The sequence below is a fragment of the Streptomyces sp. NPDC001728 genome, from assembly GCF_040297565.1.
In the GTDB taxonomy this organism is placed as follows: Bacteria; Actinomycetota; Actinomycetes; order Streptomycetales; family Streptomycetaceae; genus Streptomyces.
In genome coordinates this window covers 111,940-167,900 of record NZ_JBEOZK010000006.1, presented here as the reverse complement: position 1 = coordinate 167,900, position 55,961 = coordinate 111,940, and the positions used below count along the sequence as shown (strand labels likewise).

Below are 55,961 nucleotides of genomic sequence, written 5' to 3'. Positions count from 1 at the left end.
TGACGAGCGCGGTGCGCCCTTCGAGGGAGAAGAGGCCGGAGAGGTAGCCGCCGGGGGTCGTGCTCATGGGTGTCGCTCCTCGCGTCGTGCGTGTACCCGCCCGTCCGCGTGCGGTGGCGGGCGGGTACACGCATCCTGTCAGACGCGGTTCAGACCAGCTGGGCGAGGAACCCCGTCCAGGCGGCGGGCGCCACGGCGAACCGGGGGCCGTCCGGGTTCTTGGAGTCACGGACGTGGATGGTGGAGGGGCAGGCGGCGACCTCGACGCAGTTGTCGCCGTCGCCGCTGCTGTAGCTGGACTTGTGCCAGGAGAGGGCGACTTCCACGCAGTTGTCGCCACTGCCGCCGCTGTAGCTGCTCTTGAACCAGGCCAGTTCAGTGGTGCTCATAGTGCTCCTCGGATCTCCCGCAACAGGCCCACGGATGCTTCTACGGACAGAGCCTGTGTCCGCATCCTGGCATACCGCTGCTGGAGGATGCTGACCACTTTGGGGTCGGAGACGAGCTGGCCGGTGCCCTGGCCCTCGCTGTACGCGTACCAGGCGTTCTCCTCGGTCTCCAGGAGGCACAAGGGGCCGCCGAGACCCGCGTGGTACCCGCGCGACTGCGGCATGATCTGGATGTCGATGTTGCGCCGCCTGCAGAGGTCGAGGATGTGGTCGAGCTGCTCGCGCATGACCTCCGGGGCGGCCACCTGACGGCGCAACGCGTGCTCCTCGATGATGAAGCTGTAGATCGTCTCCGGGCGCTCCGTGAGGATGCTCGCCCGCTCCACGCGTGTGACCAGGTTCGACTCGATCTTGTCGTCGCTCATCGCCGGGATCTGCTCCTCGAAGAGCGTCCGGGCGTATGCGGGCGTCTGGAACAGGCCCGGTACGAGTCGGTTCTCGTAGGTGTACAACGTCACCGCCAGGGGCTCCAAGTCGGCCCACCCCTCGAACCACTTCGCCAGCCCCGCCTTACGCGTCAGGTGCTTGGCCGCTGCCTTGATGACCCCGAACGCGTCCAGCACCTCCTCCGCGCGGTCCACGAACTCCTTCGACGGCAGGCGCCGACCCTGTTCGATCGAGGCGACCATGGGGGCCGAGTACCCGGCCAGTGGCGCGAACTGTTCCTGCGTCAGCCCCGCCCGTCTGCGGAAGGCCTTGACCACTTCCCCGAAAGCCCTCAGGCTCTCCGACGTCTCCGGTTCGCTTCCCTTCGGGACCTCGTCCGTCACCCCGCCACCTCCCGTACCCGTGTGCTCGCGCTGAACGCAGTTAGATTCACTGATAGTCACGAGTACAGTCCAGAGCGTGAACCCGTACGCTGTGCAGCGTACGGGTTTCTGAGCTGGCAACTCCCTGCGGCGGGCGCCACATTGGCCTCATGACCTCCCCCGTGACCCGCGGAGCGCCCGTCACCGTACGTGTGTTCGCGCAGCGCTTCAGCTCGACCCCGCGCGGTGCCCGGCTCGCCCGCCGGCTCGCCCAGCACCAACTGCACCGCTGGGGCCTCCCGTACGGCTCCGAGGCCTCCGACACCGTCGGACTCCTCGTCGCCGAACTCGCCGCGAACGCCGTCACCCACGGCCGGGTGCCCGGCCGCGACTGCGAGCTGCGGATGACCTACGCGCCGGGCGCGCTGCTCCGCGTCGAGGTCTCCGACACCCGGGGCGAGCGCCGGCCGCCCGGCGGGCCCCGGCCGCGCCGCGCCCCCTGGACGAGGGCGGGCGCGGCCTGCTCCTCGTCGAGGCGCTGGCGTCCCGGTGGGAGGTGCTCGACCGGGTGCCGGTCGGGAAGACCGTACGGGCGGAACTCGACTTCGCGCCCTGCGCCGATTCCGCTGACGCGGTCGTCCGACTGCCGCCAGACTGAGGGGAAGGGAGAGGGACGGGGGAACGGCACCATGGCGACGGAGACGGACGAGGACAGGGCGCGCGCCTTTCTGTGGGAGCTGCAGGCGCAGATCGCCCAGGCGGGCGGCAGGCGCCAGCCCAGGCAGGGGGCGCGCTGGAACGAGTTCGTCCTTGAGACCGGGAGGGGGATGCCGGGCCTGTCGGAGGAGCAACTGCAGCAGGTCGTCCAGTTCGGGGCGACAGGTCAGGAGCACTGGCCGCCCTGCGGTCCCGACGAGCATCCCGGTGGATACCTGGTGATCCACATGCTGGCGGACCGCCTTGAGGCCTCCCTCCCCGACACCGTCCCCCGTCCCGTGCTGGGCATGATGGCCACGGGCGAGATCAACGCCGTGACGCTGCTCGCCCCCGACTCGCGGACGCACCTGGTCGTCTTCGAGGACGAACTCCTCAACTTCGCCAACCTGTTCAGCAAGGCGGTGGCTCTGGCCATGCCCCACGAGAGGGTCGGCGACCAGCTGGCGTTCTCCGTGGACATCGACAGGGTGCGTCGTCATGTGCGGGAGTCCCCGGAGGCCGTTCGCCGCTTCCGTGAGGTCGTGCTCGCCTATCTCCTTGAGGGCCGGCCCAGCCGGGCGCCCCAGTACTTCGCCCCGGAGGGCATCAGCAACATGGGCGCCATCCTCCGGGAGGGGATGGAGCTCTTCGTCCTCGGCCATGAGTACGGCCATGTCATGGCCGAACACGTGGCCGACCGGAAGTCCCGGCGCCGCATGCTGGGGACGGCCGAGGGCGAGGTCACCGAGGTCGGCTGGAAATGGGAGCAGGAGGTCGTGGCCGACCTCCTCGGCTGGAACCTGTCCCTGGGGGCCATGAGCGGGCAGTACGGCGCGGCGCTGCCCCACGCGGGCGTCGAGCTGTTCTTCTCCGCCTGCGAGATCCTCGAACGAGCGGTGCCCCTGCTGGTGACAGGCGAGAACGCGCCGCGCCGCGAGTCCCCGACCCACCCACCGGCCGCGCTCCGGCGCGACCTCGTGCGCACGCACGCGCGGGCACGCCTCGAAGACGACGCGGAACCCCTCCTCGAACTGGGCACGGCCATCAAGGAGATCGTGGACGTCCTCTGGGAGCAGACCGCCCCCGTGATCGCCGACCTCCACCGGCAAGGCGCCGTCCCCGACGCCCGCTGGACGGCCAACCTCTAGGGGCGGCTTCGGGGCTCTCAGGGGCAGCTCTCCACCGATTTCGCCGAGCCGATCCGCGCCGACGGCAGCCGTCGTTCCACGTCCTTGACCCGCAACCGCACCCCCTTGGCGTCGATCCCGGTGAGCGTGCCGCACAGCACGCTCCCGTCGGTCTGCACGACCAGCACCCCCGGATTCCCGGGCCGGGGGCCGTACCAGGTCAGACCGATCCCCGCGGTGACCATGGCCAGCGCCAGGAACCCCGCGACGATGGCCCGCCGCAGGTCCCGTACCGCCCGGCGCACGGTCAGGCGCTCCCTGGTGAGCAGTTCCTCCAGGGAGGCGCCGGCCACGCGACGGCGCGGCAGCCCGAACGCCGCGCGCATCGCGAAGAAGGCCCCGGCCGCGGAGAGCAGCAGTCCTCCCAGCAGGAGCACTCCCACCGCGCCGCGCGCGCCGCCGGACAACCCCTGCAGGGTGTCCGGCCCCTTGACGATCCCGACCGCCGTCAGCAGGCCGAGCAGGGCGGCGAGGCCGTTGCGCCAGTTCTCGGCCTGGGCGCGGACCCGGACGAGCTCGCCCTCCAGCAGGCCCCGGGACTCGTCGGCGCGTGCGCGGCTGGCCGGCGTACTGGGCGTGCCGGCCGTGACGCGGACCGCCATCAGACGCCCCACTCGACGTGCAGCACCCAGGAGGCCCCGCACCCCTTGTGCTCACCGGCCTCGGGATGGACGGCGGAGCAGGCGCAGATGACCTCGACCTCGCGCGAGCCCGCTTCGGTGGCCCGGCGGAGCAGCAGACGGGCCAGCAGACCGGTACGGGTGAGCGCGTCGGCGTACGCGACGAGCGGCTCGGCGTGCACGGTCTCGTGGCGGCAGCGCGGGCAGGGACCGCTCACCACGATGACCTCGGGCGCCGTCTCGTCCGGATGCAGGCCGACGCGCGCGGTGCCGGCCGCGACCGGGTTCCAGGCCGGGTCCGACTCCACGCGGTACAGAAGATCCTGTTGGTCCGTCACTCGTACCCCTCGTGTCCGATGGGATCAACCTAACGCCCTGCTGCGGGCGTTGGCCGCGGTGACGTGTGCCACGGCCTGATCGCGCCGGCCCGGTGTCCGGGCCACGGAGTCACCGCGGCCCGGACACCTCCGTTCACTCCGTCCGGCCCTGCGGGGCGGGGGCGTAACCCGCCGGGCGGGTGGTGAACGTGCCCCGGCCCTGCGTACGGCCGCGCAGCCGGGACGCGTAGCCGAAGAGTTCGGCCAGCGGCACCGTCGCCTCCACCACCGCCGTACCCGCGCGCGTCGTCTGGTCGGTCACCCGGCCGCGCCGCGCCGCGAGGTCCCCGAGGACCGCGCCGACGGACTCCGCGGGGACGGTGACCGTGACGTCGGCCACCGGCTCCAGGAGCGTCATCACGCTCGCGCGGAGCGCCTCGCGCAGGGCGAAGCGGCCCGCCGTGCGGAACGCCATCTCCGAGGAGTCCTTCGGATGCGTGGCGCCGTCCGTGAGCGTGACCCGGACACCCGTCACCGGGTGCCCGCCGAGCGGGCCCTCGACGAGCGCGTCCCGGCAGCCGGCCTCGACCGCGCGGACGTACTCCTGCGGGACCCGGCCGCCCGTGACGGTGGACCGGAACGCGAACTCAGCGTCCTCGCCGAGGGGTTCGACGTCGATGACGACATGGGCGAACTGGCCCGCACCGCCGTCCTGTTTCACATGACGGTGGAGCAGCCCGGTGACGCCCTTCGCCACCGTCTCCCGGTACGCGACCCGGGGACGCCCGACCGTCACCTCAAGGCCCCGGTCGCGGCGCAGCTTCTCCACCGCGACCTCCAGATGCAGTTCGCCCAGCCCCGAAAGGACCGTCTGGCCCGTCTCCGGGTCGGACCGCACGACGAGCGAGGGGTCCTCCTCGGACAGCCGGGCGAGCGCCGTCGCGAGCCGGCCGGTGTCCGCACTCCTGCGGGCCTCCACGGAGACCGAGACCACCGGGTCGGCGGTCGTCGGCGGTTCGAGGACGACGGGCGCGTCCGGGGCGCACAGGGTCGCCCCGGCGCGGACGCCCTTCGGCCCCACGACGGCGACGATGTCCCCGGCGCGCGCCACGGTCACCTCGGTCGCCCGGTCGGCCTGGACCCGCAGGATGCGGGCGATCCGCTCGGTGCGCCCGGCGGCCGTGTCGAGCACGGTGTCCCCCTTTCCGATCGTGCCCGCGTAGACGCGGACGTAGGTCATACGGCCGGTGGCGGTCGCGCTCACCTTGAACGCGAGCGCGGTGAACGGCGCCGCCGGGTCCGCCGGGACCTCCCCGCGCACCGGAGGCATGTCCGACGGGGCCGGGAGGTAGGCGACGACGGCGTCGAGCAGCGGCTCGACACCCCGGTTGCGGTACGCCGAGCCGCACAGCACGACCACCGCGTCACCGCTCAGGGTGAGGTCGCGGAGCGCGCCCGCCAGCGTCTCCCCGGAGAGCTCCGCGTGCGCGCAGAACTCGTCGAGGGCGCCGGGATGCAGCTCCGCCACCGACTCCTCCAGACGCCGCCTGCGGCGCCGGGCCTCGTCCAGGAGGGCGTCCGGGACCGGTGCGTCGGTGTACGCGTCGGCGCCCTCGGCCCACACGTACGCCCGCATCCCGACCAGGTCCACGACGCCGGTGAAGCCGTCCTCGCGGCCGATGGGCAGCTGGACGGGGAGCGGGACCGTGCCCAGGCGGGTACGGATCGACTCCACCGCGGCGTCGAGATCGGCACCCGCGCGGTCCAGCTTGTTGACGAACGCGATGCGCGGGACGCCGTGCCGGTCGGCCTGCCGCCACACCGTCTCGCTCTGCGGTTCGACGCCCGCGACGGCGTCGAAGACGGCGACGGCGCCGTCCAGGACGCGCAGCGAACGCTCGACCTCGTCGGAGAAGTCGACGTGACCGGGGGTGTCGATCAGGTTGATCCGGTGCCCGGCCCAGTCGCAGCTGACGGCCGCGGCGAAGATCGTGATGCCCCGGTCGCGCTCCTGCGGGTCGAAGTCCGTGACGGTGGTGCCGTCGTGGACCTCGCCGCGCTTGTGGGTGGCGCCGGTGAGGAACAGGAACCGCTCGGTGACGGTGGTCTTGCCCGCGTCGACGTGGGCGAGGATGCCGAGGTTGCGGACGCGGGCGGTGAGGGCCTGGGTGTGGGGCCGGGTACGCACGGTGTCGTGCCTTTCGCTGCTGCGTGGAGAACAGGGCAGCGCGATGCCCGGACGGCGCTCGGAGGCGTTACGTCACGGGTCGGCGATGGCGGGCGCGCAGCCGCCACCGGCCGGGGCGAGAGGCGAGGATCACGTCGAAGCGGCGCGTACGCACGGTCGGCTCTCCTCGGTAGTCACTCGCGGCACGGCACACCGGTCGGTGCGCCGTGCCGCGAGTGTAGGGAGCGCCGCCGTGGGGGCGACAGCGAATTATGGGGTGGGGGCCGGGGGTGGTCGCGCGGGGCTGGTGGTCGCGCGGGTCGGTTGACCGGTGGCGGGTCCGGCGGCCGGTGGCTACGCGGTCGGCTGGGTGGTGGCGTGTCCGGCGGCCGGTGGCGTGTCCGGCGGCCGGTGGCTTGTCCGGTCGGCTGGGTGGTGGCTACGCGGTCGGCTGGAGCAGGTCCCAGCGGTTGCCGTACAGGTCCTCGAAGACGGCGACGGAGCCGTACGGCTCGTGGCGCGGCTCCTCCAGGAACTTCACGCCCGCCGCCGCCATCCGGGCGTGGTCGCGGGCGAAGTCGTCGGTGTGCAGGAAGAAGCCGACCCGGCCGCCGGTCTGGTTGCCGACGGCGGCCTGCTCGGACTCGTTCTTGGCGCGGGCCAGGAGGAGGCCCGCGTTCCCGAGGCCGCCGACCCCGGCGGCGCCGGGCGGACGGACCACGACCCAGCGGTTGCCGCCGCCCCGGTCGGTGTCCTCGACCAGTTCGAAGCCGAGGGCGTCGGTGTAGAAGGCGATGGCCTGGTCGTAGTCACGGACGACGAGGGTGACGAGTGCGATGGACGGCATTTCCTCAACGTAATACGCGGAAAAGCAGGAACCCACCCGCGTCGACCCGCGTCGTCGTGCGGGGTGACCCTCGTCGGACGGAGGGTGTGAACGAGGGTCGGGGGGAGGGGTGGGCGAGGGGTCCCCCCCCGAGTGTCCGTCCCCGCCTGCCCGCCGGCCTCAGCGTGAGCCGGCCGGCGGGTTCGGGGCGGCCTCTCCCGGCGTGCGGGCCCACGCGGCCCGGCGGCGGGTCTCGTTCTCCTGCGCCAGACGACGCAGGAGGGCCAGGACCGGTTCCAGCAGGAGGACGACGAGGGCGGCGTGCTCCGCGAGCTTGAGGCGGTCCTCGGGGTCGTCGAGTTCCTCCAGCCGGTCGACGTCGAGCTTCGCGGCTGCCGCGGCCAGTTCCGCGTACGGCAGCAGGTCCCCGGTGCCGTAATCGATACCGAGACGGCTGAGGTCCATGAGGCTCGCGGCGAGCCCGCGGCGGTGCGGGGAATCGGCGGAGACGTCCCAGCCCATGGCGCGCACCAGTTCGTCGACCCGTGGCGCCTGCTCGGCCACCGCGTCCGTCTCGGCGGCGTCGACCGGCGTCGGGAGCGCGTAGTGCACGACGCCGAGCGTGGCGAGCGGGTCGAGCGGCTCGTCGATCGCCGCGAGGACGTCCCGGGTGGCGGCGATGGACAGGCCGCCGCGGGCGGTCAGAGCGCGGATCAGACGCAGGCGCTGGACGTGCTCGTCGCCGTACAGGGTCAGGGTGGCTCCGAGCGGCCGGCCAGGGGGCAGCAGGCCTTCCCGCAGGTAGTACTTGATCGTCCCGACCGGCGTTCCGGACAGACGGCTCAGGTCAGAGATCTTCATGGGCACTCTCACTCGAAGCTGTTCCGTGTGTGAGCAGTCTCCCAGGGGGCCGAATGGACACATCCACTCGATAGTGTCACTCTTCAGCTGGAAAGTGACGGTTTCTAATGTGTTGCCGACCAGCGACGACACCCACCCGAGCGGGAGCTGCTGCATGTCCGAACCCACCCATCCGCCGCATGTGAGCGCACGCGGGCTCCTCCGCCGACGCGGTGTGTGGATCCCGTCGGCGGTGATCCTCGGCCTGCTGTCGTTCGTCCTGTCCCTGCTCTACCTGGGCGCCAACAACGACCCGGTCGGCTCGACGAAGGACCTGCCGATCGCCCTGGTCAACGCGGACCGGGGCACCCAGGCGGCCGGGAAGCGGATCGACCTGGGAGCACAGATCACCGCGCGGATCACCGGATCGGCCGACCTCAAGGAGAAGGTCGACTGGAAGCAGGTCGACCGCCGCACCGCCGACGACCTGCTCGCCAGTGGCAAGGTCTTCGGCGCCCTCGTCATCCCGGACGACTTCTCCGCTTCCGTCGCGGCACTCGCCGGGCCGCCGCAGCGCACGCCGCATCCGCCGGCCATGACGGTCCTGACCAACCCCGCCGCCGGAAGCTTCGGCTCCTCCATGGCCACCGAGATCAACCGCAAGGTCGTCGAGACGACCTCCGCGGAGCTGGGCAAGCAGCTGGGCCAGGCGGCGGCACAGCGGGCGGCGGCGCCGGGTGCGGCGGGGCAGGGTGCGGCGGGGCACAGCGCTCCCGCGCACGCCGCCTCCGCACCGGGCGCCGCCGCGCAGCTGATGATCGCCGAACCGGTGCACCTCTCCGTCCAGGAGGGCCACCCCCTCGGGCAGCACAGCGGCCTCGGCCTGAGCGCCTTCTTCTACGCGCTCATCCTCGTCCTCGGCGGCATGCTCGGCGCCAACGTCATCCACACCCAGGTGGACACCTCACTCGGCTACATCGCCAGCGACAAGGGCCCGTTCCGCGTCGTCAAGCCCGTCCAGCACGTCACCCGGGTGCACCACTTCCTGGTCTGCTCGGCGCTCATGACCGTCCTGTCGATGCTGACCTCCGCGCTCGCCATGACCGCGGCCGTCGGTGTCATCGGCATCGACGCCTCCCACCTGGCCCTCCTGTGGATCTTCGGAACCTGCGCCACTGCCGCCATGGGCATCACCGCGCTGGCCCTGCTCGCCGCCTTCGGCACCCCGGGCCCGATCGTCTCCATGCTGGTCCTGATCGGCCTGGCCATCCCGTCGGCCGGCGCCACCATCCCGATCCAGGCACTGCCGGACTTCTACCGCTTCCTGGCCGAGTTCGAACCGTTCCGGCAGGTCGTCGACGGCGTCCGGTCCATCCTCTACTTCGGGGCACGGGCCGACGCGGGACTCGGCCGCGCCTGGATGATGGTCGGCATCGGCTTCGCCGTGTCGTTCGCCCTCGGGCTCGCCCTCACCCACCTCTACGACCGCCGGGGCCTGCACCGCGCGGCTCCGCACTTCGCGCGGCCGGTCCCCGTCGGCTGACCGCCGGATGGACGGTGGTGGGAGAATGCCCCGCATGGACGCGCAGGAGTTCGACGGGCTCGCCGCCCGCGCACGGGCGCTCGCCGCGCCGGGGCGGCGGCGGATCCTCGGGATCGCCGGCGCTCCCGGCGCCGGGAAGTCCACGCTCGCCGAGCGGCTCGTCGACCGCCTCGACGGGCCCGCGGTCCTCGTCCCCATGGACGGCTTCCACCTCGCGCAGGCCGAACTCGAACGCCTCGGCCGGGCCGGCAGGAAGGGCGCCCCCGACACCTTCGACGCCGCCGGTTACGCGGCCCTCCTCGCCCGCCTGCGCGCCCCCGAACCCGGCACCACCGTCTACGCGCCGGCCTTCGACCGCACCCTGGAGGAGCCGATCGCGGGGGCGATCCCGGTCGGGCCCGAGGTCCCGCTGATCGTCACCGAGGGCAACTACCTGCTGCACGACGAGGGTGCCTGGGCCGCCGTACTGCCCCTCCTGGACGAGGCCTGGTACCTGGACCTGGACGCCCGCCGCCGCGTCCCCCGCCTCGTCGAACGCCACGTCCGCTACGGCAAGGACCGCGCCCACGCGGAACGCTGGGTCCAGGACTCCGACGAGGCGAACGCCCGCCTGATCGAACGCGGCAGGGACCGCGCCCAGCTGGTCGTGACGATGTCCCCGTACTCCGGCTGACGTTCTTCACCTCCCCGGCCTCGTCCGGCACCGGCGTCCCGCCGCGCTGTCGGTCTCGCCGGTCCCTCCCGCCACAGCAGCTGGACCACCAGGGGCCGGTGAGCCCGTCACCAGGGCACCGGTCCACCGTCGTCGAAGAATCCGCCGGTCGGTCCGTCGTCGGGCAGGGTCGCGAGGTGAAGCGCGATCGCCGCGCCCTGGTGGGGAGTGCGGACGCCCTGGAAGCCGTTGAGGCCGGTGGCGGTGAAGCCGGGACAGCCGGAGTTGATCAGGATGTCGGTGTCGCTCAGTTCCTTGGCGTACTGGACGGTGACGGCGTTGAGGAACGTCTTGGACGCCAAGTACGCAACGGGAACCGGGCCCATGTCGATGCCGGGCGTGGTCTGCAGGACGAGCGAGCCGACGCTGCTGGACATGTTCACTATCCGCGGCGATGCCGAGCCGCGGAGCATGGGCAGCATCGCGTTGGTGACGCGGATGACCCCGATCACGTTGGTTTCCACGACGACGCGTACGGTCGCCGGATCGACCGTGGTGGGCGTCTGCGGCACACCGCCGGTGATCGCGGCGTTGTTGACCAGGACGTCGAGCCCTCCGGCGCGGTCGGCGATCAGCTCGGCCGCGGCGGCCACACTCGCGTCGTCCGCCACGTCGAGCGGAACGCCGAACGCGTCGGTCCCGGCCGCCCGCAGCTTCTCCACCGCGGTGTCGCGGCGCTGTCGATCCCGCGCGCCCACGCCGATTCGCCAGCCGAGGGCGCCCAGGCCCGCCGCGATCTCGTATCCGATTCCTTTGTTCGCACCGGTCACCAGTGCGATCGTCTGTTCACTCATGTCCTCCAGCCTGGTGCGGACTCGGGCGGGACGTCCAAGACCGACTGGGTGGGCGGCGATACCGCACGGATATCGGCCGTGGTGAGCGCCGGATACGATGACGCGGTGGAGACGCGGGAGTTGCGATACTTCGTCGCCGTGGCGGAGGAGTTGCACTTCGGGCGGGCGGCGCAGCGGCTCGCCATGGCGCAACCACCGCTGTCGCGGGCGATCCAGCAGCTCGAGCGGCGGCTCGGAGTGGCGCTGCTGCACCGTACGACTCGCGCGGTCGCCTTGACCGAGGCCGGATCGGTGCTTCTGCGGGAGGCCCGAACCGCACTCGACGCGGTCGAAGCCGCCGAGCGCCGCACCCGCCGCGCGGCTGCCGAACTGCCCGGTGTGGTGCTGGCCACGAAGGCCGGGGCGTCCAGCGAACTGTTGTCGAAGCTGCTGGACGCCTACGCCGCCGAGCCCGGCGCGGTCGCCGTCGAGGTGATGCTGTGCGGGCCCGGCGAGCAGGAAAGGCTGCTGCGCGACGGGCGTGCCGACGTCGCGCTGCTCCAGCGGCCCTTCGACACGACGGCCGGACTCGACACCGAGGCCCTGCGCACCGAACAGCAGGTCGTGGTCCTGCCGGCGGGGCACCCCTCGGCCGACCGGCCCCACATGTCGATGTCCGAGGTCACCACCCTGACGGACCTGCCCCTGCCACGCTGGCCCCGACGGGCCGGGGGCTATCCGGACGGACCTGGCCCGCAGGTGCGCGACCACACCCAGCTGTTCCAGCTGATCGCGCTCGGACGGGCCTGCGCGGTCGTGCCCGAGTCCCTCCGAGCTCACCTGCGCGACGATCACGCGACGGTGCCGGTGCCGGACGCGCCGGCGGTCACGACCGTCATCGCCTGGCCACCACACAGCAGATCCAAAGCCGTCGCCGACCTCGTCCGCACCGCGACACGCCTCTAGGGCGTGTCGTCAGACTCCGGCCTGCCCCATTGGCATCTGGAATTGGACAAGTTGCACGCTCGTCGTCTCGATCTCACATCGGGTCTCTTGTGACCTCATGCCGCCCACCCCACTATGGGGGCCCAATCCTCACGGAGGGCAACGCATGAGATCCTTACGGCAACTGGCCGGAGCATTATGCGCCTCGGTCATCATGGCCGTCGGCCTGGCGGGCACCAGTCACGCCGACCCCGGCGACTTCACCATGAAGAACATGAACTCAGGCAGATGCCTGTCTGTACCGGCTGCCGCAACGGGGTTCGAGTACCTCAACCAGTTCTCGTGCGGGGGCTACGTCGACCAGTACTGGTACCGGCAGTACGTGGAAACCGACGCGAACGGACTCGCCTGGTACAAGATCGTCAACCGGCACAGCGGGCTTTGCCTGTCGGTCGATGGTGCTTCCAAGGACGACTACGCCTGGATCACTCAGTACCCGTGCGGGCAGCCCAAGCCGTATCCGGACCAGTATTGGCGTCAAATGGACTACGACGCCAATACGGGTGGCGACCACATCAGGAACCGGAACAGCAACAAGTGCCTTGCGATCCTGGACGGGAGCACGGCAGAGGCGGCCTGGGCGATCCAGTACTCGTGCGGAAGCTGGCGGGACCACTACTGGAAGACCTGACCCGGGTGCCGGCGAGCGGCGGCTGTTCCGGCTTCCTCCGCGCGAACAGGATGCCCGTGAACACCAGCCGGTCCGGATGCGCCTTGGGCGCGGATACCGGGCCCGGTGCGGTCGTTGACGATCCCGCCGGTCAGGGCGGAGGCGAGTGGTCGGCCCGGCCGTCGTAGGCCAGCCCCCTCCGGTGACCGGCTGCCGCCTCACTTCACGGGTTTCCCCTCCGGGGAGAGGCGGCGGAATCCGAGGTAGGGGAGAAGCGCCTCGGGCAGGACCACGGAGCCGTCCCGCTGCTGGCCCTGTTCGAGGAGGGCCGCGAGCGTTCTGCCGATGGGCAGGCCGGAGCCGTTGAGGGTGGCCACGGGCGTGCGCCTGCCCTCGGCGTCCCTGGTCCGGATATGGGCCCGGTGGCTCTGGAACGTGCCGCAGTCGGAGACGGAGGAGATCTCGCGATAGCGGTTCTGGCCGGGCATCCAGACCTCGATGTCGTAGGTGAACCGAGCCGAGAAGCCGAGGTCGCCGGCGGCGAGCGCGACGACCCGATAGGCCAGCCCGAGTTCCCTGAGGCAGGCTTCCGCGTGCGTGAGCAGGGATTCCAGTTCGTGCTGCGAGTCGTCCGCGTCGCAGATGCGGACCAACTCGACCTTGCTGAACTGATGGAGCCGGATGAGGCCGCGCGTGTCCCGCCCGTAGGAGCCGGCCTCGGAGCGGAAGCACGGTGTGTGGGCCGTCATCGCCAGCGGCAGGTCCTCCCGGGGGATGACCTCGTTCGCGTACAGATTGGTGAGCGGCACCTCCGCCGTGGGGACCAGGAAGAGTTCGCGGTCCCCGACCGCCGTGGCGAAGAGGTCGTCGGCGAACTTGGGCAGCTGTCCGGTTCCCGTCATCGTCACGCGATCGACCAGGAAGGGCACCGAGTACTCGACGTAGCCGTGCCGGGTGGTGTGCAGGTCGAGGAAGAGCGCCGCGAGCGCGCGCTCCAGTGCCGCGCCCGCATCGCGGGCGACGACGAAGCGCGGCCCCGAGAGCCTGGTGCCCTTCGCGAAGTCCAGGATCCCCATGCGCTCGCCGAGGGTGACGTGGTCCGTGGGCTCGAAGGAGAAGACGGGAGGAGTCCCGACCCTGCGCAGCTCCTCGGCGAACGCGTCCGAGTCGCCGTCAGGGGCCGAGTCGAGCGGAAGGTTCGGGAGGGAGAGGAGCAGCTCGTCCAGCTCTCCGCGCAGCTCGTCGCGCTCGGACTCGATCCGGTGGACCTCGTGCTTCAGCAGCCGCCCGCGCTCCTTGGCCGCGGAGACCTCCTCGCCCGCCCCGGCGCTCGCGCGCACCTCCCTGGCCAGGCCCTTGGCCTCCGACCGCAGCGACTCGGCCGCGCGGGTCCGGTCCAGCAGCCGGGAGTGCAGCGATTCCAGTCCGGGCAGGTCCAGTGAGTGGTTGCGGCGGGCGAGTCGCCGTACCGCCTGGTTGTCCGGGTCGAGCAGGGCACGCACATCGTGCATGAGGGATCACTGTCTCCTAGGACCGCGAATATGAACGCTCAAAGAACTACCACCGCCCTGGGGGCCGTGTCAGGGGAATGGTGATGGGCGGCCGACCTGCTATATGGCGGGAAATGAAGCTCGACGACGTCTTGACGGTGCGTTCCGGCGGGTGTTTGCCTAGAACTTGAACGATCAAATCGATCTTGGTGGGGGTTGCGATGCATCACGCGATACCGATCGACGACACGAGCATGATGTTCATTCGGACGAACGTGCCCACGGCCGGCGCCGTCTCCATCGTGGAGCGCAAGGGACTCGGCCATCCCGACACCCTCGCGGATCAACTCGCGGAGCACCTGTCCCAGGTCTACAGCCGGTACACCCGGGAGCGGTTCGGCGTGGTGCTGCACCACAACTTCGACAAGCTCGCCCTGCTGGGCGGCTCCTCGGAGGTGAGATACGGGGCCGGGCGCATGCTCGACCCGGTGCGGGTCCTCGTCAACGGGCGGGCGGCCCACCGGTGCGGCGAGCAGACCGTCCCCGTCGAGGACATCGTCGGGACGGCGGTCGTGGAGTTCTTCGAGCACCGGCTGCCGGAGCTGGGCGGGCACCTCTCCATCGAGTTCAACATCACCGGCAACGCCAGTCCGGGATCGGTGATCACCGATGACGGCACGACCGAGCGGAGCAGGTGGTTCGCCCCGAAGTCGGCCGCGGACCTCCGTGAGCGGAAGGTCCGGCTCTCCAACGACACCTCGCTGGGAACCGGCTGGGCTCCGCTGAACCCCTTCGAGAGCTTCGTCCGCGTACTGGCGGACACCTTCTCCGGCGCCGGCGACTTCACCTCCGCCCACCCGTGGTGCGGATCCGACGTCAAGGTCATGGGCTACGCCGACGAGCACCGGGCCGATGTGGTGCTCTGCGTGCCGCAGAAGTCGGCGCACGTGGCCACGCGTGCGGAGTACCTGGCCAACAAGGACGTCGTCCTGGCCGAATGCGACCGCCTGGCCCGAGTCCACCTCCCGCAGCTGGAGGTGGCCTTCCGGCTCAACGCGCGGGACATCCCGGAGAAGGACGAGCTGTACCTGACCTACACCGGCAGCTCGATCGAATCGGGCGACGAGGGCGTGGTCGGAAGGGGCAACCGGGTCAACGGCCTGATCACCCCCCTGCGCCCGATGAACATGGAAGGCGCGAACGGCAAGAACCCCGTCTACCACATCGGCAAGCTCTACAACGTCGCGGCGACCCGCCTGGCACAACGAATCCACGAGGAGACCGGCGAGTACGCCGAGGTCCACCTGATCAGCGCCACCGGACAGCCGCTCGACCGGCCGTGGCGAGTCCTGGTGCGGCTCGCCGCGGAGGACCCCCAGCTCGACAAGATCCAGCGGCTGACCGAGGAGGTCCTCGCGGGATTCCCCGCTCTCACCGACGAGTTCATCGGCGCGGGCGTCCTGATGAGCTGAGCGCCGGGCAGTGAGGACGACATTCCCCCTGCGGCGCGGGCGCGGCCGTAGACGGACCCACGATCGAGACCTTGGAGGTCGCCCGTGTTGATCGGCGTGTGTGATTTTCCCAGCCGGTACGCCTTCCCTCCCCGGGGATACGGCGGGATCGAGCGATGGCTGTGGGCGCTGGCCGTGGGGGCCAAGGCCGCGGGGGAGGATGTGCACCTCCTCGGCCCCGGTTGGCGTACCGGACTCGGTGACGCCTGGGACCTCCGGCCGACCCGCCTGGAGGACATCGAGCCGGGCTCCGTGGCGTTCAAGGAGCTGCGCGCCACGCGGTACGACCTCCTGCTCGTGGGACACGCCTACCCCTCCCAGCCGAACTGGCGGCGGGTGTGGTCCGAACTGGACTGCGACGTGGCCACGTTCCAGCACTCGTCGGTCGACCGGCACGCCCCGGGCACCTTCGACGGCGAGCGGGCCCGGCTGTACTGCTACTCCCAGGAGATGCGGGAGCGGTACGCCGAGCACGGACCGCTGGCCGACCTCAGCGTGAACCTCGGCACGGACGAGGAGGAGCCCGCCGCCGTCTCCGGACGCGACCTCGTCTGGCTCGGCAGGATCGACGAGGAGAAGTCGCCGCACCTCGCCGTCGAGGCCGCGCGTCTGGCCGGACGCCGTATCAGGATCGTCGGCCCGGTCTTCGACCAGGACTACGTCGACCGGCACCGGGCCCTGTTCGGATCGGATCACGTCGAATGGCTCGGCGAGCTGACCGGCCCCGCCAAGATCGCGGCACTGTCCGACGCCGCCGCCTTCGTCTACACCTGCTCGCGCAGCTACGTCGAGGCAGGCGCGGCCGTCTTCGGCGAATCCCTGCGAGCCGGCACCCCCGTCGCCGCCCTGACCTGGCGCCCGGGCGGCTGCGCCGAGGCCGCGCTCTGCGAGAACACCGGCGCTCTCGCGGCAGCCGACCCCGAGCGGGACGACGACCGGGCCGCGCTCGAACTGGCCGCCGCCATCGAACGCGCGGTGCTCCTGCGACCCCAGGAGGTACAGGAGATCGGCCTGCGGAGGTTCGACCCGGTCCGCCACTTCCGGGCGATGGCCACCCGCCCGTCCTGAACCCGGCAAGAGCCCACCCAAGGAGCCCGTCTTGCGCGCCCTTCTCCTGTCAGGCCTCGGCCCGAGTCACAAGAACAGCTCCTACCTCCGTGGATCTCTCTTCGACGAGACACTCCACCCGCACGCCGAAGCCGTCCTCGCGCGGAGCGGTCATCCGGATCTGACGCTCGCGCGGCTGACGGTGGAACACGACGGCCACCACTATCCGCTGCTGCGGCCACGGCGGGACGCGATCCCGCATCTGACCACGCTGACCCTGGAGTCCGTACTCCAGGCCGGCGGACACGACTACGTCCACCAGGACCTCGCCGAGGTGTGGTCGGGGGAGGCGGTCGCTCCGGCGGTGGACGTCGACGTCGTGCTGCTGTCCACGACGTACATCTGGAACCGCCAGATGCTGGCCACGGCCATGGCATGGATACGGCTGAGGCTGCCCGGTGTCCCGGTGATCTGCGGCGGGCAGTACACCAACCTCAAGTTCGCCGCCGCCATGAACGACCATCCGGCGATCCTGGCGACGGTCCGCGGCGACGGCGAGCTCGCCCTGCCCGCGCTGCTGACCACGCTGGAGCGCCGCGGCGACCTCGCGCAGATCCCCAACCTGGTCCGGCGGGACGGAGAGCGGATCAGGATCAACGCCCTCGCCTACATCGACCTGGACGGGCATTCCTCCCCGCGTTTCCCCGGCCGGCGCCGGATCGTGCCGTACGAGTCCATGCGCGGATGCCCCTTCGACTGCAAGTTCTGCTCGTTTCCCGCCGCTTCGCCGAAATGGCGGTACAAGTCGGCGGCGAAGATCAGGGACGACTGGGCCGGATACGCGGAGGAGAACGGCAGCTCGCTGGTCAAGGCGATGGATTCGACCTTCACGGTCCCGCCCACCCGGCTGCGTGAACTGTTGGAGATCCTGCCCCCACTCGGCCTGCCGTGGGAGTGCTACAGCCGGGCCAATGTCGTGAGCACCCCCGAATTCGTCGACGCCCTCCAGCGCGCCCACTGCGCGAGACTCGAGATCGGATTCGAGTCCATGAACGAGCAGACGCTGCGCCGTATGAGCAAGCGCGTCACCGCCCGGCAGAACAGAAGGGCGTTCGAACTGCTCGGAGCGAGCGACATGGATTACACGATGTTCTTCATGGCCGGATATCCGGGGGAGACCCCGGAGCAGTTCGAGGACACCCGCCGTTTCCTCGTGGAGGAGTTCTCCGGCCACTTCATGCTGCATCTCTTCTCCATCACCGACGAGAGCATGCCGCTGTGGGCGGACAAGGACGAGCTGCGGATCAGGACCGACGACCCGGAGGACCCGGACGCGCCCTGGTCGCACACGGGCATGAGCAGCGAGGAGGCGCGGTCCCTCCAGGCGGGGACGCTCGACCTGGTACGCCGCCGCAACGACCGTGCGGTGCTCAAGCTGTGGCAGGGCGAGTTCGAACCGCCGCTGGTGCCGACGGCGGATCTGCGTACCAACCTGATCGTGGAGAAGGCCGTGGAGCGGCTGGCGATGGCCCCCCTCGACGAGACCGACGTGTCGCGCGGGGCGGACAGGATCCGCGAGCAGCTCGAACTGCTGCGCGCCCACGGTGTGCGGCCGGTCTCCTCTCCGTCCGAGAAGGCCGCCTGAGCCGTGACCAGCACCTCGACGGACGCCATCCGGGACCGGCTCCACGCCTCGCTGCGCGACCGGTTCGGCGCCCGCTGGACGGTCGACACCAGCGGTACGGACCTGCGGATGCACCCCCGGCGGAGGGTCGGCCCCGCCTCCCCTCGCCGTACCGCCTCACCCCACGCGATCGCCGACGGGCTGCGCGGGGCCCTTCGGCAGGCCGGGCTGCTGACCGGCGGAGCCGTCCTGCCGGTGCTGTGGGACCGCGACACCCAACTGATCGCCTCGGCGGTCCAGGCGCTGGACCCCTGGCTCAAGTCACGCCTTCCGTACAGCTGGAGCGAGGGATTCCTGCCGCAGCCCGCCGTCAGGTTCACCGGCGAACGCGACGCGGACGGCAGGCTGCTCGACGGCTTCCTCACCTCCTTCGTGAACGTCTCCTACGTCCAGCGGATCACCTCCCCCCATGAGCACGCCGCGCTCATGGACCACTGGATAGGCGCGCTGTCACGCATCGGCATCCACGCCGGGCGGCTCTCGGTCACGGGCGCGCTGGAGGTGTGGCACCGGCCACCGGTCGCGGGCATCACCCTGTTCCTCTCCTGCGACGGCCAGGTGATCGGTGACGCCGTCCTCCTCTGGCACGCCGACACGCCCGCCTTCATGGCGACGGACCTCGGCAGCGGAGTGGAGAACCTGAGATGGCGACTGGGCGGACAGCCCTGGCCGCGAGCGGCCTTCGGCGAACTCGCGGAGTGGTACGACCCGGGAATCCTCGACGCCTCCCGCACGGCGACCCTGCTGCTGATGAGCGGCATCAGACCGGCCGCCCGGGGCGCCGGGCACTCCCTGCGCCTGCTCGCGCGTGCCATCCCGCCCGGACTCGCCGCCAGCGGGCTGGGCCGGCTGGTGCGTCACCACCACGACTACTGGACCGGATTCGGCGTGACCGGAGCACCCTGGCCGCACCTGGCCACCTGCCTGGAGGAGGAGGTCCTTCGCACCCCATGACGACCGTACTGCGGCGCTTCTGGCTGCTGAGTGCCCTGGTGGGCCTCGTCGAGTTCCTCTTCGGCGCCACCTTCATGGCCGTCCTCACCCAGCGGGGATTCAGCGGGCAGGACATCGGCTACCTCCTGGCCCTCAGCAACATCGCCATCACCGTCCTCGAACTTCCCAGCGGCGCATGGGGAGACCGCTACGGCCAGCGCAGGATGCTCGTACTCGGCCTCACTCTGTGGGGAGCCGCGCTCGTGGTGTACGGCCTCGCCCCTGGCATCCCCCTCACGGCACTGAGCCTCTGCCTGTGGGGCGCCGGAATGGCCGTCTACTCCGGCGCGCCGACCAGCCTCGTCGTCAACCGGCTCCACGCGAGCGGTCACGCCGAGAGCGTCCCCGCCGCTGTACGGGGGGCGCAGGTGGCCCGCTGGACGGCGTCCGCGTCCGGCGCGATCGCCACGGTCCTGCTGCTGAAGTCCACGACCCCCGAACTGATCATCGGCGTGAGCGGGGTGGTGATGCTGCTCCTCGCCCTGTGGACCCGGAAGACCTGGGAGGAGTCCGCGAAGGCCGCCGGCGGCTCGGTCCACCGGACGATCGTCGACGGGGTACGCAGGGCGTTCGGCGCGCGGCTGATCGGTCTGCTCGCGCTGAACGCCCTGATGGCGGTGCTGTTCGAGGTCCTGATCATGAGCTGGCAGCCGGCGGCGGTCGAACTGGCCGGCGTCCCGCTGGGCTTCCTCGGAATGCTGCTGTTCGGCTACTCCCTGGCGGCGGCTCTCGGCTCCTGGCTGGTGAAGTACCTGAAGTCATGGGTCACCGGGAGGGCCGCCGCCGTCCTCATGGCTCTGATGGCGGCCTCGATGGGTGTCGCCTCGCTCACCGACGGCGTGCTGTTCTACCTGGGATTCGGGCTCGCGGAACTCACCTGCGGCGTCCTCTTCACCGTGCTCGACACGCTGAAGCAGCAACGGTTCCCGGACGAGCTCCGGAACACGCTCACCTCCAGCTTCGGCGCCATCGGCGGTCTCGCGGGCGCGGGGACGGCCCTGCTGTTCGGCCTGGCCTGGGAGCGGCTCGGCCTCGGCCCGGCCCTCGGCTACTGCTCCCTGGGCCTGGGCCTCCTCGCGCTCGCCCTCCTGATCCCGGCATCGACGCACCGCGCCACCGCACGCGCGTGTTGAGACGCCCCTGCCACGCGCGCGTTGAGACGCCCGGCCGTACGCGCGCGTACGGCCGGGCCTGATCCGCAAGACAGGCCTAGACCGGGTCCCCGGCCGCATGCCGAGTCGCCGCCACCGCCAGTGCCCGGACCAGCGGGTGCGGGTGGGTGCCGTCGCCCGACAGTTCCGGCTGGAAGAGGGTCGCCAGGAAGAAGGGGTGCCCGGGGAGCTCCGCGATCCGTACCCCGCCCTCCTCGTCCGCGCCCGTGAACCGCAGCCCGTGGGCCAGCAGGGTGTCGAGGTGGCGGCTGTCGGCGCCGTAGTCGCAGTGGTAGCGCTCGGTGGTGCGCTCCGCGCCGAGGGCCCGCTCGGCGAGGGAGCCCGGGGTGACCCGTACGACACCCTCGTGGCCCACCAGCGAGCAGGCCAGCGGCGCGATCAGCAGGTCGCCCGGGTCCGCCGCCGGATCGTTCTCGGCGTGCGCGGCCCGCTCCAGACCGCAGACGTTCCGCGCGAACTCCAGCAGGGCGTGCTGGAAGCCGCCGCAGGTGCCGAGGAAGGGGATGCCGTCCTCCCGGGCCGTACGGATCGCGGCCAGCGCCCCCGCCTCGCTCTCGTACGGGCTCCCCGGCAGCACCCACACCGCGTCGAAGCCCTTCACCGCGCCGGGTGCCGCCGCGTCCCCGGTCGGGATCCAGTACGCGTCGAGCGCGAGGCCGTCCCGCTCCGCCAGGCCGTCGAGCAGGACGGGGACGCGGACGTGGGAGCGGACGTGTGGGGAACGGTCACCGACCAGGGCGATCCGGGGTGTGCGGGGGAGCCGGGGGAGGGGCTGCGTGTCGTTCATGGCGACCATCCTTCGCGGCGGCCCCACTTCACGTCCAACGATGATTCCTGCACTGTCCATCACGAACACTGATGACCCGCTGGATAGGGTGGCCGCATGACGACCGATCACGACTGGGAGACCCGCGTCGCCGCCCTCTGGGAGCGGCTCGACGACCACCGGCCCGCCGACTTCCGCGCCCGCGTCGCCGACCTCGCCGCCGAGCGGCCCGACGACGACCCCGCCGCACTCTTCGAACTGGGCGCCGCCCACGACTCCACCGGCGAACCCGTCGAAGCCGTCCGCCTCTACCAGCGCGCCCTCGACCTCGGCGTCACCGGACTCCGCCGCCGCCGGGCCGTCATCCAGCTCGCCAGCAGCCTGCGCAACCTCGGCCGCCCCGACCGCAGCGTCGAGCTCCTCACCGCCGAACGCGCCCTCCCCGCCGACCGGCTGGACGCGGACGAGACCGCCCTCGCCGGAGCCGTCGACGCCTTCCTCGCCCTCTCCCTCGCCGACACCGGCCGCGACCGCGAAGCCGCCTCCCTCGCCCTCGGCGCCCTCGCCCCCCTCCTGCCCCGCTACAACCGCTCCCTCGCCCACTACGCCCAAGCCCTCCTCACCTCCCCCGACGGCTCCTGACCAGGAGCCCGGCACCCCCCATGGACCCGCACCTCCTGCGCACCTTCGTCACCGTCGTCCGGCTCGCCTCCTTCTCCGAGGCCGCACGCGAGCTGGGCTACACCCAGTCCGCCGTCTCCCAGCACATCGCCGCCCTGGAGACCGACCTCGCCCTGCCCCTGCTCACCCGCAGACCCGTCACCCCGACTCCGGCCGGCGCCCGACTCCTCGAACACGCGGGGGCGCTCCTCCTCCGCCTCGACGCCGCCCGCGCCGACCTCGACCGGTTCGCCGCCGCGCCCCGCGCCACCCTGGCCGTCGCCGCCTCCCCGCTCGCCCTCCACCCCCGTACCCTCGCCGCCCTCCCCGCCACCGGTGTCACCCTGCGCGCGCTGCCCCGCGAGCGGGTCCCCGCCGCCGTCGCCACCGGCGAGGCCGACGCCGGACTCGTCGACGGGATCGCCGCACCCAGCGACCCGCTGCGGCTGCCCGACATCGCCCCGCTCGCCGCGACCGCCGTCGCCGAGGAACCCCTCGCCGTCGTCCTGCCCGAGGACCACCCGCTCGCCGGACGCGCCGGACTCCGCCTCGACGACCTCGTCGACGCCCGCTGGCTCGACGCGCCCGCCGCCGGCATCCCCCTCGACCGGCTGCGGGCCGTCCACGGCGGACCCGCCGGGCGGGGCTTCCGTACCGCCCTGCGCTACGAGGGCACCGACCCCCGCGCCCTCACCGCCCTGGCCGCCGCCGGCCACGGCCTCGCCCTGCTCCCCTCGGCCCTCGCGGCCGGCACCCCCGGAGCGTCCGCCGTCCCTCTGGTCGCACCCCGCCTCGTCCACCGCACCGAACTCCTCCTGCCGACCGGACCGCCGCCCGAACACGCCACCCCGGTGGCCGAGTTCACCCGACGGCTCAAGGCCCGACACCCGTAGTCGCTACCCTGTGCGCAACGGCGACGGAAGGCGGGCGGGCGTGGGGTGGCTGCGACGAGGACCCAGGCGGGACCATGGCGACGCGCCGAGGGACCCCGAGTTCGCGTACTTCTCGCAGCGAGAGGCCGCGCTCTTCCGCGGCCGGGTCCGGGAGACCTTCGCCGAACTCGGCCTGGAGGTCACCGTCTACGCCGACCACGTCATCGACGACAAGGGCCGCCGCTTCGGCCTCGGCAACCTCGCCGCCGTCTGCCACCAGGACCCGCGCGGCCCCCGCGTCTGGCCCGGCATGATCCACCGGCACATCGGCCTGGTCGTCCGCGCCATGGAAGGGCCGTCCGCGCTCGACACCCTGCCGCCCGAGCAGATCCGCGCCCAGCTCTACCCCCGGGTCGTCAGCGGCGACGGCATCGACGCCGCCGCCTTCGGGTACGCGCGAACCGTCGCCACCGGCCTGTACGAGGTCCTCGCGCTGGACCTCCCCGAGAGCGTCATGATGCTCACCGACGAGGCCCTCGATCGGCTCGGCGACCACGCCCAGCTCCGCGACCGGGCCCTGCGCAACCTGCGCGGACTGCCCGTCGAGGAGCACGAGACGGTCCGCGACGCCGACGGCATGTGCTTCGAGATCATCCTCGGCGACTCCTTCTACACCGCGAGCCGCGTCCTCGACCTCGACGGCGTCGTCCGCCGGGTCACCGGACTGCCGCTCGGCGAGCACGGCGCCCTCGTCGCCCTGCCCTTCCGGCACCAGCTCGCCTTCCACCCCATCCGCGACACCTCGATCATCCCGGCCCTCGGCGCCATGGCCTCCTTCGCCGCCTCCGGCTACGAGGACGTGCCGGGCGCCATCAGCCCGTACGTCTTCTGGTGGCGCGACGGCACCCTCACCCAGCTCAGCGAGCACGACGAGGAGCACGGGGACCTGCGGATCGTCGTCGGCGACGACTTCCAGGAACTCCTGGAACGGCTCATCGCACAGGGCCCGGACCGCCGCTGACCGGTCGCGGGCCGCTCCGGCGCCCGGCAGGATGCTGTACGACGCACCGGACGAGGACGCCGAGGAGAAGCCCCCCATGCCCAGCAGCCACGCCACCGACGAGGTCGTGCCCTTCACCGCGGACGACTACCGGGCCCGGATGGCCCGCGCCGCCGAGTCCGCCGCCGACGCCGGGCTCGCCGGCGTCCTCGTCGCCCCCGGCCCCGACCTCGTCTACCTCACCGGCTACCAGCCCACCGCGATCACCGAGCGGCTCACCGTCCTCGTCCTCGCCGCCGGCCGGGAACCGGTGCTCGTCGTCCCCACCCTGGAGGCCCCCGACGCCGAGAAGGCCACCGGGGCCCCCGCGCTCACCCTGCGCGACTGGACCGACGGCAAGGACCCGTACGCCGTCACCGCGCCGCTGCTCGCCGCCGACGCACTCCCCCACAGCCTCAACGGCGTGGGAGGTGCCCCCATCGGCGTCAGCGACAACACCTGGGCCATGCACCTCCTCGGCCTCCAGCAGGCCCTGCCCGGTACCTCGTACGTCTCGCTCACCGAGGCCCTGCCGATGCTCAGGGGCGTCAAGGACGCCCACGAACTGGCCAGGATCGCCGCCGCCGGAGCCGCCGCCGACCAGGCGTACGGCGAGATCCTCAAGGTCCGGTTCGCCGGACGCGAGGAGACCGACGTGGCCGCCGACCTCGCCCGGCTGCTCATGGAGTTCGGGCACTCCCAGGTCGACTTCACCGTCGTCGGCTCCGGCCCCAACGGCGCCAACCCGCACCACGAGGCCGGTGACCGGGTCATCGAGCACGGCGACATGGTCGTCCTCGACTTCGGCGGTCTGAAGCACGGCTACGGCTCCGACACCACCCGTACCGTCCACGTCGGCGAGCCCACCGACGAGGAGCGGCGCGTCCACGACCTCGTCCGCGAGGCCCAGCAGGCCGGGTTCGAGGCGGTACGCCCCGGAGTGGCCTGCCAGGACGTCGACCGGGCGGCCCGCAAGGTCATCAAGGACGCCGGATACGGCGAGTACTTCATCCACCGCACAGGCCACGGCATCGGCGTCACCACGCACGAACCGCCGTACATGATCGAGGGCGAGGAACTCCCGATCGTCCCCGGCATGTGCTTCTCCATCGAGCCCGGCGTCTACCTCCCGGGCCGCTTCGGCGTCCGCATCGAGGACATCGTGACGGCGACGGAGGAGGGGGCGGGGCGCCGGTTCAACAACACCCCGCACGAGATGGCGATCGTGGAGTAGCCGGAGTAGCCGGAGTAGCCCGTACCGGGTTCAGCCGTCCGTGAGGAGGACCGCGGACTCGCCGGGGAGCCGCAGCACCCCGTCCTCCGCCGGGGTCCCGACCGGATTCCAGGCCGCCAGGACCCGGTCGCGGCCGTTGGAGCCGAGCGGGATCACCACCGGCTCCGTGCCCAGGTTCACACCCACCCGCAGCACCCCGCGCCGGAAGACCAGCCAGCGGGCCTCCTCGTCGAAGGCCACCTTCACGCTCGCCAGGTCCGGGTCCGTCAGGTCCGGCAGGGTGCGGCGCAGGGCGATGAGCCGGCGGTACCAGGCGAGCAGCCGCTTGTGCGGGTCCTGCTCGCGCTCGGACCGGTCGAGGACGGAACGGTCCCGGGTGGCGGGCTCCTGCGGGTCCGGGACCTCGTTCTCGTCCCAGCCGTGGGCCGCGAACTCCCGCCGCCTGCCTTGCCGTACGGCCTCCGCCAGCTCCGGATCGGTGTGGTCGGTGAAGTACTGCCAGGGCGTCGTCGCCCCCCACTCCTCGCCCATGAACAGCATCGGCACCGAGGGACCCGTCAGGACGAGGGCCGCCGCGCAGGCCAGCAGCCCGGGGGAGAGGGAGGCCGAAAGACGGTCCCCCAGTGCCCGGTTGCCGATCTGGTCGTGGGTCTGCGCATAGCCGAGGAAGCGGTGCGCGGGGGTCCGCTCCCGGTCCACCGGACGCCCGTGGTGGCGGCCACGGAACGCCGAGTACGTGCCGTCGTGGAAGAACACCCGCGTGAGCGTCTTCGCGAGCGCCGCGATCGGGGCGGCGGCGAAGTCCGCGTAGTAGCCCTGCGACTCACCCGTCAGGGCGGTGTGCAGGGAGTGGTGGAAGTCGTCGTTCCACTGGGCGTGGACGCCGATCCCGCCGAGCGCCCTGGGTGTGGTCGTCCGGGGGTCCGCGAGGTCGGACTCGGCGATCAGGAAGTGCTGGCGGCCCTGCTCCCTGGCCAGATCGTCCACGGCCGCCGACAGCTCCTCCAGGAAGGTGTACGCGCGGGTGTCCGCGAGCGCGTGCACCGCGTCAAGCCGCAGCCCGTCGATCCGGTAGTCCCGCAGCCAGGCCAGCGCGCTGCCCAGGAAGTACGCCCGGACCTCGTCCGAGCCGGGGGCGTCCAGGTTCACCGCCGCACCCCACGGGGTGTGATGGGTGTCGGTGAAGTACGGCCCGAAGGACGGCAGGTGGTTGCCCGAGGGGCCCAGGTGGTTGTGGACCACGTCCAGGACCACCCCCATGCCGAGCCCGTGCGCCGAGTCGACGAACCGCTTCAGCGCCTCGGGACCGCCGTACGGCTCGTGCACCGCCCACGGCGCCACCCCGTCGTACCCCCAGCCCCGCACCCCGGGGAACGGGCACAGCGGCATCAGCTCCACATGGGTGACGCCGAGGCCCGCCAGCTCCCCGAGACGCGCGGTCGCCGCGTCGAGGGTGCCCTCCGGGGTGAAGGTGCCGATGTGCAGCTCGTACAGGACCGCGCTGCGCAGCCGCAGCCGGGGGGACTCGTGCAGCCAGGCGTACGCGGAGTGGTCGACGACCGCGGCGAGCCCGTCGGGCCCGGCCGGCAGCCGGCGGGCGCGCGGGTCCGGCAGGACGGGCCCGCCGTCCAGGGCGAAGCCGTACCGGTCGCCGTCCTGCGCGGGAACGACCCCCGACCACCAGCCGGCCCGCTCGGCGTCCCGGTCCAGGGCGTGACCGGAACCGTTCAGCTCCAGCGTCACCCGGTCACGGGCGTGCGGCGCCCACACCTCGAAGAGCACGGATATCCCCTCGTCGACGGACCAACCACTCGGTGGAACCCGTCACCGCGGCCACCGCGGCCGTCACGACCGCGGTGCCCTCCGGTCCTCCGGGACCACCGGGTCCATCCTGGCAGTCAGGACCCCGCCGCGCCCGGCGCGTCCCACACGTAGTTGACCGCGTGTTCGAAGGCCACGTAGCCCGCACGGGCGAACGACGCCGCCATCGGCACGTTCCCCAGGTCCGTCGCCGCCCGGACGCGGGGCACGTCGGCGGCGGCCAGGACCCGCGTCCCCTCCGCCAGGATGTCGTCGATGTAGCCCTGCCCCCGGTACGCCGGGAGGACGCCGATGTAGGCGATCGTGTGGTGGTAGTTGTTGCGCGCGGGGACGACGAAACCGACCGGCTCGCCGCTCTCCGGCAGCTGGGCGACCCGCCACCACTCGCGCGGCGAGGAGTAGTGCGCGAACTCCTCGTCGAAGTGCAGCTCCGCCGCCTCCCGCGCCGACATGCCCGAGGCCAGATCGGCCCGGCCGTGCGCGTCGAGCGTGCCCTCCATCACCGGAGCCATCAGCGCGACCAGGTCCTCGCGGTCCCGCACCGGCCGGAACTCCAGCCGGCCCTTGGGCTCCGGTACGGGGGTGCCGGGACGCCACTCCAGACGCAGCCGCTCGACCAGCGGACGGGCGCCGGTCGCCGTCAGGGCGCCGAAGACGGACTCCAGGAGGGACCGGGTCTCCGGCACCTCGCGCCAGTCGGCCGGCATGTACCGCTCGAACTCGGGGCGCTGCTCGCCCGCCGGGATCACGGCGGCCGTCGCGGTCTCCAGGAGCCGCAGACCGACCTCGGCGCACGCCTCGGGGGACAGCTCGGGGGCGAGGTCGAAGAAGTCGAGCACCTGCGGCTTGCCGCCGGCCGCCTTCACCCACCAGGACAGCCGGCCGAGGAGCCGGTCGCCGTCGAGCGCGACCCACATCCACTCGGGCAGGCGGCGGCCGGTGGCGAGGTCGTCGGCGACCTCGTGGTCGAGCGAATAGGTGAGGCGGAGGAACAGATCGAGTTCCTCGGGGCCGACGAGCGGGCGTATGACGAGGTCGTGCGGGCTGTGGTCGTGGTGGGCGGTCGAAGAGGACGCGGTCACGTCTGGTTTTCCCCCTGGGGATTCTCGGTCCGGAGCCCGCAGACCGTAACAGCGAACCCGCCGGGGACGGTACGGGATTTCCCCGCTCAGGGGCCCTTCTGGACACTTCGGGCCCGACAGGCCGACAATCACGGATGTGACGACCCCTTTCGAGCTCCCGGCGAACTCCCCTCGGCTCACCGACGCCGAGCGGGACCGCGCGCTGGTGCTGCTCCGTGAGGGCGCCGCGCAGGGCCGCCTCTCGCACGACACGTTCGTCTTCCGGATGGAGCGCGCGCTCCAGGCCCGGCGGTCCGACGAACTCGCCCTGCTCACCGCCGACCTGAGGACCGAGGGCACCTGGACCCGGCGGGTCATGGGCGCGGTCGAGCGGATGTCGGCGTTCACGGCCAGGCTGGGCCGCGCCTGGCACGCGGAGCGCCTGCCGAAACTGCTGCTGCCCCTGCCGGGCCCGCACCCGCTCCGGATCGGCCGCGACCCGGTCAACGGCCTCCGCCTCAACCACGAGACGGCCTCGCGGCTGCACGCGGAACTCTCCATGCAGAGCGGCATGTGGGTCCTGCGCGACCTCGGCTCGACGAACGGCACGACGGTCAACGGCCGCCGCGTGATGGGCGCGGTGGCGGTCCGCGCGGGGGACGTCGTGGGCTTCGGCCAGATGTCGTTCCGGCTGTCGCTGGACTGAGCGGGGACGGCACCCGGCGGTCGTACGGGCACCGGTCGACGTCACTCGTCCGGGCGTACGTGGCGGGCGGCGGGGCCCCCGTGGTGGTGGGCTGGGGGGACGCGCGCCACCTCTCCCGGCCGCGGTACCCACCGCCGATCGACAGGGGGCGCGATGAGCGACGAGCCGCACCGCGAGCCGGGCCGGGGCATACCCGGGGAGCGGACGGAGATGCCGACCGGGGACCCCTGGACGCGGCTGCCGTCCATGGCTCCCGCCGTGCCCGCGAAGCCGGAAGGCACCGGCGGCCCCGCGCGCGGTGGTCCTGCCGCGCCCCGGCCGGGGCGCGTCCGGGCCGTGCGCGATCCGGCCGCCGCCGGAGCCGTGGGGCCCCTCGGGTCCGTCGCGCGGACCGTCGCGCCCAGTCCCCTCGATCCCGGCGCCTCCCGCGACCCGCACCGGATCCACCGGACCCTCCGCGAGGAGTTCCCGCTCACCTACGATCCGCTGCTGCGGGCCTGGGTGCTCAGCCGGTACGCGGACGTGGCCGCCGCCCTCACCGACGGGCGCTTCACCCACGGGCACCGGCCCGGCGACCCGCCCTGCGCGCGGGCCCACGTCGACGTCGACACCGAGGCCCTGCGGTCCGTCACCGAACGCACCGCGTACGTCCTGGCCCGCCGGATCGCCGACCGGCCGCAGGCCGACCTGGTCGCCGACTTCTGCCACTGGCTGCCGGCCGGCACGGCCGCCGCCGCCGTCGGGGTGCCGTACCGCGACATGATGCGGCTGGTGCGCGGCCGGGCGGCCGGGGCGCTGGCGGGCGACTGCGGCGGGCAGATCGCCGTGCGGGAGAAGGCGCTCGCGTCCTTCCTCGGCAACGTCCTGTCCGACCCCGACCAGGTCGCCGCCCTCCGTGACGCCCCCGTCGGGCTCGTCGGCCGTGCCTGGACCGAGTCGCTGCGCCGGGACCCGCCCGTGCAGATCGCCGTGCGCCGGACGAACGCCGAGGTCCCGGTGAGCGGTGGCGTCGTCCCGGCGGGCTCGTCCGTCGCCCTGCTGATCGGCTCCGCGGGCCGCGACCCGGAACGCTTCCGCGAGCCCGACCGGTTCGACCCGCTGCGCGACGATCCCGGTCAGCTCACCTACGGCGGCGGCTTCTGCCCGGCCGTGTCGCTCGCCGTGCTCGAAGCCGAGTACGCCCTGCGGGCCCTGTTCACGGCCATGCCCCGGCTCCGTCTCGCCGACGGATTCCGGCCCACGGCCGCCGGGCTCATCACGCGGGCGCCCCGGATCCTGATCGTCCGTCCCGGCGGCTGACCTCGTGGCCCGGCGGCTGATCCGGAGGGCGTGTCAGCGACCGCTGTTATGGTGACGTGCGCTCGTCAAAGAGCCGTTCTGTATACCACTTTTAACGGGGATTCAAACATGAAGATACGTCATGTCCGCGCCCTCGCTGTCTTCGGGATCGCGGTCGTCGCCCTCACCGGAGCCCGCGGCTCGCACGGCGGCAGCTGCGGCGGCAGCAGCTCCGGCAGCTCCAGCAGCTCCGGCGGCAGCAACCACGGCAGCGACAACGACGGCGGCAGCACCTCCGGCGGCTCCGTGTCGGGCGGCTCCAGCAGCGCCGCCAAGGCGGCCCGCGACGTGACCATCGGCGCGTGCAAGTACGACCCCGCCACGAAGAACCTCGTCGCCCGCGTCACCATCAAGAACGACGGCCTGCTCGACTACGACTACAGCGTCACGATGAAGTTCACCGGTGGCGCGGGCGGCACCGCGACCCCCGTGTCCGCGACGAAGACCGCCATCGCGGTCGCCGCGGGTGCCTCCGCGAGCGCCGAACTCACCACCCCGTACCCCGGGTCCGGCGACGGCTCGGAGTACACCAGGTGCGAGGTCTCCCGAGCCTCCCGCTCCTGACCGTCCGCGGACGCCTGACCGTCAGCTCCTGACCGTCCGCGTCTGATCGTCCGAGGGCGTCCCGGGTCCACACCCCGGGGCGCCCTCAGCCGTCGATACGGGCCAGCAGTGCCACCGGCCGCTCCGCGAACAGCTCCGCCAGCTTCAGTTCCGTCGCCGGACCGCCCGTGAACTCCCTTACCCCGTCGAGCACATCGGCCCAGCGGCCCTCCGGCAGCATGAGTTCCGTGTCCTGCCAGCCGCCCGCCTCCGCGAGTCGCAGGGGCAGCCGGGTGACGGCCGTGACCACCTCGCCGGAGCGGGCGAAGGCCAGGCAGTGCGCGGCGGCCGGGCCCTCGGCCGTCAGGGGCGTGTACGAGCCGGCGGCGGCGAAGGCCGCCGGGCGCTCCCGGCGCAGCCGCAGGGCGGCGCGGACCAGTTCCGTGTGGCCGTCGTCCGCCCCGACCGCGAACGGGGCCCGGTTGTCCGGGTCGACCAGCGCCCGGTACTCGCGCTCCGTGTTCTGGTACAGCTCCGGCACTCCCGGCATCGTCAGCTGCGTCAGGAGCGCGCCCAGCGCGTGTGCCCGGATGTGCGGTTCCAGGGCGAAGGCCGCCTCCGAGGCCGCCCGGAGCGGGATGCGACCGGGCCCGGCCGCCGCGAACTCGGCCACCGCCCGCTCGTACCCCGCGTCGGGCTCCGTCCAGCTGGTCCGCACCCCCGCCTCCCGTACCGACTTGAGGATCGCGGGGCCGAGCCGGTCCGGGTCCGGGGTGCCGAAGCCGAAGGCGGTCTGCCAGGCCGTCCAGGCCACGTGCGGATCGGGCGCGGGCACCCCCGCGACCTCGGCGAGCAGCTCCGCCCACACCCGGGGGCACTGGGAGAGGACGGCGATCCCGGCCCGGACGTCGGCGCTGCGCTTGGTGTCGTGGGTGGAGAGGACGGTGCCGGTGCCCGGCCAGTCCCGCGAGATCCGCCCGCAGTACGCGTGGAACTCCTCCACCGACACCGCCGGGCGCCCCGCGTCCCCGCCGACCTCGTTCGCCGACAGCAGCGGCACGTACCGGTAGAAGGCCGTGTCCTCCACCGACTTGGCCCGCAGCGCCGACGAGGTCTGGGCGAACCTGGTCCGGAAGGCCCGGTGTTCGGGCCCGTCACCGCGTACGCCGAGCGCCAGGTCCCGCACCACGTCGACCGCCTCCGCCTCCTCCGGCACCGCGAACGCGGCCTTGGCGCCGCGCGCCGCCCCGGCGGTCAGCACCTCCTCGCCGCCCGCCCGGTACGAGCGGTAGACCGGTACGCGCACGAGGAGTTCCCGGATCGCGGTGCGCAGCGCCCAGGGGGCGTGGTCCCGCAGCGCGGGGTCGTCGGCGCAGATCCGCTCCGCGATCCGGGTCAGCACGGCGGTCTCGGCGGCCAGGTCGTGCCCCACCACCTCGTAGGCGGCCCGTCGCTCGGTCGCGTCCCAGCGCCCGCCCCTGTCTGCCGCCTTCGCCACGAACTCCCGGTACACATCGGTCAGTTCGTCGGCGCCCTCCGGGTCGGTGAACACTCCGTCGATCCGGTGCAGGGTGTCGTACCCGGTGGTTCCGGCGACCGGCCAGGCGGCCGGCAGCGTCTCCGGTCCGGTGAGGATCTTCTCGACCACCGTCCAGCAGTGCCCGCCGGTGGCCGCCGCCAGATCCTCCAGATAGCCCTGCGGGTCGGCGAGCCCGTCCGGGTGGTCGATCCGCAGCCCCTCCACCACCCCGTCCCGCACCAGCTCGACGATCTTCGCGTGGGTGGCCCCGAACACCTCCGGGTCCTCCACCCGGACCCCGATCAGCTCCGAAATGGTGAAGAAGCGCCGGTAGTTCAGCTCCGTGCGGGCCAGCCGCCACCAGCCGAGCCGGTACCACTGGGCGTCCAGCAGCTCGTCGAGCGGCAGCGCCTCCGTGCCGGGCCGCAGCGGGAAGTCCTGCCCGTCCAGGTGGAGCGCCCCGTCCGAGACCCGCAGCCGGTCCCGCACCTCGGGGAGCCGGGCGGGCAGTACCGGGAGCAGCAGCCGGCCGTCCCCGGCCCGCCAGTCGATGTCGAACCAGCGGGCGTACGGCGAGTCCGGGCCCTCCTGGAGCACCGCGCGCAGCGCGTGGTTGTGCGTCGGGGAGGCCGCCATGTGGTTGGGCACCAGGTCCACCACGAGCCCGAGGCCGTGCGCCCGCGCGGTCGCCGCCAGGGCCCGCAGCCCCTCCTCGCCGCCCAGCTCGGCCCGTACGGACCGGTGGTCGGTGACGTCGTACCCGTGGGTCGAGCCGGGCACCGCCTCCAGGACGGGGGAGAGGTGGAGGTGGGAGATCCCGAGCCCCGCCAGGTACGGCACGGCCCGCCCGGCCGCCGCGAAGGGGAACTCCGGCTGGAGCTGGAGCCGGTAGGTGGCGGTGGGCGGGGCCGGACGGGCGGCCGGGGAAGCGGCCGGGAGGGAGGTCATGCGAACGTACGTACCCCGTCGGAGGGCTTCTGTGTCATCGCCCCATGCACTCGTTCGGGTGCATCGCGTTACGGTCGCCCGATGCTCCGGATGTATCGCGACACGCTCTCGCTGCTCGGCCCCGCCCTCCCGGCCGTCTCCTTCCTGGGCCGTCTGCCCACCGCCATGTGCCAGCTCGGCAGCCTCCTCCTGGTCGCCGAGACGAGCGGCTCCCTCGCCACGGCGGGCCTCGTGGGCGGCGCGCTCGCCGCCGGCCAGACCGTCGCCGGACCCGTCCTCGGGCGGCTCACCGACCGGCACGGCCAGCGCGGGGTCGTCCTCGCGGCCTCCCTCGCGAACGCGCTCGCCGTCACCGGACTCGTCCTCGCCGCGCTCACCCACGCCCCCACCGCCTGGCTGATGGCCGTCGCCGCGCTCTCCGGGGCCACCGTCCCCCAGGTCGGACCGCTCGCCCGGACCCGATCGGTGGCCCTCGCCCGCCGCTCCGGCGCGGACGACCGGCTCGTCGGCACGGTGCTCTCCTTCGAGGGCACCCTCGACGAGGTGTCCTTCGTCCTCGGCCCGGCCTTCGTCGGCCTCGCCGCCGCCCTCGCCCACCCGGCCGCCGCCCTCCTCCTGGCGGCGCTGCTCCTCACCGTCTTCGGCACGGCCTTCGCCCTCCATCCCTCCGCGCGCGCCACCCTTCCGGAACCGGACGCGTCCACCCGTACGGGCGCCGCCGAACGGACGCGGCTGCCGGGATCCGCGTACGCCCTGCGGGGTGCGATGGTCCTCCAGGGCGCCATGTTCGGCGCCTCCCAGGCGGGGATCACCGCGCTGACCGAGGAGCTGGGGGCGCCCGCCCAGGCCGGTCTGGTCTACGCGGCGATGGGGGTGATGAGCGCCGCCGTCGGGCTCTCCATGGCGGCCGTGCCCGCCCGGATCGGGCTGATGACCCGGTGGCGGGCGGCGACCGCCGCGCTGGTCGTCCTCTCCGTACCGCTGCTGTCCGTCGGCTCGCTCGGCGCGCTCTACGCGGTGGTGGTCGTCCTCGGCGCCGCCTACGCCCCGCACCTGATCACCGTCTTCGGGCTCACCGAGCGGACCGTGCCCGCCGCCCGGCTCGCCGAGTCCATGGCCTTCCTGACCAGCGGGGTCGTCGCCGGTCAGGCCCTCGCCCTCGCGGTCTCCGGGCGACTCGCCGAAGGCCACGGCGCCCCCGCCGCCTTCGCGGTGGCGGTGGGGGCGGCCGTGGCCTGCGCGGTGCTGTCCTGGACGGTGTGGGTGGCGGCTCCCGTACGGGACCTCAGGCCGGTCGCCTGACTTCCGTACGGGACCTCAGGCAGGCCGTCGCAGAACGGTGAGGCTGAGCGGCGCCAGCGTCACCCGCTCGCCGCCCGCCAGCTCCGGCCCCTGCTGCGGCGGCATGCCCTCCGGGTCTGAGGTGTCCACCACGGTGCGCCAGCAGGCCCCGTGACTGTCCGGGACGGCGAACTCCAGCTCCTTCGCCGAGGCGTTGAACATCAGCAGGAAGGAGTCGTCGGCGATCCGCTCGCCCTGGGTGCCCGGCTCCGAGATCGCGTTGCCGTTGAGGAAGACGGTCAGCGCCTGGGCGTGGGCCGCCTGCCAGTCGCGGGAGGTCATCTCCTCGCCCTCGGGCGTGAACCACGCGATGTCCGTCAGCTCGTCGTGGGTGCCCTCGACGGGACGCCCGTGGAAGAAGCGGCGGCGGCGGAAGACCGGATGCTCCCGGCGCAGCCGTACCATCGCGCGGGTGAAGCGGAGCAGCGTCGCCTCCGCCTCGCTGTTCTCCTTGGGCCAGCGCACCCAGGACACCTCGTTGTCCTGGCAGTAGGCGTTGTTGTTGCCGCCCTGGGTGCGCCCGAACTCGTCGCCGTGGCTGAGCATCGGGACGCCCTGCGACAGCATCAGGGTGGCGAGGAAGTTGCGGGTCTGGCGGGCGCGCAGCTCCGCGATCCCGACGTCCTCGGTGTCGCCCTCGGCGCCGCAGTTCCACGAGCGGTTGTGGCTCTCGCCGTCCCGGTTGCCCTCGCCGTTGGCCTCGTTGTGCTTCTCGTTGTACGAGACGAGGTCGCGCAGGGTGAAACCGTCGTGGCAGGTCACGAAGTTGACCGAGGCGAGCGGGCGCCGGCCGTCGTCCTGGTAGAGGTCGGAGGACCCGGTCAGCCGGGAGGCGAACTCCGCGAGGGTGCGCGGCTCACCCCGCCACAGGTCTCGCACGCAGTCGCGGTACTTGCCGTTCCACTCGGTCCACAGCGGCGGGAAGTTGCCCACCTGGTAGCCGCCCTCGCCCACGTCCCAGGGCTCGGCGATCAGCTTCACCTGGCTGACCACCGGGTCCTGCTGCACCAGGTCGAAGAACGAGGACAGCCGGTCCACCTCGTGGAACTGGCGGGCCAGGGTGGCCGCGAGGTCGAAGCGGAAGCCGTCCACGTGCATCTCGGTCACCCAGTACCGCAGACTGTCCATGATCAGCTGAAGCACGTGCGGGGAGCGCATGAGCAACGAGTTCCCGGTGCCCGTGGTGTCCGTGTAGTACCGGGGGTCGTCCGCGAGCCGGTAGTACGAGGGGTTGTCCAGGCCCCGCATGGAGAGCGTCGGGCCCAGGTGGTTGCCCTCGGCGGTGTGGTTGTAGACCACGTCGAGGATGACCTCGATGCCCGCCTGGTGCAGCGCCCGTACCGCCGACTTGAACTCCAGGACCTGCTGGCCCCGGTCGCCCCAGGAGGCGTAGGCGTTGTGCGGGGCGAAGAAGCCGATGGTGTTGTAGCCCCAGTAGTTGGAGAGCCCCGCGTCCACCAGCCGGTGGTCGTTCACGAACTGGTGAACGGGCATCAGTTCGAGTGCGGTGACGCCCAGTTCCTTCAGGTGACCGATCACCGAAGGGTGCGCGAGCCCCGCGTACGTCCCGCGCAGCTCCTCCGGAAGGTCCGGGTGGAGCATCGTCAGGCCCTTCACATGGGCCTCGTAGATCACCGTGTGGTGGTACTCGGTGCGCGGCCGACGGTCGTCGCCCCAGTCGAAGTACGGGTTCACCACGACCGAGGTCATCGTGTGCGGGCCCGAGTCGAGGTCGTTGCGCGCGTCGGGCCGCCCGAAGGGGTAGCCGTACACCGCCTCGCCCCACTCGACCTGCCCCGACACCGCCCGCGCGTAGGGGTCGACGAGCAGCTTCGTCGCGTTGCAGCGCAGCCCGCGCTCCGGGGCGTACGGGCCGTGCACCCGGAACCCGTACCGCTGACCGGGCATCACACCCGGCAGATAGGCGTGCCGCACGAACGCGTCGGTCTCGCGCAGCTCCACCGCCGTCTCCGAGCCGTCGTCATGGAGCAGACACAGCTCGATCCTGTGGGCGGCCTCCGAGAAGACCGCGAAGTTGGTTCCCGCTCCGTCATAGGTGGCGCCCAGGGGGTACGCCTGTCCCGGCCAGACCTGCATGGATACGAATTTCCCTCTTCTGTCCGGGTTATGGAGATGTTCTTCGGCCGAATCCTGCCCGAAAGAGGCGCAACCTCCTAGGACTTCACCCCGTCCTACCGGGTGACCGCACAGCAAGAGGGGGAAAGAGGGGGAAGTGTGTACGAAATAGCACGCCGCCACCTGGGGAAAGTGGTGGCCGGAGCGGCCATGGCGCTGACGGGAACCGCCGTCGCGGTCGCCATCAGCCTCCCGAGTTCGGCAGGGGCCGACGACACACCGGGCGCCCGGGGAGCCGTGGGCGCGCGCGGCGCGGCCGGAGCCGACGGCACCACCGGCGGCTACGGACAGCAGGGCGGCGAAGAGGCGGCGACCGGGGGCACCGCGCCCGCGCCCGCCACCGTCGTCCCCGCCGCAGCGGAGGGCGAGAAGGGCGTCGGCGGCGACCCGCTCACCGACGACGAGCTGGCACGGGCGGAGAGCCTCGCACTGGCCCCGGCCGGCGCAGCCGCCCAGCAGGACGTCACGGGCGGACGCGGCCCGCAGCACCTCGGCACCGACCTCACCGACCCGCGGCCCGGGGACGCCACCCGCCGCGCCGACGTCCGCTTCTACGACTACAAGCGCGACGAACTGATCACCAGCACCGTCAACCTCGACACGGGGAAGGTCGAGCACTCCGGGGCCCAGCGGGGCGTCCAGCCCTCCGCCCACCCCGAGGAACTCCGCGCGGCACTCGAACTGATCCTCGCGAGCCCCCTCGGCAAGGGCGTCAAGGAGGACTACGCGGACGCCACGGGCAAGGCGCTCACCTCCACCACCCAGTTGTGGTTCAACGGCGACGTCTACCGCACCTACCGCGAGGCGAACGTGCCTCCGCAGCTGGCCCGTTGCGGGGAGCACCGCTGCGTCCGGCTCGTCACCAAGGTCCTCAACGGGGCCTGGATCGACACCCGCAACCTGATCGTCGACCTCTCGGCGAGGACCGTCACCCGCGTCGGCTGACCACCGCCGCACCGGTCCTCTCCTGCCGCAACTCGTACGAGGGAGTACGTTCCCATGTCCCACCAGCGCAACCCGGCCCGCCGACGGGACCGGGCCCACGAGCCGAACCGGGCCCGCCGGCGCGGCGCCGTCCTGGCCGCGGCCGTCCTGCTCGGCACCGCCACGGCCGCCACCGCACCGGCGACCGGGGCCACCGCCGCACCCCGGCCGCCGTCCCCGACGCGCGCGCCCGTCCCGCCGTCGGCCGACTGCTCCACCGCCTACCGCATCACCCAGAAGCTCGACGGCGGCACCGTCTGGAACATGTGCTGGCGCTACGACACCGACGCCGGCCTCACGCTCGGCCAGGTCACCTTCCAGCCGCCCGGCGCCACCGCGCCCGTCAAGGTCCTCGCCAGTGCGAGGCTCGCCCAGATCCACGTGCCGTACGACGACGGCGTCGCCGAGTACGACGACCTCACCGGCGCGGGCTTCGGCTGGGGCCTGCAGAACCTCAAGCCGGCCGAGTGCCCCGGCGGCACCCTCACCACCATCAAGGTGCCCGAGATCGGCCAGGTCAAGGGCCTGTGCACCACGACCAGGGCGCGCGGGCACGCCTACCGCATGGCCAGCGACAACGGCTCCAAGGTCTACCAGGCCCAGGCCAAGGACCTGCTCGTTTACACCGTGAACAAGGTCGGCTGGTACGAGTACATCTCCGAGTGGCGCTTCTCCGCCGACGGCACCATCGGCGCCAACGTCGGAGCCACCGGCAGCCTCTCGCCCGTCGACTACGACGCCACCGACGGCCGCGGCTGGCCGCTGGGCAAGGGCGCCCGCGCCTACGCCACCAGCCACGCCCACAACGTGTTCTGGAAGCTCGACTTCGGCCTCGACGGCTCCACCAAGGACCGGATCGAGCAGTTCGACTCCATCGTCACCGCGCCCCCCGCGGGCGGCGGCGGACCGACCGTGAAGACCAAGCGGACCGTCGTCACCAAGGAGCTGGCCGGGGACGCCAGGAACATGCGCTGGTGGCGGGTGGTCAGCGGCACCGGCAAGAACGCCGACGGCCACGCCCGCTCGTACGAGATCGTGCCCGGCCACACCGACACCCACGCCGGGCGGGGCTTCACCAAGCACGACGTGTACTTCACGCAGGCCCGCGCCTGTGAGAAGTTCGCCAGCAACAACATCGGCGGCTGCCCGTCCAACGCCGGTGACAGCGTGGACAAATGGGTCAACGGTGAGACTCTGACCAAACCGTCCGTCTGGGTCAACATCGGGTTCCATCACATCGCCCGGGACGAGGACCAGCAGCCCATGCCGGTCCACTGGCAGGGCTTCCAGCTCGCGCCCAGGGACGTAACCGCTATGAATCCGCTCACTCCCCCCGATCTCGCCTCCCAGAACGGCCAGCCCGATCTGGGGAGTTGAGGAAGGAGCCTGACGATCCTGCTGCACCGCCTCCCGCTCGCGGAGTACCCTTCCTTGATCGTTGTCGGACCGGTCGACACGGGCGTCCAGGAGCAGAAGGCGGTGCGCGGGTGAGCTCGGGAGGTCTGGAGCTGCCCCCAGGTGATTCGGGTCACGAGGGGGGGCCGGCCGAGCCCGCGGAGGCCTCGGCGTCGCCCGGCACGGCCACCCCGCCGGGCGCCGTGCCGCCCGGCACGGTCACCGTCGCCCGGCCCGTGGAGATAGGGGCCGAGATCGAGTGGGACGCCGAGGCCTGGAGCGAGGTCCGCACCCGCGCCCAGCGCGCCGGGCGGGCCTACATCTGGCTGAACCTCGTCGAGCAGCGGCTCCGCGCCGTGGTCGCCGCCGTCCTGCGGCCCGTGTACGAGCCCGTGCACGGCGAGGAATGGGTGGTGGCCGCGGCCGGCCCGGCCGGCCAGGAATGGGTCCAGCGGGCCGTCGCCGTCCGCGAGGTCTCCCGCCGCAAGGGCTACCTCCTCGACCCCGCCGACGACAACGTCCTCAGCTTCCTCACCCTCCCGCAGCTGCGGGAGCTGATGGTGCAGCACTGGCCCTGCTTCGAGCCCTACTTCGACGACCGGCGCGAGGTCGAGCTCGCCCTCGACGAGCTGGAGGTCACGCGCAACGTCGTCTCCCGCAACCGGGCCCTCTCGCTGACCGTGCTCGCCCAGTCCGAACGGGCCTCCGCCCGCATCCTGGAGATCCTCGGCAGCGGCGCCGGGGTGCCGTCCGCCGACCGGCTGCCCGTGGACGCGGTCGAGGACCTCGTGGGCGACCGGTACGCGGACGTCGTCTCCGTCCACCCCGACCGGGTCCGGCTCCAGCGGCAGCTGCCCGCCGAGGACCTCTTCGGCGGCGCCCGCCGCCTCGACGCCACCGGCATAGGTCTCAATCTGCTCGTGCAGAACTTCTCCGGCCGCCGGATGGTCCGGCTCGCGGAGTCCGGCTGCCGGACCCGCCTCCTCTTCCTCAACCCCGCCAGCAGCGCGGTCAAGCGCCGCGAACGGGAACTGGGCCTGAAGAAGGGCGAGCTGAGCCGCTCGGTCGAGATGAACATCCTGCACATGCGCAGGGTCCGTTCCAAGCTGCGCGACCCGGGCGCCTTCCAGATCCACGTCTTCGACGAGACCCCCCGCTTCACCGCCTACCTGGTGGACGGCGACGGCCCGGACGGCGTCGGCGTCGTGCAGTCCTATCTGCGCCGGGCCAGGGGCATGGAGGCGCCGGTCCTGGTGCTGCGCGGCGGCGGCCGGAACGTGGTCCGCCACGGCCAGGGCGCACGTGACGGCGATCACGGACTCTTCGAGACGTACCGGGAGGAATTCGAGTCCGTCTGGCTCGACTCCCGGCCCGTCTCCTGACCCCCGGACGGGGGCAGCCGGGGGCGTTGTCAGTGGTGCGTGCGAGGGTGGTCAACACCACGGGGGAGATCACGTAAGGAGGACCCGATGGCTTGGCACGGCGAGACGCTGGTCGGCTTCGACCTGGAGACGACCGGCACCGAACCGCTTGAGGCCCGCATCGTGACGGCCTCGATCATCGAGGTCGACGGCGGGGGACACATCGCACACCGGCGGGACTGGCTCGCCGACCCGGGCATCCGCATCCCGGAACAGGCCTCAGCGATCCACGGCATCAGCACCGAGCGCGCGGCAGCCGAGGGCCGGCCGGTCCGGGAGGTCGCCGACGAGATCGCGCGGACCCTCGCCGCGTACTGGGAGGACGGCGTCCCGGTCGTCGCGTACAACGCCTCCTTCGACCTGACACTGCTCTCCGCCGAGCTGCGCCGCCACGGGCTGCCCTCGCTGAGCGAGCGGCTCGGCGGCGTGCCCGTCGGACCCGTCCTCGACCCGTACACCATCGACCGGGCCGTCGACCGCTACCGGCGCGGCAAGCGGACCCTGGAAGCGGTCTGCGGGGAGTACGGCGTCGTGCTCGAAGCCGCCCACCAGGCCGCCGCCGACGCGCTGGCCGCCGTCCGGGTCGCCGTCGCGATAGCCGAGCGGCACCGCGAGGTCGCCGAGCTCGACCCGGCCGGACTCCACGAGCGGCAGATCGGCTGGTACCGCGCCTGGGCCGAGAACTTCCAGGACTTCCTGCGCCGCAAGGGCGACACGGAAGCGGTCGTCGACCCCACGTGGCCCCTGCGCGGCCCGGTGGTCGCGGTGGCGGGTTAGCCCTTCTCCTTGAGGAAGGAGAGCAGCAGTTCGTTCACCTTCTCCGGCTGGTCCAGCTGGAGCCAGTGGCCCGCGTCCTCGACCCGCTCGTAACGCCAGTCGCCCGCCACGTACTCCGCCGTCCCGGACATCGAGCGCTCGGTGAGGAAACGGTCGCCGGTCGACCACACACCCATCACCGGCACCGACTCGGGCAACGGCACCGCCGGGGCCTCCGGGCCGAACTGGACCTCCGCCGGGATGCCCGCCCGGTAGATGTTCAGCGCGGCCGTCAGCGCGCCGGGCGCCCGCAGCCCCTCGATCAGGGACTCCGCGTGCGGGTGCTCGCCCAGCATGTCCCGCAGGCCCGCGAAGTCGTCCCGCGCGAGCCAGTCCTCGGCCAGCCCGGCCAGCTGGAACAGCAGCATGTACCAGGACCGCTGCCGCTGCTCCCAGCCCGCGGACCGGATCGCCCCCAGATGCCCCACGGACAGGATGCTCAGGCTCCGCACCCGGTCCGGGAAGAACTGGGTCAGGCCCTGCGCGATGCCCGAACCCCAGTCGTGGCCCACCACATGGACCCGGTCCAGGTCGAGCCGCGCCAGGAGTTCGACCAGGTCGCCGACGTGCTTCGCCGGGTGGTACGCCTCCGGGCCGCCCTCGGGACGGTCCGAGGCACCGAAGCCCCGCAGCGTGGGGGCCACGCACCGGTAGCCCGCCGTCGTGAGCGCGGCGACCTGGTGGTGCCACAGGTGGTGCGAGTCCGGAAAACCGTGCACCAGCAGAACCGCCGGACCCTCACCGCTCACCTCGACGTCCAGCGTGACGCCCGAAAGCTCCATCCGCATCTTCAACACCCCGTTCGCCACCGGCCGGTTCGACGGGGTCATGATGTCAGAACGGGTACCAGCGCACCTCGGCGTCGCCGTCCCGCAGCGAGGCCACCCGCCGCTCGAACTCGGCCAGCGCCTTCGGGTTCGACGGCGCGTGCTGCGCCACCCACGCGCAGCTCGCGGTCTCCCGCGCCCCGCGCAGCACCGCGCACCCCTCCCACGCGCGCACGTCCCAGCCGTACGCCTCCGTGAACGCCTCGTACGCCACCGGGTCCAGGCCGTACCGGTCCCGGGAGAGCGCGAGCACCACGAGGTCGTGCTCGCGCAGATCGGACGAGAAGGTCTCCAGGTCCACCAGGACCGGGCCGTCCGGGCCGACGTGGACGTTCCGGGGGAGGGCGTCACCGTGGATCGGGCCCGGCGCCAGGTGCGGGGTCAGCGCCGCCGCCGCCGGGGCGAAGGAATCGCGCCGCTCCCGCAGGAAGGCCGCGTCCGCCGGGTCGATCGCGTCGCCCGCGAGCCGCAGCCACCGCTCGACCCCGCCGAGCAGTTCACGCCGGGGCAGGGTGAAGCCGGCCGGCTCGGGCAGCGCGTGCACCGCGCGGAGCAGCGGGGCCAGATCACGGGGCTCCGTCGGCCGCACCGCCTCGGGCAGCCGGTGCCAGAGAGTGACCGGACGGCCGTCGACCGAACGGGGCTTCTCCTCGGCGGCCCGGACGGCCGGCACACCCGCCTCGGCGAGCCAGCCGGCGAGCGCCAGCTCCCGCTCGGCCCGCTCGAACAGCTCGGCGTCCCGGCCCACCTTGACGGCGAGATCCCCCACGGCGAAGACCGCGTTCTCACCGAGGGCCAGCAGCCGCGCCTCCGCCACCGGCAGCCCCGCCGCCGCCAGGATCTCCCGCGCCCGCGCCTCGTCCATCGACCTCTCCCTCACCTGTGCGTTTGAGCCAAAGTCTCCCATCCGCGCAGCTCACCGCGGAGGCCGCCTTGACGGCCCCACGGTCCGTCAGGACCATGGCGGGATTCCCACGGCGGTCACGGGTCCTCCCTGACGGAGCCCGGGGGAGGGCGGACGGGGGTCGGATCGGTGAGTTCGATGACCGCGACGAAGCGGCCGGACAGGACGAGGGCACCGCGCGCCGCCGACGGAGGACGCCCACGCGGCCCCGACCTCGGCGCCTGGTTCCTGGTGCTCCCCGCGCTGCTCCCCATCCTGGTGCTCAGCGTCGGCCCGCTGCTCTACGGCATCGCGCTCGCCTTCACCGACGCCCAGTCCGGCCGCACCCAGACCACCCGCTGGGTCGGCACCCTCAACTTCCAGGACCTGCTGCACGACACCCTTTTCTGGGACTCGTTCCGCATCGGGGTGGTCTGGGCTGTCGGCGTCACCGTCCCCCAGTTCCTCCTGGGGCTCGGCCTCGCCCTCCTGCTCAACCAGAACCTCCGCTTCCGCTGGCTGGCACGGGCCCTCGCCATCGTCCCCTGGGCGATGCCCGAGGTCGTCGTCGGCATCATGTGGCGGCTCGTCTACAACCCCGACGCGGGCATCCTCAACGAGACCCTCCGCGACCTGGGCCTCGGCGAGGGCCACGACTGGCTCTCCGGGCTCGCCACCGCCCTCCCCGCCGTCATCCTCGTCGGCGTCTGGGCCGGGATGCCGCAGACCACCGTCGCGCTGCTCGCCGGACTCCAGAACACCCCGCGCGAGCTCCACGAGGCCGCCGCCCTCGACGGTGCCGGAGCCTGGCGCCGCTTCCGAGCCGTCACCTGGCCCGCGCTCAGACCCGTGGCCCTCGCCATCACCGCCCTCAACCTCATCTGGAACTTCAACTCCTTCGCCCTGGTCTACGTCCTGACCAACGGCGGACCCGGCGGCCGGACCCGGCTCCCCATGCTCTTCGCCTACGAAGAGGCCTTCCGCTACGGGCAGTTCGGCTACGCCGCCGCGATGGGCTGTGTGATGGTCGCCGCCGTCTCGGTGCTCATCGCCCTCTCCCTCGTACGACGGCTGAAAGGGGACCAGGACCGGTGAGCGCCCTCCGGACGAGCGGACCCGCGCGGGCGGGTCAGTACCTGGCCCTCCTCGCGTACCTGGTCTTCCTCGCCTTCCCGTTCCTCTGGCTGATCTCCACCGCTTTCAAACCGGCGCCCGAGCTGGCCTCGCTCCACCCCACCTGGATCCCGAAGGACCCCACGCTCGACAACTTCCGGCAGGCCTTCGGCGAACAGCCGCTGCTCAGGGCCGCCGCGAACAGCCTGGTCGCCGCGGTCGCCGCCGCCCTGATCGCGGTGGCCGTCGCGACCCCGCTCGCCTATGTGACGGCCCGCCACCGGGGCAGGCTCGCGTCGGCCGCCACCGGCTGGGTGGTGATCAGCCAGGCCTTTCCCTTCGTCCTGGTGATCATCCCGCTCTTCCTGATCCTCAAGAACCTGCACCTGATCAACAGCGGGCCAGGACTCGTCCTGGTGTACGTGGTCTGGTCGCTGCCCTTCGCCCTCTGGATGCTCATGGGATACGTCCGGGCCGTCCCCGCCGAGCTGGAGGAGGCCGCCGCCGTCGACGGCGCGGGCCGGCTCCGTACCCTCGTCTCGGTCACCGCGCCGCTGCTCGTCCCCGGCATCGTCGCCACCGCGCTGTTCGCCTTCGTCACCGCCTGGAACGAGTTCTTCTTCGCGCTCGTGCTCCTCAAGACCCCCGAGAAGCAGACCCTGCCGGTCGTCCTCACCCACTTCCTCGGCGCCGAGGGCGTCGCCGACCTCGGCCCGCTCGCCGCCGCGGCCTTCCTCGCCACCCTGCCGTCCCTCCTCGTCTTCGCCCTCCTCCAGCGGCGGATCACCGGCGGCATGCTGGCCGGGGCGGTGAAGTCATGAGACGACCGCTCCTGACCTGCGTCGCCGCGCTCGCCCTGCTCCTCACCGGCTGCACCACCGGCAGCGAGCGACCCGGCGACGGTGTCGTACGGCTCCGCTTCCAGTCCCTCGCCTGGCAGCAGGAGTCCGTCGACGCCAACCGCGAACTGGTGAAGGAGTGGAACGCCACCCACCCCGACATCCAGGTCGACTACGTCCAGGGCAGCTGGGACTCCGTCCACGACCAGCTCCTCACCTCCTTCGAGGGCGGCGAGGCGCCCGACATCATCCACGACGCCTCCGACGACCTCGCCGACTTCGCGTACGGCGGCGACCTCGCCGACCTCCGCCCGCTGCTCTCGGCCCGGCTCCGCGCCGACATCCCCGCCCGCGGCTGGGAGACCACCACCTTCGGCGAGGGCGTCTACGGCGTCCCGTTCCTCCAGGAACCCCGCGTGATCATCGCCAACCGGAAGATCCTGGAATCCTCCGGCGTCCGCGTCCCCACCCCGGAGAAGCCCTGGAGCTGGACCGAGTTCCGGCAGATCACCCAGGACCTCACCCGGAGCATGGGACCCGGCAGATACGCCGTCGCCTGGCCCCTCAAGGAACCCGTCTCCGTCAGCCTCAACCTCGGGCTCTCCGCAGGCGGGCGCCTCTTCCACCGGGAGGCCGACGGCCGCGTGACCGTCCGCTTCACCGAGGCCGACGCCGTCGTCCCCGGCACCGTCCACGACCAGGTCGTCACGGACCGCACCGCCCCGCGCACCACCCTCGGCAGCGGCGGCTCCGACACCCTGCCCGGCCTCTTCGCCGGCAAGTACGCCATGGTCCCGCTCGGCTTCGCCTACCGGCAGCAGATCGCCCAGCAGGCGCCCGAGGGCTTCGAGTGGACGGTGCTGCCCGCCCCCGCCGGGAGCACCGGACTCACCCAGGGCGTCTCCCCGCAGACCCTGTCGATCGCCGAGAGCAGCCCGCACAAGAAGGAGGCCGCCGCCTTCCTCGACTTCTTCCTGCGCCCCGGGAACATGGTGCGGCTCGCACGCGGCGACTGGATGCTGCCCACCGGTACGGCCGCGCTCGCGGATCCCTCCCTGCACACCGCCCGGGACGGCTGGGCGACCGGCGCGGCCGTGGCCGAAAGGCTCAGTCCGGCGCCCGCGCAGTCGGTGCGCGGCTACCCGGAGTGGAAGGACAAGGTCGCGACCCCCGCCTTCCAGGAGTACTACAGCGGCGCCATCGACACCGCCGAGCTGCGCAGACGCCTGGTCGAGGACGGCAACCGGGTCCTCGCCCGCTATCAGCGCAGATGACGGATTCGTCATTACGAAGCCTTGTTGAATAAGTCACAGATGGGTGAAGGGTCTTCTCCGCGCCCCCTCCATCGGACAGTGTTCGAACCGGCCACCGCGCCGCCCCCCACGAGGCGCGGTGGCCCTTAGATTTGCCCCATGACGAAGACGAAGCCGAAGACCTACGCCGCCCTGCTCCGCGGCATCAACGTGAGCGGACACCGGAAGGTCCCCATGGCGGAGCTCCGGGTCCTCATCGAGGGCCTCGGGCACACGGGCGTCCGCACCCACCTCCAGAGCGGGAACGCCGTCTTCACCACCGACTCCGGCGAGGACGAGGACGAGGACGCGCTCGCGGCGGCGCTGGAGGACGCGATCGAGGACCACTTCGGCTTCCGCGTCGACTGTCTCGTCCGCGACGGCGACTACCTCACCGCCGTCGCCGAGGCCTGCCCCTTCCCGGCCGCCGAGGTGAAGGGCAGGGAACTCCACGCCTTCTACTGCTCCGGGCCCGTCACCCCCGAGCGCTTCGCCGCGATCGACCGCGTGGCCTACCTCCCCGAGGACTTCGCCCTCGGGGACCGCGTGCTCTACCTCTACGTCCCCGACGGCCTCGGGACGTCCAGGCTGGCCCCGGTGATCTCCCGCCCGTCCGTCATGAAGGGGCTCGTCACCACCGCCAGGAACTGGAACACCGTGCTCAAGCTCATCGAGATGACACGGGAGGGCTGACCCCGAAGTGGCCCAGTCGAATCGGTGGCGAATGGCCCGGATGTCCGGGCCATCCACTGGCTAGATTCAGTGCCATGACGAGCACCGAGATCCAGCCGCAGAACCAGAACCAGCCGCAGACCCCGTCCCGCCCCGTCGTCGACTTCTACTTCGACCCCGCCTGCCCCTTCGCCTGGATCACCTCCCGGTGGATGCTGGAGGTCGAAGGCCACCGGGACATCGACCTCCGCTTCAAGGTCATGAGCCTGTACTTCCACAACGAGGGCAACACTCTGCCCGACTGGTACCGCGAACTCGTCGACGCGTCCATCGGCCCCGTCCGGGTCGCGGTGGCCGCCGCCGAACAGCACGGCGAGGAGATCCTGCGCCCGCTCTACACCGCGTACGGCACCCGCATCCACGAGCGGAAGCAGCAGGACTTCGACGCCGTCGTCGCCGAGTCGCTCGCCGAACTCGGCCTGCCCGCCGAACTCGCCGCGGCGGCCCACGACCCGTCGTACGACGAGGCCGTCCGCCGCAGCCACGACGCCGGCAAGGAGCCCGAGGCCGAGGGATACGTGGGCACCCCGACCCTCCACGTCGACGGCACCGTCTGGTTCGGCCCCGTCCTGCGGGCCGTCCCGCGCGGCGAACGGGCCGCCGAACTCTTCGACAGCTTCCGTGTCCTCGCCGGCCACCCGGACCTCTTCGAGCTCAAGCGCACCCGCACCGGCGGCCTCGACTTCGGCTGAGGGAACGTAAGTGCGGCGGCCCTGCCACCGACCCGTAACGGGCCACCACACCCGCCGGAACCCCGAGCGGCGGCGCCACCACCTTCTGGAACACCGACCGCAGCGCGATCGAGGGCTTCCTCTTCCTGGTGCTTCCTCCTGACGGCCGTCCGCCCGTCCGCCCGGCCGCTGTCGCGAAAGTTCAAGACCCGCGGCCGGCCGCTGGGTAGCGTCGAGGGCATGAACGAGATCCACAGCCACCTCACCGTCTGCGCCGCCGAAGCGAGCCGCGTCGCCCGCGCGGTCACCGCCGACCAGCTCGCCGCACCGTCCGTCTGCTCGGGCTGGACGGTCGGCGAGCTCGCCGACCACCTCGTCCTCTACACCGCGCACGGCCTCGAACACCGGGCCCTGCGCACCGAGCTGCCCGAGGAGACCGTCAAGCGCTCCTTCGTCACCGAGAACGACTGGGCCGCCGCGTACGACGCCCAGCTCGGCCGGGCTCTCGCCGCCTGGGAACGGCCCGAGGCCTGGGAGGGCGAGATCGACCTCGGCTCCGCCGGCATGCCGGCCACCGCCATCGCCTCGATGCTCGTCCTCGAACTCGCCCTGCACGGCTGGGACCTGGCCCGCTCCACGGGACAGGACTTCGACGTCCCCGAGGACACGGCGGTCTTCGTGCTCGGTGTCACGGAGGAGAACGCCGGGATCTACCGCCAGTACGAGGGCTTCGCCGACGTCGTCGACGTACCCGACGACGCCCCGGCCTTCGCCCGCGCCCTCGCGGTCAGCGGCCGGAACCCGAAGGGCTGACCGGCTAGGCCGTCCGCGCGACCGGCTCGCGCGCCGCGAGCGCCCCGTCGTAGCGGGCCACCAGGAGCCGGGCCAGTTCCGGGGAGGCGCCGAGGACGTCCGCCAGCACGTCCGCCCCGGCCGCGCCCGCCGCGATGCGGTCCGGGAGGCGGCCGGGGGCGATCACGTAGGGGGCGACGGCCACCCGCCGGACGCCCGGTTCCGTACGCAGGGCCCGTACGGCCTCCTCCGTACGGGGAAGGGATGCGGAGGCGAACGCGGGCCGCACGGAGCACCAACCGGTGCGCCGCAGCTCCCGCGCCGTTTCTGCGATCACCGCGATCGCCTCCGGGTCGGTGGAGCCCGCCGAGGCCAGGACGACCCCGGTGGTGCTCTTGTCGCCGGGTGTGAGCCCGGCCCCGTACAGCCGCCGTTCCACCGCCGCGATCAGCAGCGGCGAGGGGCCGAGGACCTCCGCCTGGCGGATGTCCAGGGACGGGGGCGCCTGGCGCAGGACGGCGGGGATGTCGGCCTTCGCGTGGAAGGCGCGGGTGAGGAGGAGCGGCAGGGCCACGACCTCCCGCACCCCGTCGGCCGCGAGCCGGTCGAGGACCCCCGGCACCGACGGCAGGTTGAAGTCCAGGAACGCCGTCTCCGCCCGCAGCCCCGGCCGCAGCGCACCGGCGCGGCGCACGAGCACCTGGACGGTCGCCGCGTGCCGCGGGTCGCGGCTGCCGTGGGCGATGACGAGGAGGGCCGGTCGGTTCACGGTCGGGCTCAGCTCTGCGCCAGCAGACCGCGGCGGCGCAGCACGGCGCGCTCCAGCGGGCTGAAGATCAGCAGGTCGATGGCGATGCCGACGACCAGGATCAGGATGATCGCCAGGAAGATGCCGGCCATGTCGATGTTGTTGCGGCCGTTCTCCAGGAGCTGGCCGAGGCCGAGGCCCAGGTCGGGGGAGGAGGCGATGATCTCCGCCGCCATCAGCGACCGCCACGAGAACGCCCAGCCCTGCTTGAGCCCGGCCAGATAGCCCGGCAGCGCGGCCGGCATCACGATGTACCAGGCGCCCTTGAGGCCGGTCGCGCCGAGCGTCTGCCCGGCCCGCAGGAAGAGCGGCGGGACCTGGTCGACACCGGCGACGAGACCGTTGGCGATCGACGGGACGGCGCCCAGCAGGATCACCGCGAACATCATGCTGTCGTTGAGGCCGAGCCAGAGGACGGCCGGCGCCACCCAGGCCACGGAGGGCAGCGACTGGAGACCCGAGAGGATCGGGCCGAGCGCCGCCCGGACGAACTTCACCCGGGAGACCAGGAGTCCGAGCGGGGTGCCGATCGCGAGGGCCATCAGGAATCCGAGGAGGGCCCGCGACACACTGGTCCACAGCACGTCGAGGAGGGTGCCCTCCAGCCACATCGTGGTCAGGCTGTCCCACACCGCGGACGGCGCGGGCAGCTTGTACTCGTCGGTGACCTTCGCCGTGACGAGCAGCTGCCACACCACGAGGACGAGCACGACGGCGAAGACCGGCGGGAACACCTTCTTGAGCAGGACCTCACGGACCGGGGTCCGCCGGATCTGCACGGTGTCGAGCGCGTCCAGGCCGGCTTCGAGCCCGGCGAGGTCGTCCGCCTTCCGTGCCTTCGGGGCCCTCGGGCTGGTTTCAGTGCTGGCCATGACGGCGGATCTCCCCACGCAGGTGCTCGGTGATCTCGAGGGACAGCTCCGCGACGGCGGAGTCCTCGATGCGGCGCGGCTGAGGGATGTCGATGGTCCACTCGTGGGCGATCCGGCCCGGCCGGGACGAGAGGAGGACGACGCGCTCGGCCAGCCGCACGGCCTCGCGCACGTTGTGGGTGACGAAGAGCACCGACAGCTTCGTCTCCCGCCAGATCCGGGTCAGTTCGTCGTGCAGCACGTCCCGGGTGATGGCGTCGAGCGCGGCGAACGGCTCGTCCATCAGGAGCAGGTCACTGTCCTGGGCGAGCGCGCGGGCCAGCGCGACCCGCTGGCGCATGCCGCCGGACAGCTCGTGGACGCGCTTGCCGTACGAGCCGCTCAGCCGGACGAGTTCGAGCAGCCGCTCGGCCTCGGAGCGCCGCTCGGTCTTGGGCACCCCGCGCAGCCGCAGGGCCAGTTCGATGTTCTTGCCCGCGGTGAGCCACGGGAAGAGGGCGTGCTCCTGGAACATCAGGGCCGGCCGGCCGCCGGGGGTCTCGATGGACCCCGCGGACGGCCGGTCGAGCCCGGCGACCAGGTTGAGCAGCGTGGACTTGCCGCAGCCCGAGGCGCCCAGGAGGGTGACGAACTCGCCCGGGGCGACATCGAGCGAGATGTCGTCGAGGACGAGCTGCCCGCCGGCGGGTCCGCCGAAGGACTTGGAGACGTGCTCGATGCGGGCGGCATGGGATACCGCCGCACGGTCCTCGGCCTTGGCGAGCGTCGCGGTCGTGGCCATGGTCGTCACCTCCTGGTGAAGCTGAACTCGGGCTGCTGCACGGGTGTCTGACGCCGGTTACTCGGGAACTACTTCACGCCGAGACCGGCGTCGGGGACCTCGGGCTGCCCTGCGGCCTTGAGGACCTTGTTGAGCGGTTCGAGGTCGTAGATGCCGCTCAGTTCGGGCTTCTCCAGCAGACCGGCCTTCACCGCGTGGTCGGCCTGCGCCTGGAGCGTGGCGGCCAGCGGGTCGTCGGTGAACTGGATGGACGGCCACGCGGCGTCGATGACCTTCGCGCCCAGCGCCTTGCCCGACAGGTCCTTGAGCTTGGCGTTGGCCGAGGCCTTCGCCTTGTCCGGGTTGGCGTTGATCCACGCGTTGGTCTTCACCGCGCCGCGCAGGAAGGCCTCGACGACGTCCGGGTGGGCGGTCAGGAACTTCTGCGACACGATGATGTTCGTGATCACGAACTTCTTGTCCGGCCAGATGTCGGACTCGTTGATCAGCACCTTCGCCCCGTCGCTGACCAGCTTCGACGCGGTCGGCTCCGGCACCCAGGCGCCGTCGATGGCACCGGAGGCGTAGGCGTTCGGGGTGACCTTGTTGTCCGTGCGGACCACCGAGACGTCGCCCTTGCCGCTCTGGGCGTCGACCTTCCAGCCCTTCTCGGAGATCCAGTTGAGGAAGGCCACGTCCTGGGTGTTGCCGAGCTGCGGGGTGGCGATGCGCTTGCCCTTGAGGTCGTCCACGGTCTTGATCTTCGCCGGGTTCACCACGAGCTTCACACCGCCGGAGGCGGCGCCGCCGACGATGCGGAGGTTGGTGCCCTTGGTCTTCACGTAGCCGTTGATGGACGGCGAGGGGCCGATGAAGCCGATGTCGATCGAGCCGGCGTTGAGCGCCTCGATCTCGGAGGGGCCGGCGTTGAAGGTGGTGGGCACCAGCCTGGTGCCGCCCAGCTCCTTCTGGAGGAGGCCCTCCTGGTCGCCCACCAGGGCGGTGGCGTGCGTGAGGTTGGGGAAGTACCCGAGCCGTACGGTGTCGGCGGAGAGCTTCTCGCCCTCGGCGGCCACCTTCTTCTCGTCGGTCTTGGCCTCGGAGCCGTAGCCGCAGGAGGCGAGCGCGCCGATCAGCAGCGGCAGAGCGGCGGCGGCGAGGCCGCGGCGCAGGGTGGTACGGGTGGTGGCAGGCACGGGAGGTCTTCCCCTCGATTCAGCGTTTTCGAAGTCTGCGTCTATGTCGTTCGGGGTGGAGCGGGGTCGCGCCGCACAGGCGGCGCGTCGAGGTCAGCACGCACATCGCGCGACGCCTCCCATGCCCGCACCGAGGGCACCGGAGCCCACCCGGCCGCCCTCCTTCGCGAAGGTGGCGTAGACGTTCTCGCTCATGTCAGAAGTCCCACCCTTCTTCCTCGTCCACCGCGGCCACGGCCTTGCCCGTGGCGAAGGACTCGCCCGCCATGCCCGCCGCCAGCGTGGTGCCGTCCGCCGGGTCGATCAGCAGGAACGAACCGGTACGGCGCGAGTCCGCGTACGCGTCGAGCGCGAGCGGCTCGGCCGTGCGCACCACGACCCGGCCGATGTCGTTGGTGACCAGCTGACCCGGGTTCGGGTGCTGGGAGAGGTCGTCCAGGGTCAGCCGCGAGGGGATCTCCTTGACGATCGCCTTGACCGTGCGGGTGGTGTGCTTGAGCAGCACCCGCTGGCCGACGGAGAGCGCCCGGTCCGCCACGTGGCAGACGGTCGCCTCGATGTCCTGCGTGGTCGCCGGGGCGTCACCGACCGGCGCGAGCAGGTCGCCGCGCGAGATGTCGATGTCGTCGGCGAGCCGGATGGTGACCGACTGCGGGGCCCAGGCGATGTCCACGGACTCGCCGAGCGCGTCGATCCCGGTGACCGTGGAGGTCTTCCCCGAGGGCAGGACGGTGATCCGCTCGCCGACCCGGAAGGCACCGGCCGCGATCTGGCCGGCGTAGCCCCGGTAGTCGGGGTGCTCGGCGGTCTGCGGGCGGATCACGTACTGCACCGGGAAGCGCGCGTGGCAGGCCGTCAGGTCGTGGCTGACCGGGACGGTCTCCAGGTGCTCCAGGACCGTCGGGCCGCCGTACCAGTCCATGTGGGCGGACGGCTCCACGACGTTGTCGCCGGCCAGCGCCGAGATCGGGATCGCGGTGCACCAGTTCTCCTGGGGGTTCCCCCCAGACCCCCAGCCGGGGACGCCGAGCTCGGAGGCGTACGCCGTGAACTCCTCCGCGATGGCGGCGAAGACGGGCTCCCGGTAGTCGACCAGGTCCATCTTGTTCACGGCCAGGACCACGTGCGGGACGCGGAGCAGCGCGGCGACGGCGGCGTGCCTGCGGGTCTGCTCGACGACGCCGTTGCGGGCGTCGACCAGGACCACGGCCAGCTCGGCGGTGGACGCGCCCGTCACCATGTTCCGGGTGTACTGCACGTGCCCGGGGGTGTCGGCGAGGATGAACCGGCGGCGCGGCGTCGCGAAGTAGCGGTACGCCACGTCGATGGTGATGCCCTGCTCGCGCTCGGCCCGCAGTCCGTCGGTGAGGAGCGCCAGGTCGGGCGCCTCCTGGCCGCGGGAGCGCGAGGCGTGCTCCACGGCCTCCAGCTGGTCCGCGAGGACCGACTTGGAGTCGTGCAGCAGCCGGCCCACCAGGGTGGACTTGCCGTCGTCGACGGAACCGGCGGTGGCGAAACGCAGCAGGGTGGTGGCCGCCAGCTGGTCGGACAGCTGCTCGGTGGACGTGCTCATTAGAAGTACCCTTCGCGCTTGCGGTCTTCCATCGCGGCCTCGGACATCTTGTCGTCGGCGCGGGTCGCGCCCCGCTCGGTGAGCCGGGAGGCGGCGATCTCGGCGATGACGGCGTCGAGCGTGGCGGCGTCGGAGTCGACTGCCCCGGTGCAGGACATGTCGCCGACGGTGCGGTAGCGGACCACCCGCTTCTGCGTCGTCTCGGACTCCTTGGGGCCGCCCCACTCGCCGGCCGTCAGCCACATGCCGCTGCGGGCGAACACCTCGCGCTCGTGGGCGAAGTAGATCTGCGGGAGCTCGATCTTCTCGCGCTGGATGTACTGCCAGACGTCCAGCTCGGTCCAGTTGGAGAGCGGGAAGACCCGGACGTGCTCGCCCGGGGCGTGGCGGCCGTTGTAGAGCTGCCACAGCTCGGGGCGCTGGCGGCGCGGGTCCCACTGCGAGAACTCGTCACGCAGCGAGAACACCCGCTCCTTGGCGCGGGCCTTCTCCTCGTCGCGGCGACCGCCGCCGAAGACGGCGTCGAAGCGGTGCTGCTGGATCGCCTCGGTGAGCGGGACGGTCTGCAGCGGGTTGCGGGTGCCGTCGGGGCGCTCGCGGAGCTTGCCGGCGTCGATGTACTCCTGCACGGAGGCGACGTGCAGCCGCAGCCCGTGCTTGGCGACGACGCGGTCGCGGTACTCCAGGACCTCGGGGAAGTTGTGACCGGTGTCGACGTGCAGCAGCGTGAAGGGGACCGGCGCCGGGGCGAAGGCCTTCAGCGCCAGGTGCAGCATGACGATGGAGTCCTTGCCGCCGGAGAAGAGGATCACCGGCCGCTCGAACTCGCCCGCCACCTCACGGAAGATGTGGACGGCCTCGGACTCCAGGGAGTCGAGGTGCGACAGCGCGAACGGGCTGTCCGTGCTGTCGTGAACATGAGCGACGGTCGTCATGCGAGACCCCTCTCGGTGAGCAGCGCGTGGAGCGTCGCTGCCGACTCCTGCACGGTCTGGGTGTGGGACTCGATCCGGAGATCGGGGTTGCGCGGCTCGTCGTACGGGTCGTCGACGCCGGTCAGCCCGCTGATCTCGCCCGCGGCCTGCTTGGCGTACAGCCCCTTCACATCGCGGACGGAGCACACGTCCACCGGGGTGGCGACGTGCACCTCGACGTACGGGGTGCCCTCCGCGGCGTGGCGCTTGCGGACCGCCTCGCGGCTGTCCTCGTACGGCGCGATGACGGGGACGAGGACCTTCACGCCGTTGGAGGCGAGCAGCTCCGCGACGAAGCCGATGCGCTGCACGTTGGTGTGCCGGTCCTCGCGGGTGAAGCCGAGGCCCGCGGAGAGGAACTCGCGGATCTCGTCGCCGTCGAGGACCTCGACCCGGTTGCCCTCCTCGCGGAGGCGTCCTGCCAGCTCGTACGCGATGGTGGTCTTGCCGGCGCTCGGCAGGCCGGTGAGCCAGATGGTGGCACCCGTCACGTGCTTCTCCTGAACTTCCTGAGTGTCCGTCATCCGTGCAGTCCGCACTCGGTCTTGGCCCGTCCCGCCCAGCGCCCGGCGCGGGCGTCCTCGCCCTCCAGGACGCGGCGGGTGCAGGGGGCGCAGCCGACGGAGGCGTACCCGTCCATGAGGAGCGGGTTGGTGAGGACACCGTGTTCGGTGACGTAGGCGTCGACGTCGTCCTGTGTCCAGCGGGCGATGGGGGAGACCTTGACCTTCCGCCGCTTCTCGTCCCAGCCGACGACCGGGGTGTTCGCCCGGGTCGGGGACTCGTCGCGGCGCAGGCCGGTCGCCCAGGCGCGGTACCGGGTCAGGCCCTCTTCGAGCGGCTTGACCTTGCGCAGCGCGCAGCACAGGTCGGGGTCGCGGTCGTGCAGCTTCGGACCGTGCTCGGCGTCCTGCTCGGCCACCGTCCGACGCGGGGTCAGGGTGATGACGTTGACGTCCATCACGGCGTCCACGGCGTCGCGGGTGCCGATGGTCTCCTCGAAGTGGTAGCCCGTGTCGAGGAAGACGACGTCCACGCCGGGCCGGACCCGGGAGGCGAGGTGGGCGACGACCGCGTCCTCCATGGAGGAGGTGACGCAGAAGTCCTCGCCGAAGGTGTCCACGGCCCAGCGGAGTATCTCCAGTGCGGAGGCGTCCTCCAGGTCGCGGCCGGCCTGCTCGGCGAGTGCCTTGAGGTCGGCCGCGGTGGTGTCCTGAGCGATCGTCATATCTCCTCCCTCCCAGGGGTGTTGCCCGAAGTCTTCGGGGCGAGGAGCCCCAGGAACTTCAGCTGGAAGGCTCGGCTGCACGCGGCGCATTCCCAGGCGCCGTGGCCCTGCTCGTTGGGACGCAGGTCCTCGTCGCCGCAGTAGGGGCAGTGGAACGGTGCGGCGCGCTCGCTCATGAGAGGGACTCCTCCGAGGCGCGGGCCGTCCAGGTCGCGAAGCGCTCGCCGTCCTCGCGCTCCGCCTGGAAGCGCTTGAGGACCCGCTCCACGTAGTCCGGCAGCTCGGTCGCGGTGACCTTGAGGCCGCGGACCTTGCGGCCGAAGCCGGCCTCCAGGCCGAGGGCGCCGCCCAGGTGGACCTGGTAGCCCTCGACGCGGTTGCCCTCGTCGTCCAGGACCAGCTGGCCCTTG

At 72.2% G+C, this 55,961-nt stretch carries 55 protein-coding genes and 1 pseudogene (2 of these 56 only partly in view); 29 read left to right on the top strand and 27 right to left on the bottom strand.

Going from position 1 to position 55,961, the window contains the following annotated elements:
- The 3 genes from ABT154_RS12180 to ABT154_RS12170 form a co-directional block, all read right to left on the bottom strand.
- Positions 1–67: the 5' portion of an SDR family NAD(P)-dependent oxidoreductase gene (locus ABT154_RS12180; protein ID WP_351856185.1), read on the bottom strand. The gene continues 719 nt to the left of window position 1, outside the view; only the first 67 of its 786 coding nucleotides appear in the window; it begins with the start codon at positions 65–67; the stop codon falls past the left edge of the window.
- 82 nt (positions 68–149) lie between these two features.
- A complete protein-coding gene (locus ABT154_RS12175; protein ID WP_351856183.1) occupies positions 150–389 on the bottom strand; it encodes a DUF397 domain-containing protein in 240 nt (79 codons plus the stop codon).
- Positions 386–1,219 carry a helix-turn-helix domain-containing protein gene (locus tag ABT154_RS12170; protein ID WP_317878177.1) on the bottom strand — a complete coding sequence of 278 codons (834 nt, stop codon included), beginning with the start codon at positions 1,217–1,219 and terminating at the stop codon, positions 386–388. Before ABT154_RS12170 ends, ABT154_RS12175 begins: the two co-directional genes overlap by 4 nt.
- A 149-nt stretch (positions 1,220–1,368) precedes the next feature.
- Between ABT154_RS12170 and ABT154_RS12165 the strand changes: the two are divergent.
- Both ABT154_RS12165 and ABT154_RS12160 read left to right on the top strand, forming a co-directional pair.
- A pseudogene (locus ABT154_RS12165) lies at positions 1,369–1,856 on the top strand (ATP-binding protein).
- 31 nt (positions 1,857–1,887) lie between these two features.
- Positions 1,888–3,042, top strand: a complete 1,155-nt coding sequence (locus ABT154_RS12160) for a M48 family metalloprotease (protein WP_351856181.1) — start codon at positions 1,888–1,890, stop codon at positions 3,040–3,042.
- Between the two features lie 17 nt (positions 3,043–3,059).
- On the opposite strand, the gene ABT154_RS12155 is transcribed toward ABT154_RS12160, so the two are convergent.
- From ABT154_RS12155 to ABT154_RS12135, 5 genes are all read right to left on the bottom strand, one after another.
- On the bottom strand, positions 3,060–3,683 hold the full coding sequence (locus ABT154_RS12155) for a hypothetical protein (protein WP_351856179.1): 624 nt from the start codon (positions 3,681–3,683) through the stop codon (positions 3,060–3,062).
- On the bottom strand, positions 3,683–4,039 hold the full coding sequence (locus ABT154_RS12150) for a hypothetical protein (protein ID WP_351856176.1): 357 nt from the start codon (positions 4,037–4,039) through the stop codon (positions 3,683–3,685). Before ABT154_RS12150 ends, ABT154_RS12155 begins: the two co-directional genes overlap by 1 nt.
- Before the next feature lie 133 nt (positions 4,040–4,172).
- The gene (fusA, locus tag ABT154_RS12145) at positions 4,173–6,206 is read right to left on the bottom strand and encodes an elongation factor G (protein ID WP_351856173.1); all 2,034 of its coding nucleotides are present in this window, start codon (positions 6,204–6,206) and stop codon (positions 4,173–4,175) included.
- A gap of 418 nt (positions 6,207–6,624) precedes the next feature.
- Positions 6,625–7,032, bottom strand: a complete 408-nt coding sequence (locus tag ABT154_RS12140) for a VOC family protein (protein ID WP_351856170.1) — start codon at positions 7,030–7,032, stop codon at positions 6,625–6,627.
- Positions 7,033–7,191: 159 nt separating this feature from the next.
- Positions 7,192–7,872, bottom strand: a complete 681-nt coding sequence (locus ABT154_RS12135) for a MerR family transcriptional regulator (RefSeq protein WP_351856167.1) — start codon at positions 7,870–7,872, stop codon at positions 7,192–7,194.
- Positions 7,873–8,026: 154 nt separating this feature from the next.
- Here ABT154_RS12135 and ABT154_RS12130 point away from each other — a divergent pair, with 154 nt between their 5' ends.
- Both ABT154_RS12130 and ABT154_RS12125 read left to right on the top strand, forming a co-directional pair.
- Positions 8,027–9,394 carry a DUF3533 domain-containing protein gene (locus ABT154_RS12130; protein WP_351856164.1) on the top strand — a complete coding sequence of 456 codons (1,368 nt, stop codon included), beginning with the start codon at positions 8,027–8,029 and terminating at the stop codon, positions 9,392–9,394.
- A gap of 25 nt (positions 9,395–9,419) precedes the next feature.
- Positions 9,420–10,067 (top strand): nucleoside/nucleotide kinase family protein, encoded by a 648-nt coding sequence (locus tag ABT154_RS12125; protein WP_351856161.1) that lies wholly within the window; start codon positions 9,420–9,422, stop codon positions 10,065–10,067.
- Between the two features lie 107 nt (positions 10,068–10,174).
- On the opposite strand, the gene ABT154_RS12120 is transcribed toward ABT154_RS12125, so the two are convergent.
- Complete coding sequence (locus tag ABT154_RS12120) at positions 10,175–10,900, bottom strand: SDR family NAD(P)-dependent oxidoreductase (protein WP_351856159.1); 726 nt, start codon at positions 10,898–10,900, stop codon at positions 10,175–10,177.
- A 105-nt stretch (positions 10,901–11,005) separates the two neighbouring features.
- Between ABT154_RS12120 and ABT154_RS12115 the strand changes: the two genes are divergently transcribed.
- Both ABT154_RS12115 and ABT154_RS12110 read left to right on the top strand, forming a co-directional pair.
- Positions 11,006–11,845, top strand: a complete 840-nt coding sequence (locus tag ABT154_RS12115) for a LysR family transcriptional regulator (protein ID WP_351856156.1) — start codon at positions 11,006–11,008, stop codon at positions 11,843–11,845.
- Positions 11,846–12,038: 193 nt separating this feature from the next.
- The gene (locus ABT154_RS12110; protein WP_351856154.1) at positions 12,039–12,515 is read left to right on the top strand and encodes an RICIN domain-containing protein; all 477 of its coding nucleotides are present in this window, start codon (positions 12,039–12,041) and stop codon (positions 12,513–12,515) included.
- A gap of 197 nt (positions 12,516–12,712) precedes the next feature.
- Here ABT154_RS12110 and serS read toward each other — a convergent pair whose 3' ends face one another.
- Complete coding sequence (serS, locus tag ABT154_RS12105) at positions 12,713–14,005, bottom strand: serine--tRNA ligase (protein ID WP_351856152.1); 1,293 nt, start codon at positions 14,003–14,005, stop codon at positions 12,713–12,715.
- A 200-nt stretch (positions 14,006–14,205) separates the two neighbouring features.
- Between serS and ABT154_RS12100 the strand changes: the two genes are divergently transcribed.
- From ABT154_RS12100 to ABT154_RS12080, 5 genes are all read left to right on the top strand, one after another.
- Positions 14,206–15,456 (top strand): methionine adenosyltransferase, encoded by a 1,251-nt coding sequence (locus tag ABT154_RS12100; RefSeq protein ID WP_351856149.1) that lies wholly within the window; start codon positions 14,206–14,208, stop codon positions 15,454–15,456.
- Between the two features lie 84 nt (positions 15,457–15,540).
- Positions 15,541–16,563: a glycosyltransferase gene (locus ABT154_RS12095; protein ID WP_351856146.1), complete on the top strand. Its 1,023-nt coding sequence runs from the start codon at positions 15,541–15,543 to the stop codon at positions 16,561–16,563.
- A 31-nt stretch (positions 16,564–16,594) separates the two neighbouring features.
- Positions 16,595–18,187, top strand: a complete 1,593-nt coding sequence (locus ABT154_RS12090; RefSeq protein WP_351856143.1) for a B12-binding domain-containing radical SAM protein — start codon at positions 16,595–16,597, stop codon at positions 18,185–18,187.
- Positions 18,188–18,190: 3 nt separating this feature from the next.
- Entirely contained in the window at positions 18,191–19,180 is a 990-nt protein-coding gene (locus ABT154_RS12085; protein ID WP_351856140.1) for a hypothetical protein, read from the top strand.
- Positions 19,177–20,352 (top strand): MFS transporter, encoded by a 1,176-nt coding sequence (locus tag ABT154_RS12080; RefSeq protein ID WP_351856137.1) that lies wholly within the window; start codon positions 19,177–19,179, stop codon positions 20,350–20,352. Before ABT154_RS12085 ends, ABT154_RS12080 begins: the two co-directional genes overlap by 4 nt.
- A 76-nt stretch (positions 20,353–20,428) precedes the next feature.
- Here ABT154_RS12080 and ABT154_RS12075 read toward each other — a convergent pair whose 3' ends face one another.
- On the bottom strand, positions 20,429–21,178 hold the full coding sequence (locus ABT154_RS12075) for a CTP synthase C-terminal region-related (seleno)protein (RefSeq protein WP_351856135.1): 750 nt from the start codon (positions 21,176–21,178) through the stop codon (positions 20,429–20,431).
- 96 nt (positions 21,179–21,274) lie between these two features.
- Between ABT154_RS12075 and ABT154_RS12070 the strand changes: the two genes are divergently transcribed.
- From ABT154_RS12070 to ABT154_RS12055, 4 genes are all read left to right on the top strand, one after another.
- Entirely contained in the window at positions 21,275–21,799 is a 525-nt protein-coding gene (locus ABT154_RS12070; RefSeq protein ID WP_351856132.1) for a tetratricopeptide repeat protein, read from the top strand.
- Between the two features lie 20 nt (positions 21,800–21,819).
- Positions 21,820–22,710 (top strand): LysR family transcriptional regulator, encoded by an 891-nt coding sequence (locus tag ABT154_RS12065; RefSeq protein WP_351856130.1) that lies wholly within the window; start codon positions 21,820–21,822, stop codon positions 22,708–22,710.
- Positions 22,711–22,750: 40 nt separating this feature from the next.
- A complete protein-coding gene (locus ABT154_RS12060) occupies positions 22,751–23,710 on the top strand; it encodes a DUF1444 domain-containing protein (protein ID WP_351856127.1) in 960 nt (319 codons plus the stop codon).
- Positions 23,711–23,786: 76 nt separating this feature from the next.
- Entirely contained in the window at positions 23,787–24,962 is a 1,176-nt protein-coding gene (locus tag ABT154_RS12055) for an aminopeptidase P family protein (protein WP_351856125.1), read from the top strand.
- A 30-nt stretch (positions 24,963–24,992) separates the two neighbouring features.
- Here ABT154_RS12055 and treZ read toward each other — a convergent pair whose 3' ends face one another.
- Positions 24,993–26,744 carry a malto-oligosyltrehalose trehalohydrolase gene (gene treZ, locus ABT154_RS12050; RefSeq protein WP_351856122.1) on the bottom strand — a complete coding sequence of 584 codons (1,752 nt, stop codon included), beginning with the start codon at positions 26,742–26,744 and terminating at the stop codon, positions 24,993–24,995.
- A gap of 116 nt (positions 26,745–26,860) precedes the next feature.
- A complete protein-coding gene (locus tag ABT154_RS12045) occupies positions 26,861–27,865 on the bottom strand; it encodes a GNAT family N-acetyltransferase (protein ID WP_351856120.1) in 1,005 nt (334 codons plus the stop codon).
- 136 nt (positions 27,866–28,001) lie between these two features.
- Between ABT154_RS12045 and ABT154_RS12040 the strand changes: the two genes are divergently transcribed.
- The 3 genes from ABT154_RS12040 (at position 28,002) to ABT154_RS12030 (ending at position 30,452) form a co-directional block, all read left to right on the top strand.
- Positions 28,002–28,550: an FHA domain-containing protein gene (locus ABT154_RS12040; RefSeq protein WP_351856117.1), complete on the top strand. Its 549-nt coding sequence runs from the start codon at positions 28,002–28,004 to the stop codon at positions 28,548–28,550.
- Positions 28,551–28,703: 153 nt separating this feature from the next.
- Positions 28,704–29,849 carry a cytochrome P450 gene (locus tag ABT154_RS12035; RefSeq protein ID WP_351856114.1) on the top strand — a complete coding sequence of 382 codons (1,146 nt, stop codon included), beginning with the start codon at positions 28,704–28,706 and terminating at the stop codon, positions 29,847–29,849.
- A 108-nt stretch (positions 29,850–29,957) separates the two neighbouring features.
- The gene (locus tag ABT154_RS12030; protein WP_351856112.1) at positions 29,958–30,452 is read left to right on the top strand and encodes a hypothetical protein; all 495 of its coding nucleotides are present in this window, start codon (positions 29,958–29,960) and stop codon (positions 30,450–30,452) included.
- Between the two features lie 85 nt (positions 30,453–30,537).
- On the opposite strand, the gene treY is transcribed toward ABT154_RS12030, so the two are convergent.
- On the bottom strand, positions 30,538–32,898 hold the full coding sequence (gene treY, locus ABT154_RS12025) for a malto-oligosyltrehalose synthase (RefSeq protein ID WP_351856109.1): 2,361 nt from the start codon (positions 32,896–32,898) through the stop codon (positions 30,538–30,540).
- 90 nt (positions 32,899–32,988) lie between these two features.
- On the opposite strand from treY, the gene ABT154_RS12020 reads away from it, so the two are divergent.
- Positions 32,989–34,200 (top strand): MFS transporter, encoded by a 1,212-nt coding sequence (locus tag ABT154_RS12020; RefSeq protein WP_351856430.1) that lies wholly within the window; start codon positions 32,989–32,991, stop codon positions 34,198–34,200.
- 15 nt (positions 34,201–34,215) lie between these two features.
- Here ABT154_RS12020 and glgX read toward each other — a convergent pair whose 3' ends face one another.
- Complete coding sequence (glgX, locus tag ABT154_RS12015) at positions 34,216–36,336, bottom strand: glycogen debranching protein GlgX (RefSeq protein ID WP_351856106.1); 2,121 nt, start codon at positions 36,334–36,336, stop codon at positions 34,216–34,218.
- 138 nt (positions 36,337–36,474) lie between these two features.
- Here glgX and ABT154_RS12010 point away from each other — a divergent pair, with 138 nt between their 5' ends.
- From ABT154_RS12010 to ABT154_RS11995, 4 genes are all read left to right on the top strand, one after another.
- Positions 36,475–37,320: a Tat pathway signal sequence domain protein gene (locus ABT154_RS12010; protein WP_351856104.1), complete on the top strand. Its 846-nt coding sequence runs from the start codon at positions 36,475–36,477 to the stop codon at positions 37,318–37,320.
- A 54-nt stretch (positions 37,321–37,374) separates the two neighbouring features.
- Positions 37,375–38,736, top strand: a complete 1,362-nt coding sequence (locus ABT154_RS12005) for a copper amine oxidase (protein ID WP_351856101.1) — start codon at positions 37,375–37,377, stop codon at positions 38,734–38,736.
- Positions 38,737–38,846: 110 nt separating this feature from the next.
- Positions 38,847–40,136 carry a DUF5919 domain-containing protein gene (locus ABT154_RS12000; protein WP_351856099.1) on the top strand — a complete coding sequence of 430 codons (1,290 nt, stop codon included), beginning with the start codon at positions 38,847–38,849 and terminating at the stop codon, positions 40,134–40,136.
- Between the two features lie 87 nt (positions 40,137–40,223).
- The gene (locus ABT154_RS11995; RefSeq protein WP_351856097.1) at positions 40,224–40,952 is read left to right on the top strand and encodes a 3'-5' exonuclease; all 729 of its coding nucleotides are present in this window, start codon (positions 40,224–40,226) and stop codon (positions 40,950–40,952) included.
- Here ABT154_RS11995 and ABT154_RS11990 read toward each other — a convergent pair.
- The gene (locus tag ABT154_RS11990) at positions 40,949–41,779 is read right to left on the bottom strand and encodes an alpha/beta fold hydrolase (RefSeq protein WP_351856095.1); all 831 of its coding nucleotides are present in this window, start codon (positions 41,777–41,779) and stop codon (positions 40,949–40,951) included. The genes ABT154_RS11995 and ABT154_RS11990 overlap by 4 nt on opposite strands.
- Before the next feature lie 46 nt (positions 41,780–41,825).
- Positions 41,826–42,683, bottom strand: coding sequence for a phosphotransferase enzyme family protein (locus ABT154_RS11985; RefSeq protein WP_351856092.1), 858 nt, complete (start codon positions 42,681–42,683; stop codon positions 41,826–41,828).
- 177 nt (positions 42,684–42,860) lie between these two features.
- On the opposite strand from ABT154_RS11985, the gene ABT154_RS11980 reads away from it, so the two are divergent.
- The 6 genes from ABT154_RS11980 to ABT154_RS11955 all read left to right on the top strand — a co-directional run bounded on the left by ABT154_RS11980 (position 42,861) and on the right by ABT154_RS11955 (position 48,161).
- Positions 42,861–43,796: a carbohydrate ABC transporter permease gene (locus tag ABT154_RS11980; RefSeq protein ID WP_351856089.1), complete on the top strand. Its 936-nt coding sequence runs from the start codon at positions 42,861–42,863 to the stop codon at positions 43,794–43,796.
- Positions 43,793–44,635, top strand: a complete 843-nt coding sequence (locus tag ABT154_RS11975; protein WP_351856086.1) for a carbohydrate ABC transporter permease — start codon at positions 43,793–43,795, stop codon at positions 44,633–44,635. The genes ABT154_RS11980 and ABT154_RS11975 overlap by 4 nt, the downstream gene beginning before the upstream one ends.
- A complete protein-coding gene (locus ABT154_RS11970; RefSeq protein ID WP_351856083.1) occupies positions 44,632–45,927 on the top strand; it encodes an ABC transporter substrate-binding protein in 1,296 nt (431 codons plus the stop codon). Before ABT154_RS11975 ends, ABT154_RS11970 begins: the two co-directional genes overlap by 4 nt.
- A gap of 138 nt (positions 45,928–46,065) precedes the next feature.
- Positions 46,066–46,638, top strand: coding sequence for a DUF1697 domain-containing protein (locus tag ABT154_RS11965; protein ID WP_351856080.1), 573 nt, complete (start codon positions 46,066–46,068; stop codon positions 46,636–46,638).
- A 74-nt stretch (positions 46,639–46,712) separates the two neighbouring features.
- Positions 46,713–47,369: a mycothiol-dependent nitroreductase Rv2466c family protein gene (locus ABT154_RS11960; RefSeq protein ID WP_351856077.1), complete on the top strand. Its 657-nt coding sequence runs from the start codon at positions 46,713–46,715 to the stop codon at positions 47,367–47,369.
- Positions 47,370–47,588: 219 nt separating this feature from the next.
- Positions 47,589–48,161 carry a TIGR03086 family metal-binding protein gene (locus tag ABT154_RS11955; RefSeq protein WP_351856074.1) on the top strand — a complete coding sequence of 191 codons (573 nt, stop codon included), beginning with the start codon at positions 47,589–47,591 and terminating at the stop codon, positions 48,159–48,161.
- Positions 48,162–48,165: 4 nt separating this feature from the next.
- Here the strand turns inward: ABT154_RS11955 and ABT154_RS11950 are convergent, their stop codons facing one another.
- The 10 genes from ABT154_RS11950 to ABT154_RS11905 all read right to left on the bottom strand — a co-directional run.
- Entirely contained in the window at positions 48,166–48,909 is a 744-nt protein-coding gene (locus ABT154_RS11950) for a sirohydrochlorin chelatase (protein ID WP_351856072.1), read from the bottom strand.
- A gap of 8 nt (positions 48,910–48,917) precedes the next feature.
- On the bottom strand, positions 48,918–49,820 hold the full coding sequence (locus tag ABT154_RS11945) for an ABC transporter permease (RefSeq protein WP_351856069.1): 903 nt from the start codon (positions 49,818–49,820) through the stop codon (positions 48,918–48,920).
- On the bottom strand, positions 49,807–50,601 hold the full coding sequence (locus ABT154_RS11940) for an ABC transporter ATP-binding protein (protein ID WP_351856066.1): 795 nt from the start codon (positions 50,599–50,601) through the stop codon (positions 49,807–49,809). Before ABT154_RS11940 ends, ABT154_RS11945 begins: the two co-directional genes overlap by 14 nt.
- 68 nt (positions 50,602–50,669) lie before the next feature.
- Positions 50,670–51,776, bottom strand: coding sequence for an aliphatic sulfonate ABC transporter substrate-binding protein (locus ABT154_RS11935; protein ID WP_351856063.1), 1,107 nt, complete (start codon positions 51,774–51,776; stop codon positions 50,670–50,672).
- Positions 51,777–51,972: 196 nt separating this feature from the next.
- Positions 51,973–53,349, bottom strand: coding sequence for a sulfate adenylyltransferase subunit 1 (locus ABT154_RS11930; protein ID WP_351856061.1), 1,377 nt, complete (start codon positions 53,347–53,349; stop codon positions 51,973–51,975).
- A complete protein-coding gene (cysD, locus tag ABT154_RS11925; protein WP_351856059.1) occupies positions 53,349–54,284 on the bottom strand; it encodes a sulfate adenylyltransferase subunit CysD in 936 nt (311 codons plus the stop codon). Before cysD ends, ABT154_RS11930 begins: the two co-directional genes overlap by 1 nt.
- Positions 54,281–54,847 (bottom strand): adenylyl-sulfate kinase, encoded by a 567-nt coding sequence (gene cysC, locus ABT154_RS11920; RefSeq protein WP_351856056.1) that lies wholly within the window; start codon positions 54,845–54,847, stop codon positions 54,281–54,283. The genes cysD and cysC overlap by 4 nt, the downstream gene beginning before the upstream one ends.
- A complete protein-coding gene (locus ABT154_RS11915; protein ID WP_317874761.1) occupies positions 54,844–55,551 on the bottom strand; it encodes a phosphoadenylyl-sulfate reductase in 708 nt (235 codons plus the stop codon). The genes cysC and ABT154_RS11915 overlap by 4 nt, the downstream gene beginning before the upstream one ends.
- Positions 55,548–55,727, bottom strand: coding sequence for a hypothetical protein (locus tag ABT154_RS11910; RefSeq protein ID WP_351856053.1), 180 nt, complete (start codon positions 55,725–55,727; stop codon positions 55,548–55,550). The genes ABT154_RS11915 and ABT154_RS11910 overlap by 4 nt, the downstream gene beginning before the upstream one ends.
- Positions 55,724–55,961, bottom strand: the 3' portion of a protein-coding gene (locus ABT154_RS11905) for a nitrite/sulfite reductase (protein ID WP_351856050.1). The gene runs 1,460 nt beyond the window's last position; 238 of the gene's 1,698 nt are visible here — the last part of the coding sequence; its start codon lies off the right edge, out of view; the stop codon is at positions 55,724–55,726. The genes ABT154_RS11910 and ABT154_RS11905 overlap by 4 nt, the downstream gene beginning before the upstream one ends.

Excerpts from the sequence above, each read along its gene's own strand:
- ABT154_RS12175 (WP_351856183.1), bottom strand. The coding sequence starts at position 389 with ATGAGCACCACTGAACTGGCCTGGTTCAAGAGCAGCTACAGCGGCGGC.
- ABT154_RS12160 (WP_351856181.1), top strand. The coding sequence starts at position 1,888 with ATGGCGACGGAGACGGACGAGGACAGGGCGCGCGCCTTTCTGTGGGAG.
- ABT154_RS12155 (WP_351856179.1), bottom strand. The coding sequence starts at position 3,683 with ATGGCGGTCCGCGTCACGGCCGGCACGCCCAGTACGCCGGCCAGCCGC.
- ABT154_RS12140 (WP_351856170.1), bottom strand. The coding sequence starts at position 7,032 with ATGCCGTCCATCGCACTCGTCACCCTCGTCGTCCGTGACTACGACCAG.
- ABT154_RS12135 (WP_351856167.1), bottom strand. The coding sequence starts at position 7,872 with ATGAAGATCTCTGACCTGAGCCGTCTGTCCGGAACGCCGGTCGGGACG.
- ABT154_RS12130 (WP_351856164.1), top strand. The coding sequence starts at position 8,027 with ATGTCCGAACCCACCCATCCGCCGCATGTGAGCGCACGCGGGCTCCTC.
- ABT154_RS12125 (WP_351856161.1), top strand. The coding sequence starts at position 9,420 with ATGCCCCGCATGGACGCGCAGGAGTTCGACGGGCTCGCCGCCCGCGCA.
- ABT154_RS12120 (WP_351856159.1), bottom strand. The coding sequence starts at position 10,900 with ATGAGTGAACAGACGATCGCACTGGTGACCGGTGCGAACAAAGGAATC.
- ABT154_RS12110 (WP_351856154.1), top strand. The coding sequence starts at position 12,039 with ATGGCCGTCGGCCTGGCGGGCACCAGTCACGCCGACCCCGGCGACTTC.
- serS (WP_351856152.1), bottom strand. The coding sequence starts at position 14,005 with ATGCACGATGTGCGTGCCCTGCTCGACCCGGACAACCAGGCGGTACGG.
- ABT154_RS12100 (WP_351856149.1), top strand. The coding sequence starts at position 14,206 with ATGCATCACGCGATACCGATCGACGACACGAGCATGATGTTCATTCGG.
- ABT154_RS12080 (WP_351856137.1), top strand. The coding sequence starts at position 19,177 with ATGACGACCGTACTGCGGCGCTTCTGGCTGCTGAGTGCCCTGGTGGGC.
- ABT154_RS12075 (WP_351856135.1), bottom strand. The coding sequence starts at position 21,178 with ATGAACGACACGCAGCCCCTCCCCCGGCTCCCCCGCACACCCCGGATC.
- ABT154_RS12070 (WP_351856132.1), top strand. The coding sequence starts at position 21,275 with ATGACGACCGATCACGACTGGGAGACCCGCGTCGCCGCCCTCTGGGAG.
- ABT154_RS12065 (WP_351856130.1), top strand. The coding sequence starts at position 21,820 with ATGGACCCGCACCTCCTGCGCACCTTCGTCACCGTCGTCCGGCTCGCC.
- ABT154_RS12055 (WP_351856125.1), top strand. The coding sequence starts at position 23,787 with ATGCCCAGCAGCCACGCCACCGACGAGGTCGTGCCCTTCACCGCGGAC.
- ABT154_RS12035 (WP_351856114.1), top strand. The coding sequence starts at position 28,704 with ATGAGCGACGAGCCGCACCGCGAGCCGGGCCGGGGCATACCCGGGGAG.
- ABT154_RS12030 (WP_351856112.1), top strand. The coding sequence starts at position 29,958 with ATGAAGATACGTCATGTCCGCGCCCTCGCTGTCTTCGGGATCGCGGTC.
- treY (WP_351856109.1), bottom strand. The coding sequence starts at position 32,898 with ATGACCTCCCTCCCGGCCGCTTCCCCGGCCGCCCGTCCGGCCCCGCCC.
- ABT154_RS12020 (WP_351856430.1), top strand. The coding sequence starts at position 32,989 with ATGTATCGCGACACGCTCTCGCTGCTCGGCCCCGCCCTCCCGGCCGTC.
- glgX (WP_351856106.1), bottom strand. The coding sequence starts at position 36,336 with ATGCAGGTCTGGCCGGGACAGGCGTACCCCCTGGGCGCCACCTATGAC.
- ABT154_RS12005 (WP_351856101.1), top strand. The coding sequence starts at position 37,375 with ATGTCCCACCAGCGCAACCCGGCCCGCCGACGGGACCGGGCCCACGAG.
- ABT154_RS11995 (WP_351856097.1), top strand. The coding sequence starts at position 40,224 with ATGGCTTGGCACGGCGAGACGCTGGTCGGCTTCGACCTGGAGACGACC.
- ABT154_RS11990 (WP_351856095.1), bottom strand. The coding sequence starts at position 41,779 with ATGCGGATGGAGCTTTCGGGCGTCACGCTGGACGTCGAGGTGAGCGGT.
- ABT154_RS11985 (WP_351856092.1), bottom strand. The coding sequence starts at position 42,683 with ATGGACGAGGCGCGGGCGCGGGAGATCCTGGCGGCGGCGGGGCTGCCG.
- ABT154_RS11980 (WP_351856089.1), top strand. The coding sequence starts at position 42,861 with ATGACCGCGACGAAGCGGCCGGACAGGACGAGGGCACCGCGCGCCGCC.
- ABT154_RS11970 (WP_351856083.1), top strand. The coding sequence starts at position 44,632 with ATGAGACGACCGCTCCTGACCTGCGTCGCCGCGCTCGCCCTGCTCCTC.
- ABT154_RS11965 (WP_351856080.1), top strand. The coding sequence starts at position 46,066 with ATGACGAAGACGAAGCCGAAGACCTACGCCGCCCTGCTCCGCGGCATC.
- ABT154_RS11960 (WP_351856077.1), top strand. The coding sequence starts at position 46,713 with ATGACGAGCACCGAGATCCAGCCGCAGAACCAGAACCAGCCGCAGACC.
- ABT154_RS11955 (WP_351856074.1), top strand. The coding sequence starts at position 47,589 with ATGAACGAGATCCACAGCCACCTCACCGTCTGCGCCGCCGAAGCGAGC.
- ABT154_RS11945 (WP_351856069.1), bottom strand. The coding sequence starts at position 49,820 with ATGGCCAGCACTGAAACCAGCCCGAGGGCCCCGAAGGCACGGAAGGCG.
- ABT154_RS11940 (WP_351856066.1), bottom strand. The coding sequence starts at position 50,601 with ATGGCCACGACCGCGACGCTCGCCAAGGCCGAGGACCGTGCGGCGGTA.
- ABT154_RS11930 (WP_351856061.1), bottom strand. The coding sequence starts at position 53,349 with ATGAGCACGTCCACCGAGCAGCTGTCCGACCAGCTGGCGGCCACCACC.
- cysD (WP_351856059.1), bottom strand. The coding sequence starts at position 54,284 with ATGACGACCGTCGCTCATGTTCACGACAGCACGGACAGCCCGTTCGCG.
- cysC (WP_351856056.1), bottom strand. The coding sequence starts at position 54,847 with ATGACGGACACTCAGGAAGTTCAGGAGAAGCACGTGACGGGTGCCACC.
- ABT154_RS11915 (WP_317874761.1), bottom strand. The coding sequence starts at position 55,551 with ATGACGATCGCTCAGGACACCACCGCGGCCGACCTCAAGGCACTCGCC.
- ABT154_RS11910 (WP_351856053.1), bottom strand. The coding sequence starts at position 55,727 with ATGAGCGAGCGCGCCGCACCGTTCCACTGCCCCTACTGCGGCGACGAG.